This is a genomic window from Spirochaetota bacterium (assembly GCA_017999915.1).
GTDB lineage: Bacteria > Spirochaetota > UBA4802 > UBA4802 > UBA5550 > RBG-16-49-21.
The window spans coordinates 1-57,671 of the sequence record JAGNKX010000019.1 but is presented as its reverse complement, the minus strand read 5'-3'; the positions used below and the strand labels follow the sequence as shown (position 1 = coordinate 57,671).

Annotated in this window: 53 protein-coding genes (1 of these 53 running past the window's edge); 19 read left to right on the top strand and 34 right to left on the bottom strand. The window is 55.0% G+C overall.

Features of this window, described 5'->3' with window-relative positions; all coding sequences use genetic code 11:
* The 3 genes from KA369_21630 to KA369_21620 form a co-directional block, all read right to left on the bottom strand.
* Positions 1-68 carry the 5' end (the start) of a transglutaminase domain-containing protein gene (locus tag KA369_21630; GenBank protein ID MBP7738591.1) on the bottom strand. Its footprint begins 622 nt before the window's first position, so 68 of the gene's 690 nt are visible here — the first part of the coding sequence; it begins with the start codon at positions 66-68; its stop codon lies beyond the left edge, outside the window.
* A 50-nt stretch (positions 69-118) separates the two neighbouring features.
* The gene (locus KA369_21625) at positions 119-1,402 is read right to left on the bottom strand and encodes a replication-associated recombination protein A (GenBank protein MBP7738590.1); all 1,284 of its coding nucleotides are present in this window, start codon (positions 1,400-1,402) and stop codon (positions 119-121) included.
* Between the two features lie 246 nt (positions 1,403-1,648).
* Positions 1,649-1,924: a 30S ribosomal protein S21 gene (locus KA369_21620; protein MBP7738589.1), complete on the bottom strand. Its 276-nt coding sequence runs from the start codon at positions 1,922-1,924 to the stop codon at positions 1,649-1,651.
* A 250-nt stretch (positions 1,925-2,174) separates the two neighbouring features.
* Here KA369_21620 and KA369_21615 point away from each other — a divergent pair, with 250 nt between their 5' ends.
* Positions 2,175-4,457, top strand: a complete 2,283-nt coding sequence (locus KA369_21615) for a YihY family inner membrane protein (GenBank protein ID MBP7738588.1) — start codon at positions 2,175-2,177, stop codon at positions 4,455-4,457.
* Here the strand turns inward: KA369_21615 and KA369_21610 are convergent.
* Genes KA369_21610 through KA369_21600 form a run of 3 tightly spaced genes read right to left on the bottom strand, consistent with a single transcriptional unit; the run spans position 4,454 to position 8,796 of the window.
* Entirely contained in the window at positions 4,454-5,359 is a 906-nt protein-coding gene (locus KA369_21610; GenBank protein ID MBP7738587.1) for a hypothetical protein, read from the bottom strand. The two genes, KA369_21615 and KA369_21610, sit on opposite strands and share 4 nt — an antisense overlap.
* A complete protein-coding gene (locus tag KA369_21605; protein MBP7738586.1) occupies positions 5,356-6,627 on the bottom strand; it encodes a hypothetical protein in 1,272 nt (423 codons plus the stop codon). The genes KA369_21610 and KA369_21605 overlap by 4 nt, the downstream gene beginning before the upstream one ends.
* Before the next feature lie 57 nt (positions 6,628-6,684).
* On the bottom strand, positions 6,685-8,796 hold the full coding sequence (locus tag KA369_21600) for an elongation factor G (GenBank protein MBP7738585.1): 2,112 nt from the start codon (positions 8,794-8,796) through the stop codon (positions 6,685-6,687).
* Between the two features lie 317 nt (positions 8,797-9,113).
* Here KA369_21600 and KA369_21595 point away from each other — a divergent pair, with 317 nt between their 5' ends.
* Positions 9,114-10,241 (top strand): GNAT family N-acetyltransferase, encoded by a 1,128-nt coding sequence (locus KA369_21595; GenBank protein ID MBP7738584.1) that lies wholly within the window; start codon positions 9,114-9,116, stop codon positions 10,239-10,241.
* A gap of 105 nt (positions 10,242-10,346) precedes the next feature.
* Here KA369_21595 and KA369_21590 read toward each other — a convergent pair whose 3' ends face one another.
* Entirely contained in the window at positions 10,347-11,021 is a 675-nt protein-coding gene (locus KA369_21590) for a TIGR04282 family arsenosugar biosynthesis glycosyltransferase (GenBank protein ID MBP7738583.1), read from the bottom strand.
* A gap of 179 nt (positions 11,022-11,200) precedes the next feature.
* Here KA369_21590 and KA369_21585 point away from each other — a divergent pair, with 179 nt between their 5' ends.
* Together KA369_21585 and KA369_21580 are read left to right on the top strand one after the other, a co-directional pair.
* On the top strand, positions 11,201-12,373 hold the full coding sequence (locus KA369_21585; GenBank protein ID MBP7738582.1) for a response regulator: 1,173 nt from the start codon (positions 11,201-11,203) through the stop codon (positions 12,371-12,373).
* 8 nt (positions 12,374-12,381) lie between these two features.
* Entirely contained in the window at positions 12,382-12,765 is a 384-nt protein-coding gene (locus KA369_21580) for a response regulator (protein MBP7738581.1), read from the top strand.
* A 46-nt stretch (positions 12,766-12,811) separates the two neighbouring features.
* Here KA369_21580 and KA369_21575 read toward each other — a convergent pair whose 3' ends face one another.
* Positions 12,812-13,957 carry a pyridoxal phosphate-dependent aminotransferase gene (locus KA369_21575; GenBank protein ID MBP7738580.1) on the bottom strand — a complete coding sequence of 382 codons (1,146 nt, stop codon included), beginning with the start codon at positions 13,955-13,957 and terminating at the stop codon, positions 12,812-12,814.
* Between the two features lie 341 nt (positions 13,958-14,298).
* Here KA369_21575 and KA369_21570 point away from each other — a divergent pair, with 341 nt between their 5' ends.
* The 3 genes from KA369_21570 (at position 14,299) to KA369_21560 (ending at position 19,103) form a co-directional block, all read left to right on the top strand.
* Complete coding sequence (locus tag KA369_21570; GenBank protein MBP7738579.1) at positions 14,299-17,004, top strand: UPF0182 family protein; 2,706 nt, start codon at positions 14,299-14,301, stop codon at positions 17,002-17,004.
* Between the two features lie 69 nt (positions 17,005-17,073).
* Positions 17,074-18,615 carry a 4-alpha-glucanotransferase gene (gene malQ, locus KA369_21565; protein ID MBP7738578.1) on the top strand — a complete coding sequence of 514 codons (1,542 nt, stop codon included), beginning with the start codon at positions 17,074-17,076 and terminating at the stop codon, positions 18,613-18,615.
* Positions 18,615-19,103, top strand: a complete 489-nt coding sequence (locus KA369_21560; protein ID MBP7738577.1) for a tryptophan-rich sensory protein — start codon at positions 18,615-18,617, stop codon at positions 19,101-19,103. Before malQ ends, KA369_21560 begins: the two co-directional genes overlap by 1 nt.
* Before the next feature lie 10 nt (positions 19,104-19,113).
* Here KA369_21560 and KA369_21555 read toward each other — a convergent pair whose 3' ends face one another.
* Entirely contained in the window at positions 19,114-20,448 is a 1,335-nt protein-coding gene (locus tag KA369_21555) for a hypothetical protein (GenBank protein ID MBP7738576.1), read from the bottom strand.
* Between the two features lie 391 nt (positions 20,449-20,839).
* Between KA369_21555 and KA369_21550 the strand changes: the two genes are divergently transcribed.
* Together KA369_21550 and KA369_21545 are read left to right on the top strand one after the other, a co-directional pair.
* A complete protein-coding gene (locus tag KA369_21550; protein MBP7738575.1) occupies positions 20,840-22,396 on the top strand; it encodes a long-chain-fatty-acid--CoA ligase in 1,557 nt (518 codons plus the stop codon).
* A 291-nt stretch (positions 22,397-22,687) separates the two neighbouring features.
* Complete coding sequence (locus tag KA369_21545) at positions 22,688-25,273, top strand: SpoIIE family protein phosphatase (GenBank protein MBP7738574.1); 2,586 nt, start codon at positions 22,688-22,690, stop codon at positions 25,271-25,273.
* Between the two features lie 16 nt (positions 25,274-25,289).
* Here KA369_21545 and KA369_21540 read toward each other — a convergent pair whose 3' ends face one another.
* From KA369_21540 to KA369_21510, 7 genes are all read right to left on the bottom strand, one after another.
* The gene (locus KA369_21540; GenBank protein ID MBP7738573.1) at positions 25,290-26,504 is read right to left on the bottom strand and encodes a hypothetical protein; all 1,215 of its coding nucleotides are present in this window, start codon (positions 26,502-26,504) and stop codon (positions 25,290-25,292) included.
* Positions 26,505-26,536: 32 nt separating this feature from the next.
* Positions 26,537-26,764: a DUF2273 domain-containing protein gene (locus KA369_21535; protein ID MBP7738572.1), complete on the bottom strand. Its 228-nt coding sequence runs from the start codon at positions 26,762-26,764 to the stop codon at positions 26,537-26,539.
* Positions 26,765-26,766: 2 nt separating this feature from the next.
* The gene (efp, locus tag KA369_21530; GenBank protein MBP7738571.1) at positions 26,767-27,330 is read right to left on the bottom strand and encodes an elongation factor P; all 564 of its coding nucleotides are present in this window, start codon (positions 27,328-27,330) and stop codon (positions 26,767-26,769) included.
* A 6-nt stretch (positions 27,331-27,336) separates the two neighbouring features.
* Positions 27,337-28,404: an aminopeptidase P family protein gene (locus tag KA369_21525; GenBank protein MBP7738570.1), complete on the bottom strand. Its 1,068-nt coding sequence runs from the start codon at positions 28,402-28,404 to the stop codon at positions 27,337-27,339.
* A 143-nt stretch (positions 28,405-28,547) separates the two neighbouring features.
* Positions 28,548-29,633, bottom strand: coding sequence for a 4Fe-4S binding protein (locus tag KA369_21520; GenBank protein ID MBP7738569.1), 1,086 nt, complete (start codon positions 29,631-29,633; stop codon positions 28,548-28,550).
* 272 nt (positions 29,634-29,905) lie between these two features.
* Positions 29,906-30,859 (bottom strand): hypothetical protein, encoded by a 954-nt coding sequence (locus KA369_21515; GenBank protein ID MBP7738568.1) that lies wholly within the window; start codon positions 30,857-30,859, stop codon positions 29,906-29,908.
* Between the two features lie 8 nt (positions 30,860-30,867).
* Positions 30,868-31,632, bottom strand: a complete 765-nt coding sequence (locus KA369_21510; protein MBP7738567.1) for a hypothetical protein — start codon at positions 31,630-31,632, stop codon at positions 30,868-30,870.
* Positions 31,633-31,931: 299 nt separating this feature from the next.
* Here KA369_21510 and KA369_21505 point away from each other — a divergent pair, with 299 nt between their 5' ends.
* The 5 genes from KA369_21505 (at position 31,932) to KA369_21485 (ending at position 36,800) form a co-directional block, all read left to right on the top strand.
* Positions 31,932-32,273: a DMT family protein gene (locus KA369_21505; protein MBP7738566.1), complete on the top strand. Its 342-nt coding sequence runs from the start codon at positions 31,932-31,934 to the stop codon at positions 32,271-32,273.
* Between the two features lie 178 nt (positions 32,274-32,451).
* Positions 32,452-34,557, top strand: a complete 2,106-nt coding sequence (locus KA369_21500) for an ATP-binding protein (protein ID MBP7738565.1) — start codon at positions 32,452-32,454, stop codon at positions 34,555-34,557.
* A gap of 144 nt (positions 34,558-34,701) precedes the next feature.
* Positions 34,702-35,478 carry an enoyl-CoA hydratase/isomerase family protein gene (locus KA369_21495; GenBank protein ID MBP7738564.1) on the top strand — a complete coding sequence of 259 codons (777 nt, stop codon included), beginning with the start codon at positions 34,702-34,704 and terminating at the stop codon, positions 35,476-35,478.
* Positions 35,479-35,760: 282 nt separating this feature from the next.
* The gene (locus KA369_21490; GenBank protein ID MBP7738563.1) at positions 35,761-36,201 is read left to right on the top strand and encodes a GNAT family N-acetyltransferase; all 441 of its coding nucleotides are present in this window, start codon (positions 35,761-35,763) and stop codon (positions 36,199-36,201) included.
* Positions 36,198-36,800: a YihA family ribosome biogenesis GTP-binding protein gene (locus KA369_21485; GenBank protein MBP7738562.1), complete on the top strand. Its 603-nt coding sequence runs from the start codon at positions 36,198-36,200 to the stop codon at positions 36,798-36,800. Before KA369_21490 ends, KA369_21485 begins: the two co-directional genes overlap by 4 nt.
* Here KA369_21485 and KA369_21480 read toward each other — a convergent pair.
* The 12 genes from KA369_21480 to flgB all read right to left on the bottom strand — a co-directional run bounded on the left by KA369_21480 (position 36,797) and on the right by flgB (position 46,832).
* Positions 36,797-37,582: a GGDEF domain-containing protein gene (locus KA369_21480; protein MBP7738561.1), complete on the bottom strand. Its 786-nt coding sequence runs from the start codon at positions 37,580-37,582 to the stop codon at positions 36,797-36,799. The genes KA369_21485 and KA369_21480 overlap by 4 nt on opposite strands.
* Before the next feature lie 245 nt (positions 37,583-37,827).
* Positions 37,828-38,433, bottom strand: a complete 606-nt coding sequence (locus KA369_21475; GenBank protein ID MBP7738560.1) for a hypothetical protein — start codon at positions 38,431-38,433, stop codon at positions 37,828-37,830.
* A 21-nt stretch (positions 38,434-38,454) separates the two neighbouring features.
* A complete protein-coding gene (locus KA369_21470) occupies positions 38,455-38,910 on the bottom strand; it encodes a lytic transglycosylase domain-containing protein (GenBank protein MBP7738559.1) in 456 nt (151 codons plus the stop codon).
* Between the two features lie 144 nt (positions 38,911-39,054).
* A complete protein-coding gene (gene fliJ / locus KA369_21465) occupies positions 39,055-39,513 on the bottom strand; it encodes a flagellar export protein FliJ (GenBank protein MBP7738558.1) in 459 nt (152 codons plus the stop codon).
* 167 nt (positions 39,514-39,680) lie between these two features.
* Entirely contained in the window at positions 39,681-41,081 is a 1,401-nt protein-coding gene (locus tag KA369_21460; protein MBP7738557.1) for a FliI/YscN family ATPase, read from the bottom strand.
* Between the two features lie 158 nt (positions 41,082-41,239).
* Positions 41,240-42,166, bottom strand: a complete 927-nt coding sequence (fliH, locus tag KA369_21455) for a flagellar assembly protein FliH (GenBank protein ID MBP7738556.1) — start codon at positions 42,164-42,166, stop codon at positions 41,240-41,242.
* Positions 42,159-43,172, bottom strand: a complete 1,014-nt coding sequence (gene fliG, locus KA369_21450) for a flagellar motor switch protein FliG (protein ID MBP7738555.1) — start codon at positions 43,170-43,172, stop codon at positions 42,159-42,161. Before fliG ends, fliH begins: the two co-directional genes overlap by 8 nt.
* A 282-nt stretch (positions 43,173-43,454) precedes the next feature.
* A complete protein-coding gene (fliF, locus tag KA369_21445) occupies positions 43,455-45,152 on the bottom strand; it encodes a flagellar M-ring protein FliF (GenBank protein ID MBP7738554.1) in 1,698 nt (565 codons plus the stop codon).
* 290 nt (positions 45,153-45,442) lie between these two features.
* A complete protein-coding gene (gene fliE, locus KA369_21440) occupies positions 45,443-45,772 on the bottom strand; it encodes a flagellar hook-basal body complex protein FliE (protein MBP7738553.1) in 330 nt (109 codons plus the stop codon).
* Positions 45,772-45,933, bottom strand: a complete 162-nt coding sequence (locus KA369_21435; protein MBP7738552.1) for a hypothetical protein — start codon at positions 45,931-45,933, stop codon at positions 45,772-45,774. Before KA369_21435 ends, fliE begins: the two co-directional genes overlap by 1 nt.
* Positions 45,934-45,943: 10 nt before the next feature.
* Entirely contained in the window at positions 45,944-46,408 is a 465-nt protein-coding gene (flgC, locus tag KA369_21430) for a flagellar basal body rod protein FlgC (GenBank protein ID MBP7738551.1), read from the bottom strand.
* Between the two features lie 16 nt (positions 46,409-46,424).
* Complete coding sequence (gene flgB, locus KA369_21425; protein MBP7738550.1) at positions 46,425-46,832, bottom strand: flagellar basal body rod protein FlgB; 408 nt, start codon at positions 46,830-46,832, stop codon at positions 46,425-46,427.
* Between the two features lie 334 nt (positions 46,833-47,166).
* Here flgB and KA369_21420 point away from each other — a divergent pair, with 334 nt between their 5' ends.
* From KA369_21420 to KA369_21400, 5 genes are all read left to right on the top strand, one after another.
* Positions 47,167-47,841: a hypothetical protein gene (locus tag KA369_21420; protein MBP7738549.1), complete on the top strand. Its 675-nt coding sequence runs from the start codon at positions 47,167-47,169 to the stop codon at positions 47,839-47,841.
* Positions 47,842-48,233: 392 nt separating this feature from the next.
* Positions 48,234-48,923 (top strand): hypothetical protein, encoded by a 690-nt coding sequence (locus KA369_21415; GenBank protein MBP7738548.1) that lies wholly within the window; start codon positions 48,234-48,236, stop codon positions 48,921-48,923.
* Between the two features lie 217 nt (positions 48,924-49,140).
* Positions 49,141-49,896 (top strand): hypothetical protein, encoded by a 756-nt coding sequence (locus tag KA369_21410; GenBank protein MBP7738547.1) that lies wholly within the window; start codon positions 49,141-49,143, stop codon positions 49,894-49,896.
* A 192-nt stretch (positions 49,897-50,088) separates the two neighbouring features.
* On the top strand, positions 50,089-50,700 hold the full coding sequence (locus KA369_21405) for an NAD(P)H-dependent oxidoreductase (GenBank protein MBP7738546.1): 612 nt from the start codon (positions 50,089-50,091) through the stop codon (positions 50,698-50,700).
* Entirely contained in the window at positions 50,697-52,562 is a 1,866-nt protein-coding gene (locus KA369_21400) for a cation:proton antiporter (protein MBP7738545.1), read from the top strand. Before KA369_21405 ends, KA369_21400 begins: the two co-directional genes overlap by 4 nt.
* A 143-nt stretch (positions 52,563-52,705) precedes the next feature.
* Here KA369_21400 and KA369_21395 read toward each other — a convergent pair whose 3' ends face one another.
* From KA369_21395 to KA369_21370, 6 genes are all read right to left on the bottom strand, one after another.
* The gene (locus tag KA369_21395) at positions 52,706-53,863 is read right to left on the bottom strand and encodes an acyl-CoA dehydrogenase family protein (protein MBP7738544.1); all 1,158 of its coding nucleotides are present in this window, start codon (positions 53,861-53,863) and stop codon (positions 52,706-52,708) included.
* Positions 53,864-53,972: 109 nt separating this feature from the next.
* Positions 53,973-54,563, bottom strand: a complete 591-nt coding sequence (locus KA369_21390) for a hypothetical protein (protein ID MBP7738543.1) — start codon at positions 54,561-54,563, stop codon at positions 53,973-53,975.
* 13 nt (positions 54,564-54,576) lie between these two features.
* Positions 54,577-56,013, bottom strand: coding sequence for a thiolase domain-containing protein (locus tag KA369_21385; protein ID MBP7738542.1), 1,437 nt, complete (start codon positions 56,011-56,013; stop codon positions 54,577-54,579).
* A 51-nt stretch (positions 56,014-56,064) separates the two neighbouring features.
* Positions 56,065-56,604: a helix-turn-helix transcriptional regulator gene (locus KA369_21380; GenBank protein MBP7738541.1), complete on the bottom strand. Its 540-nt coding sequence runs from the start codon at positions 56,602-56,604 to the stop codon at positions 56,065-56,067.
* Positions 56,605-57,015: 411 nt separating this feature from the next.
* Complete coding sequence (locus KA369_21375) at positions 57,016-57,450, bottom strand: MaoC family dehydratase (protein MBP7738540.1); 435 nt, start codon at positions 57,448-57,450, stop codon at positions 57,016-57,018.
* Between the two features lie 93 nt (positions 57,451-57,543).
* The coding region (locus KA369_21370) for an acyl-CoA dehydrogenase (protein ID MBP7738539.1) at positions 57,544-57,671 on the bottom strand (128 nt) is incomplete at its 5' end.

Below are 57,671 nucleotides of genomic sequence, written 5' to 3'. Positions count from 1 at the left end.
TGTTCGATAATGGCCGGGTTGTCGCTGTCTATAAAATACGTTGGGGTCAGAGCATTTTTTGTATCCATGTCCATTTCACCGATCCGGCTATTATCGAGGGGTCAGAGCAACTATCATACTATTTATACCGTTCCGGCCATAGAGACTTCAACCTCTCCCGGATTGCCTTTTCCCCGCCCTCTTCGCCGGGTTTATAGAACACTTCCCCCTTGATTTCATCAGGGAGGTATGTTTCCTTTACGAAATGACGGTCATAATCATGGGGATACTTGTATCCTTTATGGTATCCGAGCTTTTTCATGAGGTCCGTCGGAGCGTTGCGAATATGAAGGGGTATCTCATAATTTGAATCTTTCGCTGCCGCCATGGCATTATCGATGGCCAGATAGGAAGCGTTGCTTTTCGGGGCGGCGGCCAGGAAGGTGGCGCAATGAGAGAGAACTATCCGTGCTTCGGGCAGACCGATATTCTGCGTTGCCGTCATGGCGGCAACAGCCACCGTAAGGGCATTGGGCGCGGCATTCCCTATGTCCTCGGATGCGAATATGACCATCCGGCGCGCGATAAAGACCGGGTCCTCGCCGACCAGTATCATGCGTGCAAGGTAATATACGGCCGCATCGGGGTCAGAGCCCCTGAGGGACTTGATGAAGGCGGATATGGTATCGTAATGCCTGTCTCCGGCGCGGTCATAATAGAGCATGCTGTTGCGGACAGCTTCCTCCAGATGGTCGCCCGTTATCAGACCATCGGGGGCCAGGGTAAAAGCCGTTTCCAGGATATTAAGCATGCGCCGGGCATCGCCATTGGATATGGCAACGAGCTTTTCCTTGATGTCGTCATCGGCAAACCTCGCATTTCCTTCTTTTAGAATATTGTCATTCTGCAATGCCTGATGAAGGATTTTAAGGAGATTTTTTTCAGATAGGCGAGAAAGCTTCAATACCCGGGTACGGGACAGAAGAGGCGATATTACATTAAACGATGGATTTTCCGTTGTCGCGCCAACAAGAATTATATCGCCGGATTCAACGGAACCCAGCACTGAATCCTGCTGGGCCTTGTTAAAACGATGAATTTCATCCAGGAAGAGAAGTGTCTGGAGGCCTTTCAGCCTGTTTTCTTTACCCTTTTCTATTACTTTCCGCACATCGGCTACACCGGCCGATATGGCGCTTAAAAAATGCGAATCCAGATTGCAGTAGGACGCAATGAGACGCGCCAGGGTAGTTTTTCCCGAGCCGGGATCACCCCATAATATAAGGGAAAAGGCTTTCCCCTTATCTATTATGGTGTTCAATATTTTATGTTCAGATAAAAGATGTTCCTGACCAATGAATTCTTCTATTGTTCGAGGCCGACACCTATCGGCAAGGGGACTGAGAGTATCGGTGATTTCCATATGCTTATAATGTATCAGCCACTGGCATCAATAAACTTTAGACTTGCTGTAAAACTAATAATATTATTTGATGCAGGGGCCGTCCAATAAGCCCCCCTCCGGGGAGTCTTCTGAGACGGCACCCATCGATAATAATAAAGTTATGCAACAGGTCAATTATATATTTTTAAGGATAACCATGGCTGATAAGTAAAGACAAAAAAATCCGGCAAAGCCGGATTTTTTTTCCTTAGATAATAAGATCATTTATGCATCTGTGCTTTCATCACGAGAAAAGTCTTTACCGCCCCTCATGGTGGGAGACTTCTTGACCCTGCTTTGCGAAACATTCATCCTGCGGATCTTTTTCAAACGGCGGCGTTCGGCTTCTTCCTTTTTCCGCTTTTTCTCTTCGCTGGGTTTCTCATAGTACCGACGTCTTTTCAGCTCTTTGAAAATGCCTTCAAAAGCCATTTTTTTCTTCAAATTCTTGAATGCTTTTTCAATATCGCCATTAACGTCGACTTCTAAGGGACTCGTCATCTAAATCACATCCTTTGTTATTAAAATAATACATTTTTCATAATGTGTTGGCACTTTAGTGAAGGATGTATTTTTTGTCAATAATAATTAATCCCGGATGTTTTCACAAAAAAATCACTCCGCCCTCCCCATTTTTTCTCAACATCCCATCATCCATATTCGTATAAATGTGGTTGACCATTGCTTTTTTTGTGGCTATAATTAACTTTATCTCGATAAAAGGAGCCGTACCATGCCAGGCAAAGGAATAATGACACAAAAACTTCGCTTTTTCTGGAATACCATAGTATCGATCTTCAAGAAGATATATCACGGTGCAGAAAATTCCGGCGGAATATTGAGCAAGATAATCAATGCCGCCAAAGTGCTTATCGTCTCCACGAGAAAATTCATCACCGACGACTGCCAGACAAAGGCATCATCCATAACATACACGATTATCCTGTCGCTGGTGCCGGCCCTTACCGTGGGCCTTACCATCTATTCCTTTTATTATGGCGTGGGTGAAAACAAGCAGGAATTATTTGATCGTATATTGCTGTTTCTGAATGAAAACAACATCAAGCTCAATATCGATCCCATCTTCGATACCATCCTGGGGCTCATTGAAAATGCCGGCAAGATCGGCGGGATAAGCGCCGCCGTGATGATCTTTTCCGCGACGGCCATGCTGAGGACCCTTGAAAAGTCGATGAACGATATCTGGAAAATCAAGCAGGGACGGCCGATACTTCTCAAAATCATCTATTACTGGGCCGCTCTGACCCTTGGCCCCATCATGCTTGCAGCCGGCATGACCGTCGCCACCCAGCTTTCCATAATCCTCTCCTCGCCAAATTATAACGCGGCTTACATTACCGATGCCGATCATCTCTGGGTCGCCGGCGATAAATCAACGATACTTTACTCTGACACCGGGAAACAGGAAAAATGGGATTTCAAAAACATAGTCGCAAACAGCGGCAAAATCGATTATGACAACCAGAAAGTATACTATTATGAGCCGAGCGACAAGAGCTTCTCGGAGCAGGAAGGACGCATCGAGCCCCTTGAATTGATGAAATCAAAGTACCGCGGCGTCCAATTCGTCGGTAAAAAAGGATGGATCATCGGCCACAACGGCATACTTCTCATGACATCGGACGGGGGGAACCGGTGGCAGTTAAGGAAATTCGGCGCCTTCAATTTCAATGCGATCCGGATGCTGACCGATACCCGCGGCGTCATGGTCACCGAAAACGGTGCGGTACTGACGACCGCCGACGGCGGGGACACCTGGTCTGTCGAAGAGTGGGAGGAACGGCCGAACCTGGTCTCCATAGCCTTCTTCAAGGACCGGGGAATCATTACCGGCAGCCGGGGCGTCATTATACGGACCGAGGACGGCGGTAAAAAATGGGAGCTGCAGCATATAGCGTCGGCGAAACGGAGGAACCGACCGGTAAATTTACATGATGCCTTTTTCATCAATGAAAACAAGATCATCCTCGTCGGCAACGAGGGGATGATCCTTTTATCAGAAAATGGCGGCAAAACATGGGAATCGAGAAAATACAAGGAGATAAATTACTATGCCGCATGGTTTTTCAACCCGGACGAAGGGGTCGTGGGCGGAGACGATGGAACGGTCATCCGCACAGGCAACGGGGGTGAAAGCTGGGAGGAAACGACGCTTCCCACCATCCGCATAAACTCATTCCATTTCCGGAACGACAAGCTGTGGGCCATCGGCGACGCGGGAACCCTCATGATGTCGAAGGATCTCGGCAAGAAATGGGTCCCGGTAAAAAAAGGAAAAAAATTCGGATACACCATCATCAATTTCCTGGCGCCATTCGCCTTCATCTGGCTCCTGTTCCTGCTGGCCTATATCACGCTCCCCTACACACGGGTTCCCTTCAAGCCCGCGGCGCTGGGAGCGTCCTTTACCGCGGCCGTGTGGGTCATCTTTATACTGCTCTTCATCGTGTACGTGAAGGGATTCGCCACCGGAACCTTCGCGGTATACGGCGCCCTCGCGGCCATTCCGCTCTTCCTGCTGATGGTTTACGCCTCGTCGGTCATCATCCTCTTCGGCGCGGAGGTGGCATACACCCTGATGCATCCCCACACCTACCGAAGCCTTAAAAAGGCCTCCAAAGAAAGGAATGAGCTGTACGTCTATTACGGTCTGGCGCTGATCCACCAGGTGTACCGCACCTTCGAGTCCGGAGGCGGCGCCAGCTCCCTCAAAGAGCTCCGCAAGGCCATGGCCGGGGGGTCGGAGCAAATCGACCGGTATATCAGGCCGTACCTTGACGAGAAGCTCATCATCCAGGACGGCGACGGCAATTACCTGCCCGCCAATAAGTCTGAAAATATCCAGGTAAACAGGGTGATCGACATCATCATGGACATAAGCCTCGACATGCCGGTGACAGCGGGCAAGTCGTCGTTCAAGATATTTCTGGATAAGCTGTTCAGCCAGATATCGGCAAGCAGGAGAAAAGCGGTCGGCGAGATGACGCTGAAAGAGCTGATCGACAAGGATTAATACACGTAATAGCCGAAGATAAAAGGTATTACCAGCACGTCGCCCTTTAATAGATCCTTGGGCACGGGGCCGAAGCCCTTCGAAAGCTTGATCGCGTCGTAGCAGGAGGCGTTGAGGGGCTTGTTCCCCAGGGAATCCAGTATCTGGATATGTATGATATCGCCCTTCCGGTTCAGCACAAAAACGGTTTTCACTTCCTGGCTCGGAATCGCCATGATGCGCGTGTATCCCGGGGCGTATTCGCCGGAAAGCGGATTGTATCCCTGCACCATGGAGTTGGCCATGAGAGGCGGGTACCAGTTCGAGGCGATCCTGTCCTTCATGTCCTTGAAATACTTGAAATCCTTGAACTTGACGGTGTTGAAGCTGAAACGGCCGTCGCTTGAATAGAAAAGGGCATTCTCGCGGGAAACATCGTTCTTATCGGGGATGAGCGTCTCGTCGAAAATGCCGTAATTTCCCGCCTCGCGGCCGGCGCTGTCATTGCGCTCGATCACGGCCGTCATCTCGGAATCATCGGACACCATGATCCTGTCCCTGCCGGCATGGGCGGCGGCTGACTTATTATCTCCCTTACCCTTGCCCTGGCTCCCCTTGAGCACGCGGAAGTCGAGCGAATTATTGAGCCACCGTTTGCCCGCTTTCCTCGTGACATATCCTTTCGCGCTGGAATCCCTGTCCGATAAGAGCGTTTCCGGCGTCACGACCCGCCTGTCATCCTGGTTGATATTGACAATGATGTCCCTTCCGATCCCCTCGTCGCCGAAAATGTCCTTTAACATTTTCTGGGAGCCCCATAGATCGCCGATCTGGGGCAGGATGATCGTCACCATAACGATCAGATGGATGAAAAAGGACATGATCAGGGTGAGGGATATCTGGAGTTCTCCCTGTCGGTTCATGGCTGCGTCCGTTCCGGTGATGTCATGTCATAGACGGTCCGCATAAGCGCGCTGAATTCCTCCGACACCTCGACATTTCTCCTCGCCATGGCCCTGCGGCAGACCGCCATGAAATCATCGAAGAGGAGCGGTCTCCCGGTTTCCCCGTCGATATACCAGGAAAAGGACGGGATATGGCATGGCGTCAGCTTCCCCGCGTGGACAAGCATGGCCCCGGGGCCGATGCTCGAGCCGGTGTTTATGAGCGTGCCGATGCTGGTCTTTACGAAATCCCCCATGAAGCATCCGATCTTTGTCCTGCCCGTTTTTCTGCGCGAGGCGGAGGTGTACACTTTGACATTGGTGTAATTGTTCTTCAAATCGCTGTTCGTCGTCAGGGCTCCCATATTGATCCACTCGCCGATGTAGGAATGGCCGATGAACCCGTCATGGTACTTGTTGCTGTAGCCGTGAAATATCGATTGCTCGATCTCCCCGCCTATCCGGCAGAACGGGCCGATGGACGATCCGCTCCTGATCTTGGCGCCGTAGATGACGCATTCACGGCCGATCATGCAGGGCCCCTCGATCCTGGAAAAGGAATTGATCCTGGCGCCGGCCCCGATAAAGACCGGCCCCTCCGAAGCTTCGATGAACACAAAGGGTTCGAAGGCCGCCTCCTCTTCAATATATACCTGAGTGGCGTCGCCGGAAATTGTTACATCTTTTCGCAAATAGCCGTTGCCGGCAAAACCGGCCAGGGCGTAATCATTCCCGAGGGCCCACGGATTCGAGTCCATCAGGTCCCAGATGTATTCCGCCTTTCGACCCTTTCCCGTTCCCGCGGGATAACCGTCATATTCAATCACGGAAAGTCCGGGGTTCGCCAGCATGGCCGGTATCGAATCCTCCGGTTTCCGCATACTCTCCGCGCCGATCCGCGCCGCCACCGGCACCGGGCCCATCATCACGACGCTGTTTACCTCAAGGGCAAAGTCTGAAGCAGATGGATAGGCAACGGCATTCAGGAAAAAGCATTCACCGTTCCCGTCGAACACGGAATAGTCGTTTATCGAGAGGTGAGGATATCGTTCCCTGAAAAAAGGGGCAAGGTATTCCCTGGTAAAGAAATAAAGACCGGCATTGGAAAGCTTCGGGTCCTTCCGGATAAACAGCTCAAGGCGTTCACGAAACGAGTACAGTCCCGACCGCAGTTCCCAGAGCGGTTTTGTAAGCGAAAGGGGATAGAAATTATCATGGAGGCCGTCTTCAAATACGATGATGTTCATTTTTTTTCCGGATAATCGACCCCGGGGAGGTCCGCGGACCTCCCCGGGGGGGCTATGCTACTTATTGGCTTCTTCTTCAAGGAGCTTTTTCCGCGCAGCGATGACGTTGTCCGCCTCGCGTCCGGAAATGGGATCGTAGTGGGAGAACTTCATTTCGAAAGTGGCCTTGCCGCTGGTCATGCCGCGCAGGTCGATGGTATAGCGGAGCATCTCGGCCAGGGGGATCTGCGCCCGGATCACCGACACGCTTCCGCCGGTCTCGTCGGCGCTCTCCATGCCCTGGACCTTCCCGCGGCGGCTGGTGACGTCGCTCAGGATGTCGCCCATGAACTGCTTATCCACGAAGATATGGACATCCATGACCGGCTCCAGGAGCTGCGGGCCCGCCTTCTCCATCCCCAGCTTGAAGGCCGTGCGCGAGGCGATCTTGAAGGAAAGCTCGGAGGAGTCCACATCGTGGTACTTTCCGTCGTAGAGCTCCACCTCGACGTCGACGACCGGGAACTTGCCGAGAACGCCTTCATCGAGGGCCTCGACGATGCCCTTTTCGACGCCGGGAATATACTGTTTCGGTATGGATCCGCCGAAGATGGTTTCCTTGAATTCGAACCCGGAGCCGCGGGGCTTCGGTGACATGCGGATATATACCTCGCCGAACTGGCCGTGGCCGCCGGACTGCTTCTTGTGGCGGTAATTGGATTCGGCCTTCTTGGTTATGGTCTCGCGGTAGGGAACGCGGGGCTCCCTGGTCCTCACTTCAATCTTATTCTTTTCTTTGAGAGCATTGAGCACGATCCCCAGCTGGATCTCGCCCATGCCGGAAAGGACCGACTCTGCCGTTTCGGCGCTGTAGGTATATGTCAGGGTCGGATTTTCCTCCGTGACCTTGGTGAAGAACTGTCCCACCTTGTCGACCTCGGCCTTGTTCACGACCTCGATGGCATAGGAGAATACCGGGTTCGGGAGCTTGATGATGTGAAGCACCACCGGCTTCTTCGAGTCGCAGAGCGTATCACAGGTGGCCGTCTTGTCGAGTTTCACCACCACGCCGATGTCGCCGGCGTTGATCTTGGGCATATCTTCCTGCTTGCTCCCAATCATGGTGTAGACCTTGGATATCCGCTCACGGTGTTTCTTGCTCGCGTTGTATACCTCGACATCGGGCAGCATGCTGCCGGATATGACCTTCAGGTAGTTGAACCGGCCCGCGTACTGGTCAATGTAGGTCTTCCAGACAACGGCCGCCAGGGCGCCGCCGTCGCCGGATTGCACTTTTATTTCCTTTGAGGCGTCATCGGCGTCATGGCCTGTATACTCCTTGCCCATCATCGGCGCCGGCGCGAATTCTTTTATCACGCTGAGGAGGTTCTTCACGCCGATTGCCGACTGTGATGAGCCGCAAACCACCGGGAAGAGCTTCGCGTTGGCCAGCTGGGCCTGGAGCCCCTTCTTGATCTCGTCGTCGGTGAGGGCCTCCCCCTCCAGGAATTTCTCTATCAGGGCGTCGTCGCCTTCGGCCGCCACCTCGACCAGCTTGTTCCGCTCCGCCTCGGCCTTCGCCTTCGCGTCGGCCGGCACGTCCGCGATTGCAACGTCCTTGCCGCCGCCCTTCGGCGTCTGGAGCTTCATCTGGTACAGGTCGATGACGCCGGCGAGCTTGTCGGCTTCCCCGCTGGGGATGCACAGCGGCGCAATGTTCGCCTTCAGGCCGGTCTTGAGGTTTTCCATGACCTTGTCGAAGCTGGCCCGCTCCTTGTCCATCTTGTTCACGAAGATGATCCGCGGGATATTGTTCTCGGACAGGTACCGCCATGCCTTTTCAGTCTCGATCTGGACGCCGTCAACCGAATCGACCACCAGGATTACCGTTTCGGCGACCTGAACCGCCGCCCGCGCCTCGCCGATGAAATCCGCCGTTCCCGGCGTATCTATGAAGTTTATCTTGACCCCGTCATGCTCGACGAACCCGAGGGCGCTCCGTATGGACATCATTTTTTTCTTTTCATCATCGTCATAATCGGATGTGAGGGTGCCCTGGTTGGGGTTTCCGATCTTGTCGATTTTCCCCCCCGCCAGAAGCATTGCGTCAAAGAGAGTGGATTTACCGGTTCCTCCGTGGCCTACGATGGCGACATTCCGTATTTGATCAGCTTTGTATTCCTTAAGCATTCAGGGACCTCCCAAGAACTGTATCACATGAGACTGTGCCGGAGCCTGCGGAACCGCGCACAGGCAGCATATTTTCTAAGAATAACTCCATGGAAGGAGTTTTTCAGGGAAACTTTTAAGGGAAAGTAATAATGAAGCAATTTTTTGTAAAGAACTTTATTTTCCGGCCACCCCATGAGTTGTCACTCATGCATCATTATAATTTCATAAAAAAGAATGGACATATAGTCCAAGACTTGCGTAAGGTGTTGCGCTGTATATATAAGATATCTATTAATAAAGCAAAATACATTTTTAAACAAGGAACGGCCACAGCAATGGAATCAAAAATCGAAGTAAAAAAAGTAACCGATAAAAAAATGATGCTGGAATTCATCAAGGTGCCATGGACGGCCCATATCTATGATAGGGACCCGGCCTGGGTGCCTCCCGTCATCGCAGACCGCGTGAAATTCTTCGATCCCGAGCACGGTTACTTTTTCGAACATGGCGAGGCCGAGTTCTTTATCGCCTATAAAAACGGAAAGCCCGCGGGGAGGATAACCGCCCACACGGACAAGCGCTATGAGGAAAAATACAGCAAGGACACCGGCTTCTTCGGCTTCTATGAATGCATCGACGACCTGGCAGTATCAAAAGCCCTTTTCGATACGGCCCGGGAGGCCCTCCGCGCGAAGGGGAAGAAAAAGATGAACGGCCCCCAGAGCTTCACCATTTACGACGAGGTCGGCTTTGACTGCATCAATAACGGGAGGATGCCGGTCATCGGCATGTTCCATTACGCGCACTGGTATGAAAAACACGCCCTGGCCTACGGGCTGGAAAAATATGAAGACTGGTTCTGCTTCATGGTCAAGGAGGACGGCCTCAACTGGGAGCCGATGTTCAAAATCCGCGAACAGCTCCAGAAGCAGTCCGACATCAGGTTTTACACCACATCTAAGAAGGAGATACCCAAAAGGGCCGACGACATTAAGAACATCTTCAACGCTGCATGGGAAGGCAACTCCGGCCACCTTCCCTTCACGGACAAGCAGTTTGCCCATCTCTTTGACGATCTGAAGCTAATTGTCATTCCGGACCTTGCCATATTCGCGGAAAAGGACGGAAAGACCATCGGGTTCATCCTTTCCATACCGGACGCGAATCCCGGATTTGCCGAGCTTGACGGCAGGCTCTTTCCCTGGAGGATAGTCAAGCTCCTCTGGAAAGTGAAACGCACCAAGACGCTCAGAACGATCCTCCTGGGGGTTCTGCCCGAGTACCGGGGCCAGAATATAGACCAGATCCTTATCCTTATGACCATAGAAATAGGGATAGGCCTCGGATACAATCAATCGGACTGTTCCCTGATCGTGGAAACCAACAAGAAGATGATCGGCGCCCTGAAGTATGTCAACGCCGACCGCTACAAGGGCTATCGCATATTCCAGATCAATATCTGATCAGACGGTACTACAAAGAAGGGGCAGAGCAGCCACTCACCGATAACTATCGGCGTCTCAGGCGGTGCCAGAGCATCCGCCCACCGATAACTATCGGCTCCTCCGTCATTTTTCGCCAAAGAGCCTTTCCCTGTTTAGCGTCACATAATTCATGGTAGACGCAGCCATGGCCGACCGTTCCCGCTCATCGGCGAAGCGCCTGAGATCGTTGGCCGTCTCGATTCTTTCAAGCTGCGGCAGGATGGAAAGCTCCATGAGGGTATCCTCTATTTTTCCAATGGTCTCCGCAAGGACCCTGCCGGTGCCCCACGAAATGTCCCGGAAAAAGTCCGGCCGCACCGACCTGTCATGGAATCCGGCCAGGTAATATCCGCCGTCATTGGCCGGTCCGATGACGGCCTCATGGTTTCCCAGCTCGCTGAAGGCCTGCCTGATTCGGACCGCGGAAATCCCGGGACAATCAACGCCGATCAGGACCGCGCGGGAAAATCCGCGGGAAAACACGTCTGCAAAGGCATGGTAGAGGCGCTCCCCCGGATCGTGGCCGCGCTGCACCAGCCTGAGGGTTCCGCCGAAAATCCCCGGCGGCCCTTTGCCGGTTGACCCGGTACCGACTATGATGGTTTCAGCTTCCACCGCCCGGAGCGTGCCGAGTATATCCCTGATAAAGCAGATAGTAAGATCATAGGCCGCGTCATCGCCAAGCTCCGCCGAAAGGGGCGTTTTCATTTTGCCCCTCTCCGGGTAGCGGAGAAATAAAATAACGGCATCCTTCTTCATGGCCCGGTACTGCTGATAAAATATACACCATACCCATTGTAAAATATAGTAAAATATGAATAAATATCCAATTGCTATAGAAATTTAATTGAATAATTGATAAATTATCTAACAGATGCATACGTGCATGGAATTTTCAACGGCCTTGCGAGTGATATTCAATCTCATGAGAGACGCAATTGGATGATAAATCCCACATCGTGATCCTGACTATAGAAGACGAGGACATTCTCAGAAGCAACATCGTAACCTATCTTGAAGACAGCGGCTACAGCGTCATTGAGGCGGCCGATGGGCAGAGGGGGCTCGACTTGTTCAGCCAGCGCAATCCGGGCCTGGTACTGCTTGACCTGCGCATGCCGGGAATAGGCGGGCTGGAGGTGCTGGCGCAAATTCGGAAAAAATCGCCCAACACGCCGGTCATCATCGTATCCGGAACCGGCAATATCATAGACGCCATCGAAGCAATCCACCTGGGAGCCTCGGATTTCATCACCAAGCCGATCCTGGAGATGCAGGTCCTTGAATACGCCATCACCAAGGCCATGGAGCGAACGCGCCTGCTTGAGGAAAACGAGCGCTACCGCCTCCACCTGGAGGATGAGATACGAAAAAGGACATCCGCCCTTGAAAAGACCACCGCCGAGCTCCAGGAGCTCAACAGGATCCTCACGATCGAGATAAAAGAGAGGATCCTCGTCGAGGAGGCCTTGACGAAATCCGTATCCAGCCTCGAGCGATCCATCGAGGGCACCATCAGCACCCTTTCGTCCATCGCGGAAATACGCGACCCCTTTACCGGCGGCCACCAGCAGCGGGTGGCCAGGCTCTCCCGGGCCATCGCGCAGGAGCTGAAGCTGTCGGAAGACGAGATCAAGGGAGTGTATGTGTCGGCCATGCTTCACGATATCGGAAAGATATCGATACCGGGAGAAATACTGGTCAAGACCGGCGACCTCAATCCCATAGAATACAAATACATCATGCAGCACTGCCAGGCCGGCTACGATGTCCTGAAAATGATAGAGTTCCCGTGGCCCGTCGCGCAGATCGTGCTCCAGCACCATGAGAATCTCGATGGATCGGGCTACCCCCAGGGCCTGACCGGCGACGGCATACTTCTCTACGCCAAGATAATTCGCGTGGCCGATGTCGTCGAATCAATGGTTTCGCACCGTCCCTACCGGAAAGCCCTCGGCAAAGAGCCGGCCATCCGGGAGATAACGGACAAAGCGAAAACACACTATGACCCCCGCGTGGTGCAGGCCTGCGTGGACCTTTTTCAAAAGAAAAATTTTTCCTTTGAGGACGCGTCGAGTGTACACGCTGCCGATGCGGTCAAGACCAACTGAACGAGACGGTGAAGGTATTGGAAACGACCATTCTTATCGTGGACGACGAGGAACACCTCCAGGAAAACCTTGTGGCATACCTGGAGGACGAGGGCTATATCGTGGACACCGCATCGAGCGGAGAGGCAGGCATCGCGCAGGTCAACAGGCGGAAATTCGATATCGGCATCATCGATATGCGCCTGCCCGGCATGGACGGCAACGCCTTCATATTGAGGGCACACCGGATACAGCCGTCGATGAAGTTCCTCATCCATACCGGCTCCATGACCTACGTCCTTCCACAGTCATTGATGGACATCGGCATCCGCACGGAGCAGGTCTTCCAGAAGCCCGTCATCGACATGGAGGCCATGATACGCGCCATACGCGAATTAGTCGGGGAGAATTGACCGTATAACGCACCCGGTCTCCCTGCGGAATTCCGGGTCGCCCATCCTATACGCGCCCTTTCAGGTATTTCTCGATCCGGTCAAGGCCTTCCTTGATGTTCTCCAGTGAATTGGCGTAGGAAAACCTGAGAAAGCCCTCTCCACCGGAGCCGAAATCGATGCCCGGGGTGACACCCACCCTGACGGTGTCAAGGATCCTGAAAGCCTCATGGTACGAGTCTGTGCAGAAGTGGCTTGCGTCGGCGAAGACGTAAAACGCTCCGGTGGGCTCCACGTGGAGCCGGAAGCCCAGCTCCTTGAGGCGGCGGATCATGTACACGCGCCGCTCGTTGTAGGTCGATTTCATCCGCTCGATGTCAGGACCGCTGTGCCGGAGCGCGGCGATGCCCGCGATCTGAACGAAGCTGTTGGCCGATATGGCGAAGTTCTGGTGGAGCCGCTCCATGACGCGGGAAAATTCTTTCGGGAAGATCAGATACCCGAGGCGCCACCCGGTCATTGCGTAGAGCTTGGAAAAGCCGTTTATGACAAAGGCCCTGTCCGTGTATTCCAGGATCGAATGGGCTCTCCCCTCGTACACCAGGCCGTGGTAAATCTCGTCGGAGAGGATGAACTGGTTCCCGAACCCGGCGATCTCCTCCATGTTTTTCTCGGTCATGACGATCCCGGTGGGATTGGACGGCGAATTGATCATGATGGCCTTGGTCTTCCCGGTCATGACCGAGCGGATCTGCTCCGGCCGGTACTGGAACCCGTCATCCGGATGGGTGCGCACCTCCACAACCCTGCCGCCCACGGCTTCGATGAAATTGGGATAGCAGGCATAGTGCGGGTTCGACACGATCACCTCTTCGTCCGGCTCGAGGATGGACAGCATCATGAGGAGCATCGCCGGCGAGGTGCCGGAGGTCACCAGGACCTGGTCCGGCGAAAAGGAGACGCCGTATTCCCGGTGATAATAATCGCAGATCTCCTGCCGCAGCTCGAGGATGCCCATGGCATGGGTGTAGTGGGTTTTCCCTGACCTGATCGCCTCGATGGCCGCCTCGCGGACGACTTCCGGGGTCTTGAAATCGGGCTCGCCCACTTCCAGGTGAATGATGTCCTTGCCGTCGTGCTCCAGCTCCTCCGCCCGGGCCATCACGTCCATGACCATGAAGGGCTTCACGCCAAGCACCTTGTGGGAGATCATCTTCTTGTTATTCTCGGAATTACCATTTGTACCATGTTTTTCCATAGTGCCGCAATCCATGTTGATGAAGCCCGGTTTTTTATCCTCGCCCGCTATGCAAAGGCCCTCCTTCGGCGAACGGAGGGCCTTATCATGTGCCCCATAACAATAAAAACAAATGATTGTGTCAAGGCGAAATTGACGAAATAGACCCGGGATCCCGGCTGAGCTCTTTAAAAAAATAGCTTGATAAACCATGTAAATTATTACATGCTTGCCAGCGTGGTGGTCCCATTGAGCCATCGGCCCGAACAAAACGTATTTCATAGCCTGCTCAACATAATAATTACCGGAATGCGACAATGAACAAAAAAATTATCATAGCCACAACTGTCTTCGTCATAGCATACGCGTTGATCACCTTCTCATCCGGCTTCTATGCCGACCTTGAATGGTTCAGGGTATATAACGGTCTCAAGATATTCTGGGTCCTCTTTTTCACGAAATTCAACGTCCACTTCCTCTTCGCCCTCATATTCATCGGCATTTTTTCATTCAACTTTCTCCTGATACGGCTTCTCGGCGGAAAGGGACGCATATTCACGAACAACATCCTCAACCGCCTCCAGCTGCCGGTCCTCGGATCGCCGAAGAGGGCCCTCTTCATACTCCTGGCGGTCAGCGTTGTCGTCGCCGGATTCATGATGGGCGGCGCTGCGTCGTCCTTCTGGAAGGAATACCTGATGTTCATGAACGCGGTCCCCTTCACGGGATTCCCCAGCGACCCGATCTTCGGCATGGACCTGGGATTCTACGTGTTCAGGCTCCCGTTCCTCCAGTTCCTTTACGGCTGGCTCATGTCGGCCCTGGTCATAACGGCGCTTTTTTCCATCGTATTCCATGTTGTCAACGGCGGCATAATTTTCAACAACGCGAAGCTCGAACTATCCCTCTTCGCCCGGGCTCACATCTCGACGCTCCTGGCGATGATCGTTTTCCTCTTCGGCCTCGGGTACAAGCTGGACGCCTACGGGCTCCTCTTCTCCAAGATCGGCAAGTTCTACGGCGCGGGGTACACGGCCGTGCACGCGAACCTCCTCGCCTACAACGTCGCCATGGCCATAGCGTTCATTGCATCGGCCCTCTTCCTGTTCAACATCTTCAAGCGGAGCTTCAAGCTCCCCCTCATCCTTCTCGCGGCGATCGTGCCGGTCTTCTTCATCCTGGGCAAGGTCTTCCCCGGGATCCAGCAGCGGTTCATCGTGGAGCCGAACGAATTTGAGAAGGAAAAGGCCTACATCGAGTACAACATCAAGTACACGCGTATCGCCTACGACATCGAGAAGGTGCGCGAAACGCCCTTCGCCAACAAGCAGAACCTCACCTACCAGGACATCGCCAGGAACCGGAACACCCTGGAGAACGTGAGGCTGTGGGACTGGCGTCCCCTGAAACAGACCTACAAGCAGATGCAGGAGCTCAAGCCCTACTACTTTTTTAACGATGTCGACGTCGACCGCTACATGATCAAGAACCGGAAGAGCGCAGTGAACGTGTCCGCGCGGGAGCTCTCGATCGACCGCCTCGGCAAAAACAGCCAGACCTGGCAGAACCAGCGGCTCCTCTACACCCACGGCTACGGCGTCGTCCTGTCCCGGGTGGACAAGATCACCTCTGAAGGCCAGCCGGAGATGCTCATCTACGATATCCCGCCCAAGTTCGACGTCGATATCCCCATTGACCGGCCTGAAATCTATTTCGGCGAGCATAACAATTCCTATATTATCACGAACACTTCCATGATGGAATTCGACTACCCATACGGAGACGTGAACAAGTTCACGGTCTACAAGGGCTCCGGGGGCGTCCGGCTCGACTCAGTCTTCAAGCGCATGCTCTACGCCGCGGCTTTCAAGGACATCAACATCCTCATCTCCGGGACCATTGACGGCAACAGCCGCATCCATTACCGCCGGAACATCGTCGAGATGGCGCGGGAATTCACCCCGTTCCTCGACTTTGACACCGATCCGTACCTGGTCATATCCGACAAAAAGCTCTACTGGATCATCGACGCCTATACCACGTCCGACCAGTTCCCCTACTCCACCCCGATCTCGATCGGTAATAGAAAGATCAACTACCTGCGCAACAGCGTCAAGATCGTCATCGACGCCTACAACGGCTCCATGGACTATTACGTGTCCGATGAAAAGGACCCGATCATCAAGGTATACCAGAACATATTCCCGGGCATCTTCAAAAAGATGTCGGCAATGCCCGCGGACCTGAAAAACCACCTCCGCTACCCGGAAAGCTATTTCACCGTTCAGTCGCGCACGCTCCTGCGCTATCACATGACCGATCCCCATGTATTCTACAACAACGAGGACGCCTGGCATATCGCCCGCCAGGTCTTCGAGAGCAAGGAGGAGCCTGTCCACAGCTATTACCTCGTGACCAGGCTCCCCGACGAGAAGCGGGACGAGTTCATCCTCATCATGCCCTTTACACCCTACAAGAAGGACAACATGATCGCCTTCCTCACGGTCAAGTGCGACATGCCCGATTACGGCGAGCTGAAGCTCTACATGCTCCCCAAGGATAAGCTTTCCTACGGGCCCCTCCAGGTGGAGGCGCGCATTAACCAGAACCCGGAAATATCCAAGCAGCTCACCCTCTGGAGCCAGAAAGGGTCCAGCATCATCAGGGGGAACATGCTGGCGATCCCCATCGAGGAATCGATCCTCTTCATCGAGCCGCTCTACCTGAAGGCGGAATCGAGCGAAATGCCGGAGCTCAAGCGGGTCATCGTGGCCTTCTCGGACAAGATCGTCATGGAGAAGGACCTGCCCAGCGCGCTGGAGCGGCTCTTCTCCGGAACGACCTTCATCGACACCGGCCTTACGGAGGGCTCCCTGGAGACGAGGCTGCGCGACCTGGCCGTGCGGGCCATGAACCACTACAACCAGGCCGAAGCCAGCATGCGGGAAGGAAACTGGGCCAGGTACGGAGAGCATATCAACATGCTCAAGGAAATACTGGAGAGGATGAACAGCCTGCGTTAAGCCTTCTGATAGCCCGGGGTTTAAACCCCGGGCTATCAGAAGGCTAATTGAAAGAGGGATTATTGAGGCATGAACCTCCAACGCTCGAGCGGGGCGCTGCTCCATATCACCAGCCTGCCGGGGAAATACGGCATCGGCACCCTCGGTCCTGAAGCCACGGCCTTCGCGGAGCGCCTCAGGGACGCGGGCATGCGATACTGGCAGATCCTGCCCATCGGCCCGGTTGACGCGAAGCTCGACTACTCTCCCTACGCGTCGATCTCCGCCTTCGCCGGCAACTGGCACTTCATCAGCCTGGAAAAACTTTCCGCAGAAAAGTGGTTCTCCGCCGCGCCGGGTCCCTTTCCCCTGCCGGAAGGCCACGCGGTCCCCTTTGAAGAGGCGGTCGCCTTCAAGCTCCCCCTTCTGGCAAAGGCCTGCGACGATTTTTTCGCCGGGGCATCGGGGGAAGAGATCCGCTCCTACGAAAAATTCCTCGAATCGGAGGGATACTGGCTGGATGACTATGCCCTCTTTTCCGCGGTCGCCGAGGAAACGGAAACCACGGACTGGCTGGAGTGGGATAACGATTTATCGATGCGCAAACCGGAGGCCCTCCGGCGCTGGAGAGATCTGCTGAAGGACCGGATCCGCTACCACAGCTTCATCCAGTTCTTATTCTTCAAACAGTGGGCGGATTTCCGGGAAAGCTGCCGTGACCTTGGCATCGAGATTATCGGCGACATACCTATCTATATAACCATGGAAAGCGCGGACGCGTGGTCCAACGCCGAAATCCTTCAGCTGGACGAAAATACGCGCCTGCCCCTCACCGTGGCCGGCGTTCCTCCCGATTATTTCAGCAATACGGGCCAGCGCTGGGGGAACCCCCTGTACCGCTGGCACCAGGGGAAGGCCCTGTGCGCTGAGACATTCAGCTGGTGGGCGCGCCGCATCCGCCATTTAATGAAGCTCGCGGACATCATCCGCATCGACCATTTCCGGGGATTTGAATCCTACTGGTCCATTCCCGCGGACGAAACGACCGCCGTCAACGGAAAGTGGGTCAAGGGCCCGGGCATCCAGTTCTTTAAAAAGCTCCACCAGGAGTTGGGGCATCTCCACCTCATAGCGGAAGACCTGGGAGTGATAACGCCGGAAGTCGAGAAGCTCCGGGACGACCTGGACCTGCCGGGCATGCGAATATTGCAGTTCGCCTTCGACTTCAACAATAAGAACTACTACCTGCCCCATAACATCGACAATCCAAACTGCATCCTCTATACCGGGACCCACGACAACAACACCACCAACGGCTGGTTCTACGGCACCGAGATCGACGAGAACGCCCGCCGCTACATCATGGAATACCTGGGCCTCGAGGACTGGTCCGATTTCCACTGGAAGCTGATCCGCCAGGCCTACCGCACCGTGGCCGACATGGTTATCATCCCGGTCCAGGACATCCTCGGCTTCGGTCCGGAATTCCGCATGAACCGGCCCGGCACCGCCGAAGGGAACTGGCGCTTCAAGCTCATGGAAGGGAGCATGACCCATGACATGACCCAACGGCTCAGGAGGATGGCACAGATCTACCGCAGGCTGCCGGAAGACACCGGGGAGGATGAATAATGGAAGCGGATAAGAAACCGGTCATCATCAGGCTCATCATAAGCATACTCATTCCCCAGGCAACAGGCGCTATCGGCGGTTTCCTCACCGCCCCCGCCATTGGGTCATGGTACGCCGCCCTGAACAAGCCGTCTTTCAATCCTCCAGACTGGATCTTCGGGCCGGTGTGGACCGCCTTATACCTGATGATGGGGATAGCCCTCTTCCTGGTATGGAAAAACGGCCTGTCACGGAGAGAGGCAAAGCTTGCGGTTACGGCCTTCGGCGTCCAGCTTGCCCTCAATCTCGCCTGGTCATACCTCTTTTTCTACTTGCACAGTCCTTTCGGCGCCTTCGTCGAAATCATAGCCCTCTGGCTTGCCATCGCCGCGACCCTGGCTTTCTTCATGAGGATATCGCGGGCCGCTGGCCTCCTACTGGTGCCCTATATCCTCTGGGTAAGCTTCGCGGCAGTGCTCAATTTCTTCCTCTGGCGATTGAACATCTGACCGGCCGGCCTCAGGCCTTCACCAGCACCTCCGCGTTCTGGAGCATGGCTGTCAGGTCACGGGCCTGCTTCGACAGGGAATCGCTCACCGAGGAGGTCTTTTCCACCAGGACCGAGTTCTCCTGCACGACCTTGTCCATCTGGGTGAGGGAAACCCGTATCTCCTCGATGCTGTGCTGCTGCTCGTCGCTCTGGCGGTTGATGTCCTTGATGACCGTATCCACATCGCGGATCGACGTGCATATCTTGTTGAGGGCCCCGCCGCTCTTCCCGACCAGCTCGGTGCCCTCGTGGATGCGCGACAGGGACTGGTCGATGAGGCCGCTGATCTCCTTCGCGGCGTCACCGGCCCGCTTCGCCAGGTTCCGCACCTCCCCCGCCACCACGGCGAAGCCCCTGCCGGCCTTGCCGGCCCGGGCGGCCTCGATGGCGGCATTGAGGGCCAGGATATTGGTCTGGAAGGCGATCTCGTTGATGACCGCCGTTATCTGGGATATCTTTTCCCCGGACTTGTCTATGTCCTTGATGAAATCAACGGCTTCAACAATCATCTTTACCCCTTCCTCGGCAACCCGCGTCGACTCGGCGGCAAGACGCGACGCCTGGCCGGTATTCTCCGTGTTCCTTCTGATGGTAGCCACGGTTTCCTCGATGGTGGCGGTGACCTCTTCGAAGGCCGAGGCGTGCTCCGTGGTCCTCTGGGACAGGTGACGGTTTTCATCGTTCAGGCCGTCGGAAAGAGCGGCAAGGTTCCGCGACAGGTCAAGGCCCGAGTTGAGGAGGTTCTTCATGACAGTGTGCTCCTCTTCGGTCTTCATGCTCGCTTCCAGCCGCCTGATGGTATCCTCCACCATTTTCATCAGTATGAACGAGGCGATGGCGATTATAATCATGCTCTCGGCAAAGCTGACGATGGTTCCCTTCACATCAACCGGTGTCAGCGCGGAAGCGTTCAATCCGGCCGCCACGGCTACGGCCATGGAAACAAACATGGTCATTATCATCGCCCAGCGGGATGAGAAGAGAGCGGTTATGATCATGAAAATATAGAGCATGTGGAGGCGGTTGGAGAACTCCAGGGCGCTTTTGTAATCAGTGAGGACGATCTGTAGCCCCATGGCGGCAAGGGAGCCGAATATGGCAAGGTTTGCGCCGATGGAATACTTGCCGGAGCGAACCAGGAAATAGGCGACAACGATCATCAAAAAAATCGAAGCCCTCATGGCGTTTCGACCGGTCAGCAGGGATTCGCTCATGGCAATATTGAGAGAGACGGACAAGATAACCACAAGAACCGACAGGATTCCAATCATGTACAGGAAAATCTTGACCTTCTGCTGCGTCATGTAGGATTCTTCTTTATATTTATCCAATGCATCTGATAACAGGCGACTATACATGATACCTCCTCCACAAAACAAAGTGTTTGGGGCCAGAATAGTAAGATATAAAGATCGAAAAAGTGGATGACTGATTTTAAAATATCGTTTATATCCGTCCAGTCAAGAATTTATTCCCGGGTTTGTACTTGTTAGTCTTACACCGCCAAGATTTTTTTTGAAAATTATCTTACCCTGACACCTGTTAACCGATAACTATCGGCAAACTCCCCTAAAGCATCATGGATTTCATTATGGGAAAAATCACAAAAATCAGTTAGTAGGATCCAGATATAATTATAGACAGACAATATGTCGGTTACAGGATTGGACATAAACCTAGACATGGAGGCGTCACATGTCCAATAAGATGAGTAGAGATACCTTAGGAGATATTTCCCGAAGAGCAGCGGCAAAATTCAATGATAAAACAGCCATAGTTTTTAGAGACAAAAACTTTTCATTTGCCGACCTTGAGCGAAAGGCATGCTCCTTTGCCAATCTGATGATCCGACTGGGTGTCAAAAAGGGTGACAAGGTAGCCATAAATTCTTACAATTCCCATCACTATCCCATAAGCCTCCTGGGACTCGCAAAAATAGGCGCAATCCAGGTGCCGATCAATTTCATGCTCAACGCCGAAGAGATCGATTACGTGGTCACCCATTCCGGGGCTAACATATTCCTCGTGGAAGACTCCCTGCTTCCCGTGATCCAGTCAAAGAACAATCTCTTCAAAAACATAAAGTCATGGGGGCTGATACCCCTGGCGGGTTCCGATATCCCCTCGGGCTTCTTTGACCTTGACTATGAAATGTCCGCCGTGCCGGCGGACGATCCCGATGTCGCGGTTGAAGCCGAGGATATCGTCCAGATCCCCTACACCAGCGGCACCGAATCCAGGCCCAAGGGCGCCATGCTGTCCCACCGGGCCCTCATGACCCAGTACTTCAGCTGCATGATAGACGGCCAGTACGAGGCGCAGGACGTGAGCCTCCACGGCCTCCCCCTGTTTCACTGCGCCCAGCTCCACTGCTTCCTCATGCCCTTTCTCTATACCGGGGCCGAGAATATAATTCTGCACAAGGCGGATCCGCTGGAGATGATGCGGTGCATCGAGAAATACAAGGTCACCCACATGTTTGCGCCCCCCACGGTCTGGATAGGCCTGCTCAACCATCCGCGCCTGCGGGACTTCAACCTGTCAAGCCTCAAGAAGGCCGCCTACGGCGCCAGCATCATGCCGGTGGAGATCATCAAGCAGCTGTCCGACACGTTCCCGGGGCTCCGCCTCTGGAATTACTACGGCCAGACCGAGATGGGACCGGTCGCGACCATCCTCAAGCCCGAGGACCAGCTCCAGAAGCCCGGCTCGGCCGGCAAGGCGGTCATCAACGTCGAGACCCGCCTGATGGACGATGACGGCAACTTCGTCCCCGTCGGCTCCGTGGGCGAGATCGTGCACCGCTCCGGCCAGGTCATGACCGGATACCTGAACGATAAGGAAAAATCAAAGGAGGCCTTCGCCAACGGCTGGTTCCACAGCGGCGACCTGGGCAGGTTCGACGAGGACGGATTCCTCTACGTGGTGGACCGCAAGAAGGACATGATCAAGACCGGAGGGGAGAACGTGGCGTCCCGCGAGGTGGAGGAAGTGCTTTACCAGCACGCCGATATCGCAGAGGCGGCCGTTATCGGCCTTCCCGACCCGAAATGGATAGAGCTGGTCGCGGCGGTGGTCGTACTGAAAAAAGGCTCCGGCGCGTCCGAAAAAGATATCATCGACTACTGCAAGAATAATCTTGCCGGGTTCAAGTGCCCCAAGAGAATCATTCTCGCGGACAGTCTGCCGAAGAACCCTTCGGGGAAGATTTTAAAACGGGAGCTGAAAGAAATGTTCGCTTCGGTGAACTGATCCCCGGAGAAGCGGCTGAGGGTGCCATCCCTGGAACCCTCAGTATACAATATATGACAACAGGGCGCCACAAGCGCCCTGTTTGCTTCACCGGCCACCGCAGCGGAAATATTCCCCGGGGAAAAATATTGATTGATAATTTTCATTCCAGCCCGTACACTAATCCCGTTTTTTCTTTTATGGCTTTATCGGTTATGCCGTACTTTGCGTCACGGAGGCCGGGTCCCGGCGGTGATGCGATATCGAATGAGGCAGGGCAGGAACGAAATCACCTAATACGCCATAACGCCAATGGAACCAAGCGGCATCATTGCCTCTATCTATCATAACTTCTATTCCGTCTGCGCCCTGATCCCGGCCACCTTCATGCTTTCGCTGGGGACAATCCTCCTGATGGTGCCCCGAAAATCGAAGGCGACCCTGCATCTTGGCACCACCTATATAATGATGGCGCTCTTCTTTTTCGGGTACGTTATCGCCGCCATGGTCTATCATCCGGCGGCGGCCTATCACCGGTGGATTACCGCGGGGTTCGTCACCTTTGCGGAGATACACTTCATCCTTTCACTTCTGAACCTCCCCGAGGAAAAATATCCCCGCGCGGGCCGTATTCTCGGCATGGTGCTCTATTTCGTCTCGGGAGCGTCATGTGTCGCATTTGCGATTATCACCTACCATTCCCCGAAGATTTATCACTTCGCCGGCCACTACTGGGATTTTGACGCCGACGCCATAAGCACCTATATCGCGATACTGATCATTGCGTACCTGATACTCTTGTTTGCCGTTGGCCTGTGGCGGATTATCATCATAAAATCCGGTCTTCGCTGGACCATATTATCCATACTGATGTTCATTTTCATCAGCATCATGATCCCCGCCATTGCCAATCTCCTCAGCCGAAACGGCATCCTTGACCGGGGCACGTACCAGATCACCCAGTACATCTCCACCGTCATCGGTTTCTTCGCCGTGTTCGTCATTTTCTTCAACACCACCAAGGAGCGCACCAGCCTCCTGGTGAAGATACTCGGCATCAGCTACGCAACCCTGCTGATCATGATCCAGGCCGTATCCTACTTCTCCCTGAGAAGCCTTGATGCCTTCTATGATACGCTGAAGAAAAACGACATGGTCATAGTCATGGACACGAACCGGACCGTCCCTGACCTCTCCTACCTGGTCGAATACAGCTGCGGGGACGATCGTACGGAAATGCGGAAAGGCGCCATGTCAGGCACGGCCATTGATTTCCAGTCCCTGCGGAGCGAATATTTCAACACGGTCCTCCTCGAGCGTATCAGGCTCATCGGTGCGCGATCACTCACTTCATTTCGTGATGAGATTCATAAAATACTGGACGTCACGCCCCCATTCTTCGGCGGATACCGCGCCGCAATCCTGGCGAAGGTCGACCGTCTTCCGGCCGATACGACCGACCCCGGCGCGGAAATCATCGGGGAGATCGACTCGCTTCAGCTCCGTGTCGCCTCGATGGCCGTCGGGATATCAAAATTGCCGGACCATGGCTTTGCCGGCCGTCTCCGGGATCACCTTCACGGCAGCCATGGCGGCATGGAGCATTTCAGCGGAGCCATTCTCTCCCACATCGCGGCCGCGCGGGCCGACGGACCCGAGCTGAAGCGGGAGGTACTCGGTTTCCTCTCGCCGATGCGTCCTGTCGGACAGAGGCGCTATCGTACCGGCGCGGACGGAATGACTCACCATATCGCCTTCATGGAGTTCGATCCCGTCCGGAAGGTCCTCCATGAGGCGGCCTTTGACTATCGCGCCTATCGCGAATTCCACCATCGCACCGCGAAGAAGCATATCATCATATTCGCCGTCATCATTGCGGCGATATTCCTCGGCTTCCGCTTCTTCTTTCTCGGCGCCTATGTCAGGCCCCTGAAGCGACTCCTTGACGCGATAAATCGTGTCCGGGAGGGGAACTACGATATCGCGATTCCCATCACGGTCAATGACGAGCTTGGCTACATTTCCCATAATTTCAACGAAATGGCCGGCACCCTCCAGATGTCCCGGGAGGCCCTCTCCGATTACGCGGAAAACCTGGAAAAGATGGTCAATGAGCGCACCCTGGAGCTGGAAAAGGCGTGCGACACCATATGGAGCGAGATGGAGCTGGCGCGGAAGATGCAGACCATCCTGGTGCCGGATCATCCGCGGATGGATGGATACGAGGTCACCGCCTACATGGCCCCCGCGGAAATGGTGGGAGGCGACTACTATGACATCATCAACCAGGGCGGCATGGACTGGGTCGTTATCGGTGACGTTTCCGGCCACGGGGTTCCGGCCGGCATCATCATGATGATGGTGCAGACCTCCATTCACACGATCCTCGCGGGCAACCCGGGCATCAGGCCCTCCAACCTTCTGGAGCGCGTCAACACGGTCATCACCGATAACATAAAAAAGCTGAGGGAAGACAAGTACATGACCATAACGGTCATCGCCTGCCTGAGCAGCGGGAGACTTACCGTGTCGGGCCTTCACCAGGATATCCTGATTTACCGATCGCTGTCAAAGCGCGTTGAGGCGTTCCGGCCCGCCGGCATCCTGCTGGGCCTGAAGGACCTGCTCGAATACAATCCCGAGGACAGGGAGCTGAACCTTGAACGGGGCGACGTGATGCTCCTTTACACGGACGGCATCACCGAATCGTGGCGCAAGGGGAGCGTCCGCAATCGCCGCAATCCCCGGCTTGACATGTTCGGGCAGGACCGGCTGGCCGACATACTCCTGTGCAACCACAACCGGAGCGCGGAGGAAATACGTGACGCCGTACTGGAGGAGCTCGAGGGATTTCAGTGCATCGACGACGTCACCATGGTCATCATCAGGAAAACATGACGGGGCGCCGCGGACATCACTTCACCTTCAGGATATTCTTCGACACGACATAGGCTCGTTTTTCCTTGCCGATGAAATCCATGATGACCCCTTCCAACATGATGGACGTTCCGCCTGACAGTCCCGGAACGAGCTTCGGTGAGTAGACGTCGATTTCGCCGCCGGATTTTCCCTCCGGCCCGTCAAGACGTACGGCGAGGTGCTGGCTCTCGTCCCGTTCCCTGATTTTCACCACCCTGCCCTTCCAGCGCACCGCGAATCCCCGGTACCGGTACCTCTTCTTTTCTATGTCTCCATAGGGCACGGCGGCGAACTCCCGGTCCTCCAGGTCGGTGACGAACTTGATGAGAAAGGCGACCTTTTCCTTCACCACGAAATTGACATTGCTGTTGTAGAGGCCGTTCAGGATGAAAAGGGCGTCATTGTGCTTTTCCGCCTTGATGAGCCTCCGGGCGCGGTCGAAATCGTTCGTGACGTCGCGCACCGACCGGTAATAGACGGGGACGCGGTCCCGGCCCATTTTTTTGACCAGGTCGAATTCGGTGCCGCCCAGGGCCACCCGGTCGATGCCGCTGTAATCGCGGTGCTTCGCGCGCAGCCCCCGTACGGCTCCGGTGAAGAGCCCCGGCCCCGAATAGAGCCATACGGCCAGGAGCGCCAGGATGACGGCAAGGATGACGGCCGCGGCTGCAATGGCGATGCGGCGCCGGGAAGCGCCGCCCTCGCGGAGGATGCGTATCCCCCGCTTCTCCAGCATACCGATATAGGCCCTGTTTTTGGCCGCGGTTTTCAGTGTCTTCGGCGGAGGCGGGATGCTGACAAAATCCTGGAGGCGGGCGTTCTTCTGGAGCTCGCGGAAATCCTCCGCTTCGCTGACCAGGGTGCGGCCGCGGTGGATATGGGCGTCCGCCGGAAATTTCGCCATGAGCTCGATGTAGAGCTTCAGCGCCTCTTCCCGCGTCGCGGCGGATTTAAGCTTCAGGAAAGCGTCGAGCTGGATGAGGGGCATGTAGGACCTGTTCATCTCCCGCATCTTGACGACGAAGCGGGCGAGCTTCCCGAACTGGTCGGTGTGCAGGTAGGCCACGGAAAGAAGGAGCAGAACGTAGATGTCCCCGGCGCCCGACGCGAGCACCTTCTCCAGCACCAGTATGGCTTCCTGGTATTTCTTCCTGTCAAGGGAGCCGTAGGCGTCCCTTATGAGGCGGTAATGTACCTGTGCCGAGTCCACGGATTGATTATGAAACCACCGCGGTCGCTCCGTCAATCACGATTTCGCCGAAAAAAGGAGGTAATCATGTCCACGACAGGGATATTTTCATCGCGGGACTTGCCGATGATGAAGCCGATGAAGGCCAGGAGGAGAACGATGAGGGTCTTCCACCACCCGATGGTGAGCAGGAGAATCCCGATGACAAAGCCGAAGGCGGCGCCGATGGTTTTCCCGGGGTTCTTCTTTATCCAGTCGGCGATCTGTTCGAAGAAATCCATGCCTACATCTTAACCCGCTCGATATATTCCCCGGTCTCGGTGTTGATCTTGATGTAATCGCCCTCGTTGACGAAGAGCGGGACCTTGACCTCCGCGCCGGTCTCGACCTTGACGGGCTTGCGCACGTTGGTCGCCGTGTCGCCGCGCAGGCCCGGCTCCGCATAGGTGACCTTGAGCACCACCGACGCGGGAGGCTCGATGGTGAGCGCCTCGCCTTCGTAAAAGGCTATCTGGACAACATCCTCTTCCTTCATGAACTGCAGGGCGTCCCCGATGGCGTCGGCCGGAACATGCTCCTGGTCGAAGGTCTCGGTGTCCATGAACACCACCGAGTCCCCCTCGCGGTAGAGATACTGCATGGGCCGCTTTTCGAGGCGCACGTCCTCTATCATGACGCCGGCGTTCCAGGTCCGGTCTATGACGTTACCCTTCCTGACGTTGCGCATCTTGACCCTGACGATGGCGCCGCCCTTGCCGGGCTTGTGGTGCTGCTGCTCGATGACGGAAAATAATTCCTTGTCGATAATTATGACGTGTCCGCGTCTGAGATCGTTTACAGAGATCATATTCAACTATCCTATAACAATGATGTCTTTCGATGATTTGGTCAGAACCTCGCGCCCCTTCGCGGTGACCACGACCATGTCCTCTATGCGGACGCCGCCGACGCCGGGCACATATATGCCGGGCTCGATCGTGATGGCCATGTTCCTTTTCAGCTTCAGGTCTCCCAGCTTGATGGCCGGCAGCTCATGGACCTCCATGCCGATCCCGTGACCGAGGGAATGGCCGAAACGGTCGCCGTAGCCGGCTTCCGCAATGATGTCCCGCGCCGCCGCGTCAAGCTTCCCGGTGGTGATCCCGGGCCGCACCGCGTCAACGGCCGCCTCCTGGGCCTGCTGGACAATGCGGTATATGCGCTCAAGGGCGGGGTCAACATTAGAAATGAACATGGTTCTTGTCAAGTCTGAATTATAGCCCCGGAACTCGCACCCCATGTCGATGAGGATGACCTCCCCGGCCCGCACCTTCTTGGTCATGGAGGTGGCGTAGTGCGGCATCGACGAGCCCGGGCCGGAGGCGATGATGCAGTCGAAGGAAGTCTTTCGGCAGCCGTGCTTCCGGTAGAAATGCTCGATCTCCACGGCGATGTCCCACTCCCCGTCCCCAGGCCTGATGATCTTCTTGAGATGCTCGACGCAGGCGTCGGTGATCTTCGCGGCCTCCCTGAGAATGGCGAGCTCGTCCTCGTCCTTCACCATGCGGACTGTGTTCACCTCGTCGCCGCCCGGCATGAGCTTCACGCCTTTCAGGTTCCTCTTCATGTTACGGTACACGGAAAAGGGGGTTGAGTGCTCTTCGAGGAACAGCTCCCTCGCGCCGATGGTCTTCAGGACCGATTTCAGCGTTTCAAGAAAGTCTATTTTCTGGAGGACGAATTCCACGCCCTTCGGCATGATGGAGCGGGCGTACTCCTCGTACCGCGAATCGGATATGAAATAGGACCGTTCACTGCCGATGACCAGGCTCGCGTAGGATCCGGAAAAACCGGTGAGGTAGCGCACGTTCACCAGGTCAGTGACAAGGTAGGGGAGCGCCCCCCGGTCCTGGAGAGCTCTTTTCAGTTTCTTTAAACGCATATGGCATATCCTTGCCGTAATCTGTCCCCCCTAAAAACCCCTGGCGGGGGCTTCACTGATCAATATTAACAATACAAGTTCCCCTCCGGGGGATTCAGGGGGGAGATGGATAGAGATGGGGGGCTGCCGGGCAATGCACCATGTTATTTCAGCAGTTCCTTGTAGTCGTCCCTGCCGCGGCCCTCGGCCCGCTTTTTGTTCCACTCTTTTTCATCTATCGGCACATATTCGATATCGGCGTCCTCTTTTCTTGTCATTTTTATCGCTTCGAGGGGGCACGATGACACGCAGAGGCCGCACCCTATGCAGCGGTCGCTGATCATGGCGGTGCCGCCGATTTCGATGACCCCTTTTACCTGGCACCGGTCACGGCAGGCGCCGCAGGCGGTGCAGAGGTTCTCGTCCACCACGGCCCGGTAATTGGAGCGCGCCATGGCGGAATCCAGGCCGAGTTGATTGACGCCCCGGAGGATGCCGCAGCAGCAGCCGCAGCAGTTGCAGATAAAGATGTGCCCTTCCTTCGTGTTGGAGATCATGTGAACAAGGCCGGAATCCTCGGCTTTTTTCAGAACCGCATAGGCCTCCTCCTTGGTGATGGGCCTTCCCCAGAAGTAGCCCTCGAACATGTTCTCTATCGGGGAGAGCGCCATGCACACTTCCATCGGATTGTCGCACTTTTCTCCGAGGATCATCTTTTCCTTTTTACAAATGCAGTCGCCCACGGCCCATGATTTCGCCTTTTCGATCAATCCGGTAATGGATTCGTACGGCTCCACGACGGAGCCGGCGGGTATCTCCTGTTCCACGGGGACTACTTTCGTCAGGGCCGGGGTCTTGCTCCAGAAATATTCGCCGAACCCGCGCTCGAAATACTCCTCGCACAAGTCGACCAGCTCCCGGTCGAGGCGGTATACCTGCCATTCATAGACCCCGAACACGAAGGGCGCCAGCTTGTATATCTTCGCGCCCCCGATGGTGACGCCGAAGATCTGGCCGTTATTGGCCATTTGGGGGAGCATTTTTTTCAGGTATTCTACGTCGAGGCCGGTCCGCGCCGCCATGGCCTCCGCGGTCTCGAATTTCATCCGCATCTTCGTGGCGACCTCCGCTTCCTCCTCGGTGAATATCTTTTTAAGGATTTTTATCTCAAGACCGTCATCAGTGGATGGGTAGCCGTTGGGCATCTTGTCAAGAATATCCCTGAGCCTGTAGTATACATCATCTGCCATGGTGCACCTCGCCGGTTAATATCATAAAATCAATCCAAACATAACAGTGTTATGTTTAAATGCAAGTATTTTTTCCAGATTTGTATTCAGGATTTTCCATAACACCGGATCGGGGGTTCTCGCAGAGACACAGAGGCGCAGAGAATAATAAAGAATCAATACAATGAAATCCATTACCCCGGTCTATGCCGTTATTGAATACCATGGGCGAATCATTTGAACTCTGCGACTCGGCGGCTCCGCGAGAAATTTTTCTTTTTTCCACATATTGTTCAGGCAAACCCTTTGATAAGCAATGCCACGGAATAGAGGAAGTATCCCATGGAACCCACGCCGATGGCGAGGTTGACCAGGCTCAGCGGTGGCTGGAAGACCAGGATGACACGCATCGGCACGATCCCGGCGAGGGTGAGATAGGCCAGGGTGCCGCCCATGGAGGGGGTATTCCCGTTCTTCAACGCCCGGGTGATGCTTCCCCAGAGAAAGATCTCGTCCCAGAGACAGAGAAGCGTGACCGCGATGACAGGGAAAATAAACTTCCTGAAAACCGTGTCCGCCCCGGAAGGCCCCCACTCAGCGGACGCGCCCTTTCTCAAGCGCTTCTCGATAATCCAGAGCAGGTAGAATTCGAGGAAGGTAAAGAGCGCCCAGAGGGGTATACCGATAAGGATGTATTTCATTCGCAGGGCATCGAGGAGATAGTAGATGAGGTATATGTTCATGGCCCACATGCCGAAGGGAAGGAGAATCTTCAGCGCCCGCGCCCGTACGGCAGCCACCGGCGTTCCCCCGCCCCGCTGCACTTCGGTGCCGGCGAAGACGATGCCGCCGCCGATGCCCACCGTGACCATGAGATAAGCGAACACGGACATCACGATAAAATCCGGTTTGCCGAAAATGTCAAAGACATTCTTCGCGATGCCTATATGGAGGGCGCACACGATCCAGAGGGCGGCGATACCGTACATCACTATGACAAGGGGCTTCTTGTAATAGCCCAGGTATTCCTTGAGGATAATGCCAAGGTACCAGATGATAAAAAAATCGATGAACACGCCGCCGAGAAGAAGGGTTTTCATGGAGAGGATCTCGACAAGCCACTTGCCGCCGGTGACGAACCTGTACAGGAAGAACTCGGCGTAGGCGATGAGAAAAATGTCGAATAACAGCTCATCCAGGTTGAGGCGGAAGATATACTTCCGGAAAAAAGATGCTTGCCGATCCATGATGATTTCTATGCGCCCTGCCGTCCCCCGCGGTAGTGCCAAAAGACCGAGGCGAGGAATACCAGAAGCCATGCCGCGTTGACGGCGGCCATTCCGGCCATGATCACGAGCCTGCCCCTTGCTATTTCGCTGCCGGCATCGGCGATCCAGTGGACCGTCAGCGCCTTCGGGTCGGATTTCAGGCCGTACTTCTCCTCGGCCTCCTTCACTCCTCCGGGAAAGACATCCTTGACCACGGCCGTGCGGGTATTGGCCAGGCAGGCATCCGTGCTGTATTTGCATAATACCCAGACCGTGACCGGCCGGCTCTTATCCCAGGAATCGGGAACATAGGGTACGGCATAATACGTCGAGGCGGAAGAAGACTTCCGCGACATATTCCGGTCGACATGCACCCCCATGTATCCGCTTTCCAGCCTGCCGTCCCTGAAGCCGATGACCGCCGCATCCCTATACGATTCCGCGTCCGCCACTGACACGTTCTTCACCTCTTTGCCGGTGAGAATGGTAAAGGTATTATTGAATGATACGGCCACGACCAGGGAGGCCATGACGCACAGGAAGGGGAATATGAATACTGCATTGGATTTCAGGGCCGATTTCACAAGGAACCCGACCGCTATCAGCGCCAGGGACCAGCCCAGGACATTGACGATAAAGGATGCCGGCGACATCTTGTAATAGTTAACGGTATAGACTATGGTAATCATCATCAGGTTTATCTCGATGAATACCGCGAAAAAGGCCACGGCCAGACGCAATCTGGATGGCATGGCATGAACCTCCCCGAAAATTATCAGTATCCGCGCCCTTCATTAATGCGGTCCTTATCGAGAAAATGCAAGGTTTTTTTACTTTTGCGATGTCCGGGTAGCACTCGTAAATTAGGGAGGGGGCATGGGCCCTCCCTAAAAAAATACTGCTACCCGATGTCCAAACAATACCATTGATTTTAAACCGAATGTCGCGCCGGCTCTATGGCGTTAAGTTCAAAAAAATCCGAAAAATATCCTTGCTTTTTCGAGGCGCGGTATTTCTTTCACCCTATAGTCTATCGCATCCGGAGAACGACATGCCCGTCATAGCAAAAACGATCATCCTTCTTACCATTTCCAATATCTTCATGACCTTCGCGTGGTATTCCCACCTGAAGAACCTTAACAATTTCGCCTGGTACATCGCCGCCTTCGCCAGCTGGGGAATCGCCCTTTTCGAGTACTTGGTGCAGGTGCCGGCGAACAGGATCGGGTACACGACACTGTCGCTGCCGCAGCTGAAGATCCTTCAGGAAGTTATCACCCTGTCAGTATTCGTCCCCTTCGCCCTCATTTACATGAAGGAGCCGATACGGTTGAACTACCTCTGGGCCGGGCTCTGCCTCATGGGAGCGGTATATTTTATTTTTAAAGGCTGATACGCGGGGGCACTTTTCAGAGAAGCCCCGCCTCTCTTCCGTACATCGCGCCATTGCTCCCCGCTTTTTTTATCATTGACAACGATCGGCAATACACCTGTACTTTGAACGAATAATCCGGTTCCCCGATGGTGACCGCATACCAGGAGATATTGGCAAGGAGGTTGATTTCCCAGGCATGAAGCTATCAGTGCTCGCATTTATCATTTTCATATCGATAGACGCACTGTCCGCGACGGTTACCCTTGAGAAGAGTTTCAGGAAGACGCCCCTCGGCCCCGGCATCGAGTATCTGACCGATCCGGACGGGCGCCTTGGCATAGAGGATGTTCGCGCGAAAACGCGAAAGGACGGTACCGGCGACCCGCTGAACTGGCGGATGTCCGCCAACGAATCTCTCGGACTCGGCTTCACCAGGACGGCCTGCTGGGTCCGTTTCAGCGTCGCAAACAACACCGGCGCCGATTTTACCTGCTACCTTGAACAGAACTATCCCCTGATCAGCTTCATCGATTGCTATATTGACGACGGCGCCTCCCTCACGGTATATAAAACCGGCCACAGTTACATTTTCTCCCACAGGCCCCTCGACTACAGAACATTTGTATTCCCGTTGCCGATCAAGGATGGAAAAACGATCACCTGCTATCTTCGGTTCCGGTCCGATAGCGCCCTCAACATCGATCTTGCCCTGTACGCGCCTGACATGTTCAAGCGGAAGGACGATCGGGAATCGGCCCTTCTCTGGATCTTTTACGGCATGCTCCTGGTCATGGTCATGTACCACCTCATCCTGTTCTTTTCCGTGAAGGATATCGGCTACCTGTATTATATGCTTTCGATCGCCTTCATGCTCTTCCTCGCCATGGGCCTGAACGGCATGTCGTTCCAGCACCTCTGGCCGGGAAATCCCTGGTGGGAGCGGTACAACAACCCGGTCATGATAGGGCTTACCACCGCGTTTTTCCTTCAATTCGGCAGGTATTATGTGGACCTGCGGAAATTAATGCCCCGTGCGGACATCATCCTCACGTTGCTCATCGTCCTCTGCTTTACCGCCGGTATTTCCACCCTTGTGATACGGATTTACCGGTTCAGCATCCTGGCCACTACGGCCATAACCCTCGCGAGCATGTTCTATTGCATTTATATCCTGGCGATACTCACCCTGGTGAAAAAGTCGCGCACAGCCCGGTCCTTCCTTACCGCCGTATGCATTCTCATAATAGGCGTGATACTGTATATCATGAAAACATATGGTTTCATCCCTGGAAATATTATAACAAATTACAGCCTCCAGGCCGGGTGGGTGGCCATGGTCATTCTTCTTTCCCTCGGCCTGGCCGACCGCCTTAACCTCATGAGGCTCCAGGTGGAAGAGGCGCAGCGGAAATACATACATCTTCTCGAAAGTTCCAATGATATAATCTTCAACCTCGATGAGAAGTTCCGCTTCATTGCCGTAAACAAGGCTATGCAAAAGCTGCTGGGTTACGATCCGCGGGAGGTGCTTGATACCGGCTTCCTTGATTATATAGACCCGAGCGTTGAAAATGAGGTCGGCAGGCACCGGGACATCTTTGAGGAATACCTTGCCGGCCTGGGGAAGGACAATACATCGATAACCTTCAGGAGCGATTTCAAGACAAAATACCACCGGGACCCGGTGACGCTGTCGGTGAAGCTCGATTACATCACATCAGACGGGAAAGCCGGCATATTCGGCACCGCTTCCGTCGTGACGGACGACATCGTCCTGAACCTCATGGACAACGAGCGCCAGGTATACTACATTGACAACAACTTCAGCCATGCCGAGCTCCTCTGCCAGCGCCTGGTGAAAAACCTGGGCAAGCACCTGGACCAGCCTGGCATACAATCGGTAAAAACAGGCCTCCTGGAAATGATCATCAACGCCATCGAGCATGGCAATCTGGACATAGAGTTCAGCGAGAAATCCGCCGCGCTGGCAGGCCGCTCCTACCTGGAATTCGTGCGCGACCGCCAGAAAGACCCCCTGTACCGAGGGAAAAAAGTGATCATAGAGTATTCGCTGTCACCGGCCATGGTGGCTTACCGCATAACGGACGAGGGAAAGGGCTTCGACCATCGAAGCGTCATGGCCGTGTCCCTGGACACCATAAACCGGGACCTCCTCGCCCACGGACGGGGCCTCATCATCGCCGGCAAGTCCTTCGACGTGATGGCCTTCAATGACAGGGGAAACCAGGTCACGGTGGTGAAATATTTTCATGGACCCACCGGGGAAGAGCCGCGGTTTTAATTGTCGCCCTCCTGCCGGGGCGAAGCATCAAAAAGTTGTTTACAAAAATCGCCGATCAACAAAGACTTTTCTGCATTACGCCGGATCACTTGATTCATCCCCCAGCGGCGATGAACAGCAAATACCACATACAAGGAGCCGATCATGTCAACATGCACTTATACCGTAGACGGCCAGGGCGTCGCCCTTATGGTCATCAACAAGCCGCCGATGAACGCCCTCGGCACGCAGGTCATCAAGGACATCAAGGAGGCCGTGGAAAAGGCCATCAAGGATGACGCGGTCCGCGTGGTCGTGTTCACCGGCGAGGGAAAGGCCTTTATCGCCGGCGCAGATATCCCCGAATTCCTCGACCTTAACACGCAGCAGGCGGGTAGCGACTGGGTAAAGCAGGGACAGGACCTTCTGAACATCATCGAGAACGCGGACAAGCCCTTTATCGCCGCCATCAACGGCTACGCCCTGGGCGGCGGCACCGAGGTGGCCCTGGCCTGCCACATCCGCCTCGTGGACGAAACGGCCCAGATGGGCCTCCCCGAGATCAAGCTCGGCATCATCCCCGGCTTCGGGGGCACGCAGCGCGCGCCGCGGCTCTTCGGGACCGGCCGCGCCTACGAGCTCGTCCTCTCCGGGAATTTCATCAGCGGCAGGCAGGCCGCCGAGTACGGCCTGGTCAACCGCTGCGTCCCCAAGGGCGAAGTCGTGAACGAGGCGAAGAAGCTGGCGTCGGTCATCGCGCTCCGCGGCAGGCCGGCCATCAAGATCGCAATGGATGTCATCCGGAGGGGCGTCACCATGGATTTCGCCGCGGCCCTGAAGCTGGAGCGCGACTCCTTTGGAATGCTCTGCGAAACCGAAAACAAGCGCGAAGGCGTGGCCGCCTTTCTCGAAAAGCGCGACCCGGTGGCGAAGGACAAGTAGAAATACCACACACATCCCGGCATATATGTGCTTTGCCCCTCATCCCCCGTCCCCTTCTCCCATTGAAAATTGAAGAAAGGAGAAGGGGAGATATATTAAAGGCCGCTCATACATAAACCCTCTCCTTTCTTCCACGCTAAATGGGAGAGGCTCCCGACAGGAGGTCGCAGTGCCGAGCGCGGCCAGGACGGCCGAAAAGCGCTCTGCGTGCGCAAAGCGCGGGTGAGGGTAATTATTGTTAAAATGAATGAATATAAAAATGTTATATGTCGGGACTCAATAATGAATTTGATAATACGAAAAGCCGCTGAAGCCGATCTCGACGCCGTATGCGCCATCGAGCTGGATGGCCATGCCCGGTGGAACAGGCGGCAGTTCGCCGACGAGCTGGACCTCAATTTTTCCCGGTTCTATGTCATGGAAGACGGCGGCGTTATTATCGGCTTTGCCGTAGCCTGGATCGTCGCCGACGAGATACAGCTCAACGATATCGGCATCAGCAGGGACCGACGCCGTCGGGGACTGGCCACGGGGCTCCTTGACCGCATTGTCAGCGACACGCGGGAAACCCGCAGGCCGGTGAAAATCGTCCTCGAGGTTAGCGAGCACAATGATACGGCCCGGATGTTTTACGGCAGAAACGGTTTCGTTGAAACGGGCCGCCGCGCCGGTTATTATGACAATGTGGACGCAATACTGATGGAACGGGTTCTTGAACCATGAAGATCCAGGACGTACACTTCCTTAAAAGCTGCAGCGTCCCATCGCAGTTTCCCCGGTATTCCTATCCGGAGTTCGCATTCCTGGGCCGGTCCAACGTGGGAAAATCGTCTCTTATCAACATGCTGATGAAAAAGAAGGACCTGGTGAAGACCGGGTCCAGGCCGGGCGTGACCAAGACAGTCAATTTCTTTGTTCTCAACGACGCGATCTCCATCGCGGACCTGCCCGGCTTCGGCTACGCCAAGGTCCCCCTGGAGATGAAGAAGGCCTTTCTTCCCCTCATAAAGAAGTACATCGCGACGCGGTCGAACCTGAGGCTTGCGTTCCTCCTCATCGATATCAGGCGCACCCCTGACGACTACGAGGTGGAAATACTCTCCCTCCTTTCCCAGAGGGAGATCCCGGCCGCCATAACCCTCACGAAATGCGACAAGCTCTCGCGGAGCCGGCGGGACCAGCGCATCCGGCAGATCAGCGAGACCCTCGGCATTTCGCGGGATTCTCTCTTCACGAGCTCGGCAAAAAGCGGCGACGGCAGGAGGGAAATTCTGAGGCTGATCGGAGAATACTCCGCGCCGGCGGCGACCGCCGCGGATTAGGCGCGGCCGATTATATCCGTGTACCTGGAGCGGATATCCTTGTAGTCGATCTTGTCGTTGTAGATCTTGTACTGGTTCTTGCCGGACAGCTTGGCGTCATAGAGGGCGTCGTCGGCGGCCTTCTGCAGCTTTAAATATTCCTCTTTAGTACTGTCCGTCTTGATGCGCCTGAGCTTGCCGAAGTTCATGGAAAACACGGCCAGGCCGGCGCTGACGGTGACGAGGACTTCGTTATTATCAAAGTTGTACTTCAATGACTTGAAGCTCCTGTACATCTTGTCGAGGTAGGTCACCCCGCCCTTCAGGTCGGTCGAGGGAAGCATCACGTCGAACTCCTCGCCCCCGAATCGGATCAGGTAATCGGTGGGGCGCGAGTTCTCCTTCAGTATCTCCGCCAGGTCCACGAGGACAGTATCTCCCTTGTCATGGCCGAAGCGGTTGTTGAGCTTGGAGAAATTATCGATATCGAAACGCACGTAGGTTATTTTATACTTGTCGCTGGGAACGGTGTCCAGGGTCCGTGACGCGGACTTAATGATCATGGTGAGATAGTCATCGCGGTATTTCAGCAGATTGGTCTTCCAGTCTATATTGACCTTTTCTTCGAGGATGCTGTTCTTGTCAAGGAGGGTGTGATATTCAAAATTGAGCATCCGCAGGGTTTCCATCACGTCATCATCAACGGCACCGCTCTTGTACAGATGTGTCATGATATTGATGACGTTTAAATCGAAACTGCCCAGTTCCCGTTCTTTCTCGTCTTGATCTTCTTTGCCGCCCATACCGCTGCCTGTCGTAAGTTGTTGTTGCGCCCCCCTTGTTGAAGACACCGGGCCGTTTCACCGCCCATCCGGGCTGAACCGGTGACCCAAACGATTGCTCATAGTAAAAAATTGAATTGGCCAGTTGTCAAGTTTTTATTTCTTAATTGTTCCGGATGCCCGAAGCCATTCCTGTCCCAGGGCAATAAAAAAGGGCGGTTTCACAATCGCCCTTTTAAATTGCAAGATCCGCCGTTGGATGAGGATCAAATCTGCGTCATGAGGTACATGATGCGGCTGGCCCGCTCGGCCTTTTTCGCGGACATGAGCTGGATGATATAGGGCGTGATGCTTGTCCGGCCCACGTCCAGGGCGTCTGCGTCAATCTGCCTGAGCACGTCTATAATGAGGGGATCCTCCCAGTTGAGCATGATATCCACCGAGCTTTCAGGCGGCATGTTGATCATCTTGTTAGCCAGGACCTTTACGTTCTTCTTGTAGCCGGAATACCGGGTCTTCTCCTGGTCCAGCTTCTTTTTCTCCAGGTCAACGCCCTTGCGCATCTCCTCCATCTTTTCCTTCATGGAATCAATCTCTTTTTCCTTCTCGGCGATCAGGGCCTCGCGTTTGTCCAGGTCCTCGATCCGCTCCGATAGCTTCTGCTTTTCCTTTTCGAATTCCTCCCGCTCCACCAGCGACGGCTCGTCGTCCTTTGCCTCGGTCACCAGGGGCGGCTCGCCCTTGAAGCGGTTCACGTATCCCGAAATATTAAAAAGTCCTATGTAATCCATCCAGAAAACGCCACATGCCGAAATGAACAGGATCAGCAGAAGCAGGTACATGATTTTCGCTCTGTTGGATATGTTTCTCATTTATGTCCTCCTATCTACGCTTCACTGGCTGTTCTTTACGTACGCGTTTATGACCTTTTTCACGTATTCGCGGGTTTCCGGTATATCCGGAACCCCGCCTTTTTCATTCACGGCGCGTCGCCCGGCATTGTACGCGGCCAGCGCCTTGGTATAGTCGCCGTTATACTCCTTGAGGAGATCCTTTAAAAGGGAGACGCCGGCCTCAATATTTTCACCGGGGTCAAAGGGATCCCCGACACCCAGGTCACGTATGACCGACGGCATGAGCTGCATCAGCCCCTTGGCTCCCTTGGGCGACACGGCGTTGGGATTGAAATTTGATTCCGCCTCGATGACGGCCTTCACCAGCGCCGGCGGCACCAGCTTCTTGGCCGCGTAGAAATCGGCGATCTTCCGTATCTCCTCCACGCTATTTCCCTTGATCCCCGCGATGGCGCTGTCAGCAGCCGTGATCCCGCCGCTGTCACTGGCGGCCATGGCCCTTTTCTGGAATTCCTGGTAGCTCTGGCGGCCCGGCTGCGTTCCGACCGGCGTCGTATCCTGCCGTCGATTCAGGCCGAAACGGCCCCTGATCTCGTTGATGCGCTTCATGACGGTGTACATGTTGTCGATCATGGCGTCCTACGCTGTTTCCTTTTTACGCATTGCGTAAATTTTCTGGTTCGTTTCGTCGTTCTCCTTGTTGAGCTCACGGTTCACCTCGTAGGCGTGCTGGGCCCGCTTGCGCTCCCGGAGCTTTTCAACGACCTTGCGCGCCCGCGACGCTTCGACCAGCCGCGTCCGCACCTCCTGTATCTGGGGCTCCATGCTTTTGATCCGCTCCTCGGCGGTATCGATGGCCCGGAGGGACACATCGACGAAGCGCTCGAACAGGAGCGCCTCGCTGGAGGAATAGGCGCCCCGCCTCAGCTTTTCGCCGAAAAAGGCCTTCTGCTCGTCGATTCGGCGTCGCAGCTCGGCCTGCTTTTCGCGCTCCCGGTTCTGCAGGCTTATGATCCTCGCCAGCTCGTACTGTATCTCGCGCTCCCGCGCTTCACGTATGTCGAGAAGGGTCTGGAGCTTGAACTTGAATTTTTTCATTGGAATCTCCTTTATCCCTCACCCGCGCTCCGCGCACCCTCTCCCATTCAGCTTGGAAAAAAGGAGAGGGTTTCCGAGTCATCTCTTTCACCTCGATCCCCTTCTCCTTTCGTCAATTCTCAATGGGAGAAGGGGCCGGGGGATGAGGGGTTATCGCGTCTTGCAGATCACCTCACGATCCTCGCAAAGGCCGGGGTCCTGGCCACGATGTCCGGCCTTACCGGTCCCCTGCGCTCCGCGAACATATCTATCAGTCTTTTTTTAATATCCTCCAGATAGTCCTGCTCATAGATTCCCTGGCGGAGGAACGCGTTCATCTGGTCCATCATCTCCAGGGCCCGGTCCACGGCCGGAACCGATCCCCGCGCGTAGGCGCCGAGGCTGATCTCGTCCTCGTGCTCGGTGTAGGCAGCCAGGAGCTCCCTGAACTTGTTGGCCGCAGCGTTGTGCTCCGGCGTGACCACGTCCTTCATGCACCGGGATATGGACTGGAGCACGTCGATGGCCGGGTAATGCCCCTTGTGGGCCAGGCGACGCTCCAGCACGATGTGGCCATCCAGGATGCTCCGAGCGTGGTCGGCGATCGGCTCGTTCATGTCGTCCGCCTCGACCAGGACTGAGTAGAAACCGGTGATGCTGCCGCCGGTTGCGATGGTGCCGGCCCGTTCCATTATCTTCGCCATGAGCGAAAAGGTCGACGGCGGATAGCCGCGCATCGACGACGGCTCGCCGGCGGCGATGCCCACTTCACGCTGGGCCATGCTGAAACGGGTGATCGAATCCATCATCAGGTTGACGTGCTTCCCCTGGTCCCGGAAATACTCGGCGATGGCGTGGGCCAGGTAGGCGCCGCGGATGCGCATCATTGCCGGCTGATTGGACGTAGCCACCACCACCACGGACTTGCGCAGCCCCTCCGGGCCGAGCTCCTTCTCGACGAAATCCTTCACCTCGCGGCCGCGCTCCCCGATGAGTGCCACCACATTAACATCGGCGTCGGTGTAGCGCGAGATCATGGCGATGAGGGTCGACTTTCCGACCCCTGAACCGGAGAAGATGCCGATGCGCTGTCCCCGTCCCACGGTGTTGAGGCCGTCGATGGCCCTGACCCCCACGGAAAGGGGCCGGTCAATAACCGTGCGCTCGAGGGGATTGATCGGCTCCGCGGTGACCGGGTACCGCTTCTTCGTGTAGATATCGCCCTTCCCGTCCAGGGGAACGCCCACGCCTGATATGACCCTTCCGAGAAGCTCCTCTCCCACCGGCACCATGAGCGCCGTTCCCGCCGCTATGACATCGGCGCCCGGCACGATCCCCTTCATGTCGCCGATGGGCATGAGGATCACGCGGTTCTTGTTGAACCCGACGACCTCCGCGAAGAGATACCCGCCGCGGTCGAGCCTGATCTTGCAGAGCTCCCCGTATTCCACATCGGGGCCGATCGACTCGATGGTGAGGCCCACCACGCGCTCCACCTTGCCGGTGCACTTGATGAGCTCCAGGTCCTCGATGATATCCTTGTACTTGGACAGGATATCGATCTTTTCATGTGGGAGTATCCGTATCATGCCGCACTATGCCTATCTATGCCTCCCTCCCCCTTGAGGGGGGAGGGTCGGGGTGGGGGTGATGATATTTGCGTTATGTCTCATAATGCTCCATTATTTTGGGGAGGATGCCTGCACCCTCCCCCTGCCCCTCCCATCAAGGGAGGGGGGACATCTGCTTATATCGCCGTCGTGCTCCTGATCGCTTCTTCGATCGCGTCAAGCTGCGTCGAGATCTTCGCGTCGATGGCGCCGACGTCCGTCTCGATGATGCAGCCGCCGCGCTCCACCCGCGAATCCTCGTATATATTGACCTTCTTCAACGATTCCATCATCTTGATCAGCTCGTCCTTGTGGGCCGTGGTCATGTCCAGGTCGGCGAAGTTGACCCGGATGTCGATCCGGTCGCGGTCCTTGACGCGCTTGATCGCTTCTTTGATATTGTTGATGACGACCTCGCGGCGCTCCACGATCTCGTCCTTGATGACCTTCCGCGCTATCATGAGGATCATCTCCGTCATGAGCTTCTCGGAGGACTTGATGATATCATCCCGGATGTCGACAGCGGTCGACACGATGGTGCCGAGGCGGTCGATGAGGCGCATGACCTCAGCCTGGCCTTCCTTGTAACCTTCCTCGCGGCCGGCGTCGTATCCTTTCTTGTACGCCTCGTGCTCGATCTCGGAGACCTTGAGCTCTGCCTCCTTGATCATCTTCTCGGCCTCGAACTTGCCGCGCTCTATCTCGCGCTCCGACTCGACCTTGAGGCGCTCCATCTCCAGGTTGATCTGCTCCTTCGACGACTGGAGCTCGTTGAACGCGGCCTGGCGGCCCTCCTCCTCTATCTGCTTGGCCCGCGCGCGGGCCTGCTCGAGCATGTCCTTGACTTCTTCCTCGGTCTCCCGGCGGTAGCGCTCGAGCTCGGCTTCCATCTCCTCGATGGACGGCCCCTGGTAAACGTCTATCGGGTTGCCCTCGTCGTCGACCTCGAACTCCTTGAAGTCCTCCGTCTCGATCAGGTTCTTCTGGTACTTCGACGGCAACTCTATCTGCTTGGGCATGTTCATCTGGCGGATCTCGCCAGGCTTGAATACTAACTTAGACAACCAGCTCCTCCTCACCGGCGCGAGCCACTATGATATCGCCGGATTCCTCAAGCTTCCTGATTATATTAACGATTTTCTGCTGCGATTCCTCAACGTCACGGAGCCGGATGGGCCCCATGAAATCCATGTCCTCCCGGAGAAGGGCCGACGCCCGCTTCGACATGTTCCGGTATATCTTCTCCTGCACATCGGCGTCAACGCCCTTGAGCGCCTTGGCCAGGTCCTGGGTATCGACCTCGCGGAGAACCTTCTGGATGGAGCGGTCGTCAAGCAGCACGATGTCCTCGAACACGAACATCCGCTTCTTGATCTCCTCCGCCAGCTCCGGGTCCTCCTCTTCCAGGGCCTCGATGATGATCTTCTCCGTTCCGCGGTCGACGTTGTTCAGGACCTCGACGATGGCGTCGATGCCGCCGGCCGAGGTGAAATCCTCGCTTGCCAGGGTGGATAGTTTCCGCTCGAGAACACGCTCTACTTCGCGAAGAACGTCAGGCGAGGTACGGTCCATCTGGGCGATCCGCTTGGCCACGTCCGCCTGTATCTGGTGCGGGAGGCCACCCAGTATCAATGCCGCCTTCTGCGCGTCAAGGTACGCCAGGATCAGGGCGATGGTCTGGGGGTGCTCGCCCTGGATGAAGTTAAGGAGGTGGCTCGGGTCGGTGCGGCGTATGAAATCGAAGGGCCTCACCTGCAGCGACGAGGTGAGGCGGTTCACGATATCGATGGCCTTCTGGGTTCCCAGGGCCCGCTCCAGGACGTCCCGGGCGTAGTCGATGCCGCCGTTCTGGATGAACTCCTGGGCCATCATCATTTCCTGGAACTCCTGGAGGACCTTGTCCCGGTCCTCCGGCTCGATGCGGTCAAGGCGGGCGATCTCGAAGGTAAGCTGCTCTATCTCGTCTTCCCTGAGATGCTTGAATATCTCCGACGAAACCTCGGAACCGAGGGAAACGAGAAAAATAGCCGCCTTCTGGCGCCCGGTCAATTGTGACTTTTTCGATTGCAGCATCGGTTACTCCATCCTGTTGCCCGGGTGGACCCGGGTGTCACCCCGTCCATCCCTAATATGGCGGATTGTTACCATATTAATTATCGGTCCATACATATAAATAACATTATTAATATATCAAAGTCAAATAGAAATTGGGTTGCTACCAAACACCTCCCCCTTGATGGGGGAGGATGGGAGGGGGTGATTAAAATATTCCCGGATTCGTTTGATAATGATCACCCTCCCCCGGCCCCTCCCATCAAGGGAGGGAGGATAGGCCCGCCATCCAATCCACTACTACTCCTCCGCCAGCCAGGTGCGTAATAGCTGCGCCACGTCGTCCGGGCGCTCCCGGGCCAGGTTGATGGCGTTCTCCTGGAGCTCCAGGCGGGCCCGCTCCTCCAGGGAAAGCTCCACGTCGATCCCCTCTTCCTCCGCCGCGCGCAGGGCGGCCTCCCTCATGCGCTGCTGCTCCAGCGCAAGGGCCTCTTCCTTGGCCCGCCGGCGGCGCTCCAGCTCCTTGGTGACAGCCCTGAACAGGATGAAACCGAGGAAAAGAACGATGACCCCGATAAGGGCGGCGAGGAGTATCTTCTTGATCTGCTCTTTCTTCCTAAACTCGGCCCGAAGGGATTCCCAGTACTTGCTCCGGTCGAACATGATGTTCTCCACCGCGACCTGGTCGCCCCTTCCCTCGTTGAAGTTTATCGATTTTTTGACGATGTTCTCGGCCTTTTTCAGCTCCTCCTGCGTGAGCCCCGTTTGGACCGGTTCTTTCGTCGGGTCAAGGTCGAAATCACCGTTGGGAAGCTTCGGCAGGTTCTGCTGACCGTCGATGGCTATGGCAACCGAGACCTTCTCGATAGCGAAAGGCTGCCGGTCGATCTTCCGGTTGGTCTTGTTCACCGCATGGTTCCTGATGTCTTCTTTTTTGCTGTACTTGGCGAACTGGTCGTCGCTGGCCTTATACCCCGGGGGTGTGTTCCCCTCGGTACCCGCCGGTCCCTCCGGGTTCCATCCATGGCCCTGGAACTTTTCCCTGGTGGACTTTTCGGAGATGACCAGGGAATCCTTTATCTTCCTGGTGTTGTACGGCTTGGATGGATCCTGCTTTTCCAGCTCGATGGGAGAATATTCTTCCTGCTCTTCCGATATCTTGTCCCAGTTGAATTCCATGTTGAGGCGGAGTATCTGGATCCGATCCTCGGAATAGATCCGCTCCAGGCCGGCCCGTATGTCCTTGAGCATTCTCACGCGGGCGCGCTCTTCCAGCTTGTGGCGGTATTCGAGGATGGTATACTCGGTCTTGGCCTTGTCGAGCTCGTCGTCAAAATCCGATATGATCGCCCCGGTCTCGTCGGTCACCGTAATATTTTCCGGCTTCAGCCTGGGTCCCACGCCGCGGGATACCAGGTATATGATCCCCTTGATCTCCTTCTTGGAAAGCTTTTCATAGCCCGACTTGAGGTGCACCGTAACGGCGGCCGTATAGGGAGATTCGGTCTCCGAGTATATGCTGTCCTCGGTGATGGCGATATCCACGTCGGCCTTATCGATACTGGCGAGGGACTCGATGTGGCGCTTGATCTCGTCACGCACCGCCCTCATGTATTTTACGTCAAGCTCCCGCTCCGTCTCGGTCCACTTGGTCATGTCAAAGAGCTTCCAACCCGGAATGCCCTTGGGAATCATCTTTTCCTGGGCCAGCTTGGTGAGGATCAGCTCGCGATCGGTGGGCTTCACCATGATGTTGGTCTGCCCCGAGGCCTGATAATGGTAGCCCATCTCGTCCAGCTTCTTCGTCACCTGGCCGAAGTCATCGGCCGAGAGCTCCGAGAAGAGCACCACGTTGGGCTGCCCGCTCGACACGGAGAAGAGCACGATAAAGGCGACCACGACCACGCCGGTCACGACGCCGATGATTATTTTCTTGGTCCGATCCAGCTTGTTGAATATTTCCTTCATCTGGCCGAACAATTTTTTTAGGAATTCCATTTAATGTTCCTCCTCTGATCGCCATGGGGGAACGGCAATCGTTACGGATATTCGCGACTCGTCAATGCGCAATGAGACATAATACACCTTATCAGGACAAAAAAAAATGTCAATTAATTTTTCTAAAAATATCAATAAAAATATACATAAAAATTAATTGATTCGGTTTCTTGTTTTCAAAGGGCTTCGCCCCTTACCCCAAAAAAATGATCTGTATTCATTCAACCTGGAGGCAGAGGCAATCGATTATCAATTACCCCCCTCCCCTCAAGGAAGGGGGGTAATTTTCATTATCTCAGATTAATCAATTCGCGGTAGGCCCTGATGGCCTCGTCCCGGACGGCCTTTGCAAAGGAGAGAGCCACCTCAGCTTTCTGGGTGGCGATCATCACCGTGTGGATATCGACCGATTCCGGCGAATGGATCATCTTCTCGGCAAGGTCTTCGGAGTTGACCTGCAGATCGTTGACCTTGCCTACGGCCTTCATGAGGGAATCCGCGAAGGACGTTGAAACGTCGTCCAGCGCCGGTTCGCGCTTTTCCCGGTTGTCATAGTGAAGGGGGTTCGTGGTCTTCATGTTCACAATGTGGCCGACGGGTCCGTCATTGATGGTGTTCATTATTGCACTCCTTTTACCGTGTCATACCGCAGCTCGATCTTCGAGTTGAGATTCAGATCGTCGACATGGCCCCAGATCCGGTCCCCGCGCTTGAGCTGGAAGCGCTTCGACATGTTATGCGAAACGTGAATCTCAGTGTTGGTCGCTAATTCCCGGTACATTGCCTACCTCCTATACTCCGCCCCGTCCGATCTCAAGGGCCTTGTTGAACATTGCTTTCTCGTTGTTTATCATCTGCACGTTTGCCTCGTAGGAGCGCGATGCGGATATCAGGTCCGTCATCTCGGTTACGATGTTTATGTTCGGCATTTCCACGTACCCGGTCTTGGGTCCGGTCTTGATGGCGTCGGGATGGGTCGGATCGTAGACCAGCCTGAAGGGCGCCTTGTCATTCTCGATCTTAACGACCCGAACGCCCTTCCCCATGCCGTGCTCGATCCGCTCCGGCACCAGGGGCGATTTGTAATTGGGCCTGATGTTCACCGGCGCGAATATGGCCCGCTTGCGGACGTAGGGCCCTCCCTCGGGGGTCCGCGTGGTATTGGCGTTGGCGATGTTGTTGCTGATAAGGTCCATGCGGAGCCGCTGCGCAGTAAGCCCCGTGGAGGATATGTTAAAGCTGTCGAACATTCCCATCGATTATCTCCTTGTCCTACGCCGGTCTCATGACCGATTTGAGCATCCTGAAGTTGTGGTTCAGGTTCGTCGTAAAAGCGTTATAGCGCATCAGGTTCTTCGCGGCGTCGACCATCTCTTTTTCCGGGTCAACGTTATTGCCGTCATTCCGCGAGGTGCTGTTGTAATCAAGGTTTATGCGGGGCTTCACGGTCGTGACGTCCCGGGGCACGAAAAAGGGGATATGCCGATCGTCATTCATGAGGGCGGGCAGCTTGTTCTCCTTCTCTTCCCGGTCCATAATGGCCCTCTTCAGCTCGCTCTCGAAATTGACCTCGCTCCTCTTGAAGTGGGGCACATCGACATTGGCCATATTGTTGGCGATCACCTTCCTCCGGAGCGATTCGATATAGAGGCCCTTTTCAAGAAGGTAATTGGTCGTCATCATCTTGCTATGTTCAAACATGTCCGGTTCCTTTATAAAAGCAGATTTTGTCCCTGTTATTCTGATCGGCTAATTCTGAAATACTTTAAGCATTTTTTGCCACGGGACATAATTTATTTTTCATTTTCATCATTTTCATTAATAGTCTTTGACAAATTATATGACATTCCGACAAAAATAGTATAGTGGTTGACGCGGGAAACGGCGGGTATAGCCAGTTATGTCAGATCTCGCATTCCATAAAGCGTCGCATGGACCCCGGGGGGGGTGCATATAACATTCAGTCATACGGTAGGATTCACCGGCAATGAATCCATTCCAATGGAGGTTCACATTGAAGAGCATCATACTGTCTTTCTTGATCTGTCTCACCACTCTGTTTATCACGACATCGGCCATGGCCATAGGATTGGGCGGGTATTTCGACATGGGGATCGGCCAAACCTCCTGGGGAAGCTACTCAAGCGGCGCCGGTGCCGATGTCATCCCCACGGGCGGCATCATTCTCGATACGGCCGCCGCTCAAAACAAGATTTTTAATTACCGCTTCAAGTTCGGCGGCGGGAAAATGATGTCAGGAAAACCGCAGCTCGACAAGGTAGGCATGACCCACACCCTTGGCCTCTCCCCGGTCAACTTTCGGGGTGACGAGGCGCGATTCTTTTTCGGACCCAGGCTCGGCATGTACTACCTGGGCGGCGAGGCAAGCACTCCCTACACGATGAAACCGGAAGATTATTTGCTGGGAGCAAATATCGTGTTTTTACCAAAAACCAAACGGGTGCGTCTGGATCTCATCCGCTTCGATCTTGGACTGGTGTTCCTCGGGTTCAACTTCAACCTTGGGGATGTATCGACGATAACCTTCGAATTCGGCATTAATTACGGGGTCATGCTGGGAAGCAAAAAGGGGACGGTGTCCTTTTCCGGCTTTGAAGGATTCGCCACCATGGGCTACATGTACCGCTTCAATGATTCCTACGTTGTGCGCGTCAAGGACATTCAATAGGCGGCGACGCATATCGTTCATCGGATAATTATTGGCAATTCAGATAATTACGCAGTCAGGCATGAAATTCCATGCCTGCTTTTTCATGGAGCACCTCCCCGGAATGCCCAATAACACGCTTTCTTGAAAAATGATCTGGAAATATCCTGAATAATAGACTTGTTGCGAAACTGCGTCTCGCGCTCGCAGGATAGCCCCTGCGGGGGGCTTTTAAGGGGTTTCACCCCTTAACCCCGATTAAAAGATTCAGATCTGCAACAACTTTAATATATAAAAAAAAATATAAATAATTGACACACGATAGCTGCCGGTACGTTATACGAAAAATTTATTATCGGATTAACATCAACACCCGCAATCAACTTAAAGGCATGCAAAATGGAGGATTATCAATGAAGAAGATTCTTTTTTCTATCGGCCTGTGCGCAGCGATACTGGCCGTTGCGCAATCGGCACAGGCCGCCGCAATCGGCGTCTATGGCACGGGGGGTATAAATCTTTCAACATGGGATTATGAGGATAGGACCGAAACGGTAAAGACCACGGACGTCATCTATGGATGCGGTGCGGTTTTTGATACGAACGCTGCGAAAAATGAACTTTTCAATTATCGGCTCACTGTCGGATATGAGCAATACAGGCGTAAACACGAGAAAACTGACAACTTAGGCGAGCCGGTACACCGCGTAAGCATGTCGCACACCTTCGGATTCGGAATGGTGAGAACCGATCTCATAAGGTTCTGGGCCGGGCCCAGGATCGGGCTTCATTATCTGAACTACAGGGATTCCTATACGTCAATCAGAATAAACCTGATCCCACCAATGGCATATCCTTATAAAGTCACTGTCAAACTGGACTATATCGGTTTTGACCTTCTCCTTGCTTTTGGAGTCAATTTCAACATCGGGAAAATCGCGACTATCTTCATTGACCTTGGTTTCGGATACATGGGGAACTACAATGTCCATGTCACCAATAACGGACACGGATTCGGTTTCGATGCAAAGGTCGGTGTTATGTTCCGCATCAACGATACCTACGGCCAGGCGTCAAAGCCTGCTGACATCAAGCTGCAATAGGGTTAGCATCTGGTTGTACCGCCTCCAGGCGCATATTCGCATAAGCAAGCAGGCGTGGCCACCATGCCTGCTTTTTTACTTTACATGCCCCTCAATCAGGCATTTAATCCGCCTATAAAAATAGGGTCGTGGAGTTACAAAACACCTTTTTCAAAAAAATGAGAACTCATATCCTTCCCAGCGATCAAATTATTACCATGAAAGTGGAGGATTTACTATGGTAAAAAAACGCATGATTTCCATTCTGGCTGGTGTGATGTTGGTCCTGGCCGCGTCATCGGCTTTCGCCCTGGGCATTGGCGCCTACATTGAAGCCGCCGGCGGCGAATCGTACCGGAAGGTCAAGAGCAGGTCCCTTGAGGACACCGGCGGCAAGCTCGCCAACTACGGGTTCAGGGCCGGTTTGATATTCGACACCTGCGCGGCCTGCGACAGCGATTTCAGCTATAGACTGAAGCTTGGCGGCGCCATGGCCAAGGCCGATTTTCTTTCACGGATCGACTACACCGGCTTTTACATGAGCCACACCTTCGCCTTTGCGGCCGTCAAGAACGACTACGTCAAATTCTGGATCGGTCCGCAGATAGGCTTCAGCTACCGCAGGGGAAGCGCCGACCGGTGGTTCATCGGCACCGACCTTCCCGGATCAGCCTATGTGGCCGCCACTGGAATACCGCCGTCTCCCTACTTCACCTTCGGCACCTTCAAGGAGCGGACCAAATACGGCATATTCGGAGCCGATGCGGGCCTTGCCTTCGGCGTGAACCTTAACCTGGGCGACTACGTGACCGTGGGACTTGAAGCCGGCGTCACCTACGGCTATAACACGGGGACTCAGGACAGGGAGCTTTACAATCCCCTGGTCCCCTACATAGCCTTCAACAGGTTCAAGGGTAACAGGCTCACGGAGCACGGTGTTGAGGGATACGGATCCTTCTCCTTCATGATCAGGTTTTCAGACACGTATCAGTAGCAATAATAGAAGTGAAATGATACTATCGGTGCCAGTGTGCAACCCGGCGCCGATAGTAATCGGCAATGGCTGACAGGAACATGAGATACCATTCCATCCGGCATATCAGCGAGATTGAGGAATGGACGCCGCCATCGGCGCCGGTGGAAAAAATGTTTGACGCCGTGACACTCCATCCCTTTTGCTAAAACAATGAAACGGATTCTGCTGCTTTTCGCCCATCCCCGATTTGAAAAATCACGGATAAGCAGGGCTCTCCTCGCTCCCCTGAAGGGGAAAAGCTTCATCACCATCAGGGACCTGTACGAGCTGTACCCGGACTTTAATATCGACATCGAGGCTGAAAAAAGCCTGCTTATGGAACACGACATCGTGATCTGGCACCACCCCCTGTACATGTACAGCGCCCCGCCCATCATCAAGCAATGGATAGACATGGTCCTCGAATTCGGCTGGGCCCACGGCCCCGACGGCACGCGCCTGCGGGGAAAAGTGTCGTTCAACGTGGTGACCTCGGGCGCCTCCCGCCAGACCTTCCGGAAGGCTGGCTCGGGCGGATTTACCCTCAGGGAACTGCTCATCCCCTTTGAGCAGACGTCCCTCCTCTGCAACATGACCTACCTGCCGCCGTTCACCGTTCAGGGGACCTACCGCATTACGGCGGAAGAGCTTGCCTCCGCAGCCGCCGATTATAGTACGCTTCTCGAAGGCCTTTCCGCCGGGGCATTCAGCCCGGAAGAGCTGTCCGGCTGCGACTATCTCAACGATCTCATCGCCTCACAACGGGGAGAAGAACGAACATGACACAGGGATTTCTTCCACAGGCTCTCATATATCTCACCGCCGCCATCATCTTTGTGCCGGTGGCGAAGCGGCTCGGCATGGGGTCCGTCCTCGGCTACCTCATAGCCGGGATGATCATCGGCCCCTTCTTCCTCGGCTTTGTCGGCACTGAGCGCCAGGACGTGCTTCACTTCGCGGAATTCGGCGTCGTCATGATGCTGTTCCTGATCGGCCTCGAGCTGGAGCCTTCCCATTTCTGGCGCATGCGCAATATTATCGTCGGGATGGGCACCATCCAGGTCATGGCCACCGCGGCGCTGGCGGCGGCCGGACTTATCCTGGCCGGATTCGACCTGAAACCGGCTATCGCCGCGGGATTGGCCGTTTCCATGTCGTCGACCGCCATCGTCCTCCAGTCCCTGAAAGAAAAAGGCCTCTCCGAAACCAGCGCCGGCAGAAGCTCCTTTTCCGTGCTGCTCTTCCAGGACATGTCCGTCATACCCATCCTCGCGCTGCTGCCCCTTCTTGCCGTGTCACCGGCCGGCAATGGGGCGGGACACAACGGATCGGTACTCGAAGGCCTCCCCGGCTGGCTCCAGACGACGGCGGTCCTCGGGGCGGGAGCCCTGGTGGTCCTCGGCGGCCGTTATGTGATAGTCCCCCTTCTCCGCCTCATCGCCAGGGCTCACCTGAGGGAGATATTCACCGCCTCCGCGCTCCTGATTGTCGTCGCCACCGCCTTTCTCATGAACCTGGTGGGACTCAGCCCCGCCCTCGGCACGTTCCTCGCCGGGGTGGTCCTCGCCAACAGCGAGTTCCGCCATGAGCTGGAAAGCGACATCGAGCCCTTCAAGGGCCTCCTGCTGGGTCTCTTCTTCATATCGGTGGGGGCCTCCATCAATTTCGGGCTCATAACAGGGTCTCCGGCCCTGATCTTCACCCTCGTCGGCGCCGCCGTCCTCATAAAGGCCCTGGTGCTCTTCGCCGCCGGCAGGATATTCAGGCTCTCCCTGGACCAGAATCTCATCTTTACCCTGGGTCTTTCACAGATAGGCGAGTTCGCCTTCGTCCTCTTCTCCTTCATGGGCCAGCTGAACATACTTCCCCGGGACTGGACCGAAATAATGATGGCCGTGACGGCGATGACCATGACCGTCACACCCCTGCTCCTCTTCGCCGGCGAGCGCTTCATCCTTCCCTGGTTTGGCACCCCCGAGAGGGAAGCGAAGCAGCCAGACGCGATAGACGCCCGGCACAGGGTCATCATTGCCGGATTCGGCGATTTCGGAAGCACCGTGGGCCGCTTTCTCAGGGCGAACGGCGTTGACGCGACCATCCTCGATAACGATTCGGACCGCGTGGATCTTCTCCGGAAGATGGGATTCAGGGTATTTTACGGTGACGCGACACGGCTTGACATACTGAAATCGGCAGGCGCCGAAGACGCAGACATGTTCATAACCACCCTGACGGACCATGAATCGAATTCCGCCCTGATAGACAGCATCCGTAAGCATTTTCCCGGCCTGTCCGTCATGGCCAGGGTAAAAAACCGCCAGGACGCCTATGAACTGGTCGAGTCCTGCGTCGACGGCGTGTACCGCGATTACCTGGATACCGCCGTGCGCCTCGGCGTCGACGCCCTGGTGAAGCTGGGGCACAGAAGATACAGCGCCGTAAGGGCCGGGCAGAACTTCATCAAATACGACGAGGCGTCGATCATCATCCTGGCACCCCACTGCCATGACAAAACGACTTACATTTCAAACGCGAGGGAGCAGATCCGGTTACAGGAGCAGTTGCTGACCAACGACAGGGAAGCGAACCCCGCCATCAATGACCACGCCTGGGAAACGGGACCGAGCAAAAATAGCAAACAGTAGCTGGCTTCGCCCAATGGTGCCCGGCCGGGCGGAAAAAAAATATGGCGCGACAAGCGCGCCATACCTGTAAAAGAGGTTCATTTTAGCTTTAAGTATCCAAACAACTACAACAGCGGAAAGGGTCACGGGACCCTATCCCCTGTTTAATCGTCATAGCATCCTATCTTCCGCGAAATAACGATGCGCTGAACTTCCGACGTGCCCTCGCCGATGGTGAGGAGCTTGTAATCGCGGTAAAAGCGCTCGATATTGTATTCCTTCATAAGTCCGTATCCGCCATGGAGCTGCACCGCCTCGTCCACGACCCTGCCCATCACCTCTGAGCAATACAGTTTCGCCATGGCCGCTTCCTTGCCGAACGGTTTTTTCTGGTCTTTCAGGTAGCAGGCCTTGTATAGGAGATTGCGGGCAGCCTCTATCTCCGTTGCCATATCGGCCAGCTTGAAGGCATTGACCTGGAAGGTGGATATGGGCTTGCCGAACTGTTTCCGCTCCTTCGCGTACTTCATGGCAAGCTCATAGGCCCCCTGGGCCCCGCCCAGTCCCATGGCCGCGATGGCCAGGCGCCCGTTGTCCAGGGTCTGGAGCATCTGGTGGAATCCTTCGCCCCTCTTGCCCAGAAGGTTTTCCTCGGGAACACGGCAGTCGTCGAAATAGAGCTCCCCCGTGTCCGAGGCGCGCCACATCATTTTTTTCGTCATTTTTTTCTGGGTGTAACCCTTCGTTCCGTTGGGCACCAGGATGCAGGAGACCTCGTTCTTTCCATCCGACTTTTTCCCGGTAATGGCCTGGACCGTGCATATTCCCGCCATCTTATTGGTAGAGTTTGTTATAAATATTTTGCTCCCATTGATGACCCACTCTCCCTTATCGAGCTTAGCGTTGGTCTTGCTGGCGCCTGCATCGGACCCGGCTTCAGGCTCGGTAAGGCCAAAGGAAGCCAGTATCTCTCCCTTGCAAAGCCTGGGGAGCCACTCTTCTTTCTGCTTGTCGCTGCCATAATAATAAATCGGGCCGATGCCGAGAGAGTTGGCCGCTGCAACTGTCGCGCCGTGAGATCCGTCTATGCGGCATATCTCCTCGACGGCCACGCAATATGACAGGTAATCCATGCCGGCGCCGCCCCATTTATCAGGGACATAGATCCCGAAGAGGCCCAGCTCTGCCATTTTCTTCGTTATATCATATGAGAATTCCTCTTTCTCATCAAGCTCCTGCGCCTTGGGTTTAATCTCCTTCTCGGCAAATTCCCTGACATTGTAACGGAGCATTTTTTGTTCATCGTTCAACCAAAAATCCATTGTTATCCTCCAACTATTCCCATCTTAAAATAAGGTTTCCCCGGGCTTCCTTGCGGAAGCCCGGGGCACCACGCTCACTTCCCCCCTATGGGGAATGGAGGTCTCGTCGTTAGAAAGAAAAACCTCTCGGCAATTGATCCGCCTTCGTCCCTTCGGGAACAAAGCAGAGATCGAGAATCGTAAAAGTGGGGTCCTGGCGTTTGAAGCAGGGAACGACCTTCATCCCCATCTTCGGTTCGCCCACCGCTAGGTAGCTCATCAGGATCGTTACGACTCCCTCGAATTCGATGTTGATGAACTTGATCGGCTTGTCCAGGAAGTTGAAGGCCCCGGAGCGCTCGCACACCATGAAGGTGTGGACTTTCGCGGTTTTCTTCGCTATGTCGGTCATGTCGATCGGCGTCATCTTCGCCAGGCAATCCGGGCAGTGGATCCTGAAGGGCTGGTAGATGGAACCTTTGGTTTCGCACTTGGGATTGTCGCACCGGGTCGCCATCAGTTTTCCCTGGCTCAGGGACTCGAAAAACAGCGCTTCCCCACCATAGGAGTGCATGTGCGTCAGCTGCCGCGGGTTGGTGATTCCGACCAGCTTCCAATTTTCGTCCGCGCTGCGGATCGGCTGTCCCAGCTCAAGATGGTGAAAGTCACCTTTGATTTTATACTGTCCGTTCTTGACGGATACTTGTCCTATCTGGCTCATAATTATTCCTCCTCTACGCGTCCTTTTTAATGAGATTGTCCGGATCCTGCAGGATCGTACATGTTACGTGCGAACCGACGCCGGCGTGGCTGATGGCCAGGGCCCGCTTGGCGCCCTTTACCTGGAGGTCGGTCCAATCCGACGGCTTCTGGCGGCCGAAGGCCTTCCACCGCTTCTCGTCTCCATGGATCTCGGCCCATCTGTTCCAGATGTGGCACGCGATTTCGAATACCTGCATGATGCCGGTCGCGCCGACCGAGTGCATGCATCCGATGAGTCCGCCGGAAAGGTTCGAGGGCAGCTTGCCCGGCTTACCGGTCTTCGGATTCGTGTGATAGCAGTCTCCCGACTCGACATAGTCGCGGCCATGGCCGTAGGGACGCAGTCCGATGTCTTCATAAGTCTGTATATCGCTGATGGTGAAGGCGTCGTGGAGCTCGATGACGTCGAGGTCCTCGGTCGGGTCCTTGATACCGACCTGGTTGTAGGCGTAATAGGCGGCCATGCGGGCCGCGAGGAAGCCGGTGAAGCCAGGATAGCGCTCGCCGCCGGGGAACTCCTTCGCGAAGTTCTTGTACTGGTCCTTGCTCTCGTTCGGCAGGAGCGGGATCTCCATGTCGCGCCGGTCCGCGGGACGAAGGGTGTGAGAACCAGCGGTGACCCATATCCGGAGCGGCTTGTGGGGTGAATTCTTGGACAACTTCATCGCTGTCTCTTCATCACACAGGATGCCGCAGGCCGCGCCGACGCTCATGACGCAGCAGTCAAGGGCGCGCAGGGGATATGCCACCACCGGTGACTTGAGGACGTCTTCCACAGTGATCTTCATCGGGGCGTGCGCGTAGGGATTCATGCGCGCATAGCCGTGGTGCTTGACCGCGATCTCCGCCATGGTCTTCCGGAAGGAATCCTGTTCCTTGCCGAAAACCTGCCAGTATTTCTGCGCCATGACCGCATAGTACCCGGTGTAGATGTGCCCCAGGGGACCTTCCCAGTCCTTGTCGGCAGCGCAGGAAATGTAGAAGTTTCCTTCGTCCGTGGGGACTTCGTCCATCCGCTCCCAGCCCATGCAGAGCACGCAGTTGGAGTATCCGGACGCTACTGCCTTCAGGCCTTCCCATAGGGTCGAGCCACCGGTCGCGCCGCCGGTTTTCACGCCGACGTTTCCCAGTGGGTCCAGGCCGAGCCGGTCATGAATGACGGATTCGCCGAGAAGCTGATCGCCGAAGTGATCGGCAAAGTGGCCGTAATAGCATGTGTGGATATAGCTCTTCAGTTCAGCCGGGGACATATTGATCATCTCTGCCGCCTGAACCAGGGCATCGACGCAGAGCTCTTCCGTTCTCTTCTCCGGAAAGGCCCTGTCGAACTTTGACTGTCCGGCTGTAACAAGGTACACCGGCCTCATCAGTTTCGGAGTTGCCAATTGTTTGTCACTGAATTTAATCATAAACGAAACACCTCTTTTTAAAATCTTTATATAATCTTTTATGTGATGCCTTTATATGGTTCCCACCCAAACGACAACCGAGGTCGGGCTTTTCCCGAAGATCATCTCCTTACCCGGTATGGACCAGTAATGGATCGAATCCCCTTCCGAGAGCATGATCTTCTCGTCGCCGAGCTCCAGCTCGACTTTACCCTTGAGGACGCTCAGGAGCTCCTGGCTGTTCCTGATGTTCTTTCTCACCGGGATCGTCTTCCCCTGGTTTATGACGAGGATGGCCGTATCTATGACGGTACGGCTGTCCGGCGGAAAAAACCTCTTTGTCGCGAATCCGGACTGGGGCACGTCGATATCACTCCAGTCGCTTTTGTGTATCACCACAAACTTGACCTGACGTTCCACCTGGTTCAGGATATCGCCGGCATTGACTCCCATGGCGCTGCATATATTCATCAGTGTATCGACTGAAGGAGTGTTTACATTATTTTCTATCTGGCTCAAAAAGCCCTCGGAAATATGGGCCTTTTCCGCCACTTCCTTCATGGTCAATTTCTGTTCTTTTCTGTGTTTTCTAAGAATAGAGCCAAGGTTCATCGTATATTCCTACAGTGCTATAGCATTCTCATGCGATAGAGCAAAATGATCATTGTTTTAAAATTATACTTTGCGCTAATTATTCCCCCGCTCCCCTATGCGGAGGAGGAATAGAGTTAACAATTATTAATAAGTTACTTAACTTTAATAAATAATAAATATTTACCAATAAGAATTATTTATATATTGTTAATATTTACCAATAATAAATATTAACAAAACAAGTCAAGCAAAATGTGGAATAATTATTAAAAAATATATTACTTATTGATTCTTTTGTATGATTTAATTTGAACAAAAAAAGGAATTGTCCTCAGATTTGAGGATTTTGCTGTGGTGGGATTAAAATGAGGAAAACAAACACTGAAGGCGCGGTTTCGAAACCGCGCCTTCAGTGTGAATATACTCAAATTACTTCAATTTCGGGGGCGGCATCACCAAGCCTTCGCCGGTCCCCACGATCTCGCCTTTCTGGTTCGTCCAGGTCAGCTTCATCCTGAGCCACTTCCTCTCCTCGAGCTTCTCGATAACCTCGGTCGAAGCGGTTATCGTATCACCCGGATAGGTGGGAGCCTTGAAGCGGGTCTTGATCTCCAGGGCTATGGTGCCCAGGCCCGGAAGCTTCGTTCCCCAGACCGGCGCGATAAGGCCGTGGGGCAGGCCGCCATGGGCTATCCGTGTCTTGAACGGGGTCTTCTTCGCAAACTCCTCGTTCATGTGCATCGGGTTGAAGTCGCCGGTTATGGCCGCGAACAGCGCGATGTCGGTCTCCGTGATGGTCTTTGAAAAAGACGCCTTGTCCCCTACGTTGATTTCGTCGTATGATTTACCGAGTTCGTATTCCATGTGTGTCTCCTTGTTAGTTGGTTGGAGCGCGGCTCCGTTGGAGCGCGGCTCCGTTGGGGCACGGCATGCCGTGCCCCTTCTGCCGCGCCCTTACTACGATGCGTACTTCTTGATCAGATCCTTGGCGATCAGCACCCGCTGGATCTCCGAGGTGCCCTCGCCGATCTCGCCCAGCTTCGCGTCGCGGTAGAGGCGCTCCACCGGGAATTCCTTGATATAGC

What these genes read in the sequence shown, in the direction of transcription:
- flgB (MBP7738550.1), bottom strand. Translation starts at nt 46,832, where the DNA reads ATGACGACCAATTACCTTCTTGAAAAGGGCCTCTATATCGAATCGCTC.
- efp (MBP7738571.1), bottom strand. Translation starts at nt 27,330, where the DNA reads ATGATCTCTGTAAACGATCTCAGACGCGGACACGTCATAATTATCGAC.
- KA369_21560 (MBP7738577.1), top strand. Translation starts at nt 18,615, where the DNA reads ATGGAAGCGGATAAGAAACCGGTCATCATCAGGCTCATCATAAGCATA.
- KA369_21385 (MBP7738542.1), bottom strand. Translation starts at nt 56,013, where the DNA reads ATGATTAAATTCAGTGACAAACAATTGGCAACTCCGAAACTGATGAGG.
- fliF (MBP7738554.1), bottom strand. Translation starts at nt 45,152, where the DNA reads ATGGAATTCCTAAAAAAATTGTTCGGCCAGATGAAGGAAATATTCAAC.
- KA369_21410 (MBP7738547.1), top strand. Translation starts at nt 49,141, where the DNA reads ATGGTAAAAAAACGCATGATTTCCATTCTGGCTGGTGTGATGTTGGTC.
- KA369_21375 (MBP7738540.1), bottom strand. Translation starts at nt 57,450, where the DNA reads ATGGAATACGAACTCGGTAAATCATACGACGAAATCAACGTAGGGGAC.
- KA369_21470 (MBP7738559.1), bottom strand. Translation starts at nt 38,910, where the DNA reads ATGGCCGCCAGTGACAGCGGCGGGATCACGGCTGCTGACAGCGCCATC.
- KA369_21615 (MBP7738588.1), top strand. Translation starts at nt 2,175, where the DNA reads ATGACACAAAAACTTCGCTTTTTCTGGAATACCATAGTATCGATCTTC.
- KA369_21500 (MBP7738565.1), top strand. Translation starts at nt 32,452, where the DNA reads ATGAAGCTATCAGTGCTCGCATTTATCATTTTCATATCGATAGACGCA.
- fliJ (MBP7738558.1), bottom strand. Translation starts at nt 39,513, where the DNA reads ATGAAAAAATTCAAGTTCAAGCTCCAGACCCTTCTCGACATACGTGAA.
- KA369_21485 (MBP7738562.1), top strand. Translation starts at nt 36,198, where the DNA reads ATGAAGATCCAGGACGTACACTTCCTTAAAAGCTGCAGCGTCCCATCG.
- KA369_21515 (MBP7738568.1), bottom strand. Translation starts at nt 30,859, where the DNA reads ATGGATCGGCAAGCATCTTTTTTCCGGAAGTATATCTTCCGCCTCAAC.
- KA369_21575 (MBP7738580.1), bottom strand. Translation starts at nt 13,957, where the DNA reads ATGATCTCCCACAAGGTGCTTGGCGTGAAGCCCTTCATGGTCATGGAC.
- KA369_21405 (MBP7738546.1), top strand. Translation starts at nt 50,089, where the DNA reads ATGAAACGGATTCTGCTGCTTTTCGCCCATCCCCGATTTGAAAAATCA.
- KA369_21475 (MBP7738560.1), bottom strand. Translation starts at nt 38,433, where the DNA reads ATGAGAAACATATCCAACAGAGCGAAAATCATGTACCTGCTTCTGCTG.
- KA369_21415 (MBP7738548.1), top strand. Translation starts at nt 48,234, where the DNA reads ATGAAGAAGATTCTTTTTTCTATCGGCCTGTGCGCAGCGATACTGGCC.
- KA369_21600 (MBP7738585.1), bottom strand. Translation starts at nt 8,796, where the DNA reads ATGCTTAAGGAATACAAAGCTGATCAAATACGGAATGTCGCCATCGTA.
- KA369_21550 (MBP7738575.1), top strand. Translation starts at nt 20,840, where the DNA reads ATGTCCAATAAGATGAGTAGAGATACCTTAGGAGATATTTCCCGAAGA.
- KA369_21490 (MBP7738563.1), top strand. Translation starts at nt 35,761, where the DNA reads ATGAATTTGATAATACGAAAAGCCGCTGAAGCCGATCTCGACGCCGTA.
- KA369_21535 (MBP7738572.1), bottom strand. Translation starts at nt 26,764, where the DNA reads ATGGATTTCTTCGAACAGATCGCCGACTGGATAAAGAAGAACCCCGGG.
- KA369_21495 (MBP7738564.1), top strand. Translation starts at nt 34,702, where the DNA reads ATGTCAACATGCACTTATACCGTAGACGGCCAGGGCGTCGCCCTTATG.
- KA369_21505 (MBP7738566.1), top strand. Translation starts at nt 31,932, where the DNA reads ATGCCCGTCATAGCAAAAACGATCATCCTTCTTACCATTTCCAATATC.
- KA369_21480 (MBP7738561.1), bottom strand. Translation starts at nt 37,582, where the DNA reads ATGGGCGGCAAAGAAGATCAAGACGAGAAAGAACGGGAACTGGGCAGT.
- malQ (MBP7738578.1), top strand. Translation starts at nt 17,074, where the DNA reads ATGAACCTCCAACGCTCGAGCGGGGCGCTGCTCCATATCACCAGCCTG.
- flgC (MBP7738551.1), bottom strand. Translation starts at nt 46,408, where the DNA reads ATGGGAATGTTCGACAGCTTTAACATATCCTCCACGGGGCTTACTGCG.
- KA369_21590 (MBP7738583.1), bottom strand. Translation starts at nt 11,021, where the DNA reads ATGAAGAAGGATGCCGTTATTTTATTTCTCCGCTACCCGGAGAGGGGC.
- KA369_21545 (MBP7738574.1), top strand. Translation starts at nt 22,688, where the DNA reads ATGGAACCAAGCGGCATCATTGCCTCTATCTATCATAACTTCTATTCC.
- KA369_21595 (MBP7738584.1), top strand. Translation starts at nt 9,114, where the DNA reads ATGGAATCAAAAATCGAAGTAAAAAAAGTAACCGATAAAAAAATGATG.
- KA369_21460 (MBP7738557.1), bottom strand. Translation starts at nt 41,081, where the DNA reads ATGATACGGATACTCCCACATGAAAAGATCGATATCCTGTCCAAGTAC.
- KA369_21435 (MBP7738552.1), bottom strand. Translation starts at nt 45,933, where the DNA reads ATGTACCGGGAATTAGCGACCAACACTGAGATTCACGTTTCGCATAAC.
- KA369_21570 (MBP7738579.1), top strand. Translation starts at nt 14,299, where the DNA reads ATGAACAAAAAAATTATCATAGCCACAACTGTCTTCGTCATAGCATAC.
- KA369_21620 (MBP7738589.1), bottom strand. Translation starts at nt 1,924, where the DNA reads ATGACGAGTCCCTTAGAAGTCGACGTTAATGGCGATATTGAAAAAGCA.
- KA369_21625 (MBP7738590.1), bottom strand. Translation starts at nt 1,402, where the DNA reads ATGGAAATCACCGATACTCTCAGTCCCCTTGCCGATAGGTGTCGGCCT.
- KA369_21610 (MBP7738587.1), bottom strand. Translation starts at nt 5,359, where the DNA reads ATGAACCGACAGGGAGAACTCCAGATATCCCTCACCCTGATCATGTCC.
- KA369_21380 (MBP7738541.1), bottom strand. Translation starts at nt 56,604, where the DNA reads ATGAACCTTGGCTCTATTCTTAGAAAACACAGAAAAGAACAGAAATTG.
- KA369_21605 (MBP7738586.1), bottom strand. Translation starts at nt 6,627, where the DNA reads ATGAACATCATCGTATTTGAAGACGGCCTCCATGATAATTTCTATCCC.
- KA369_21525 (MBP7738570.1), bottom strand. Translation starts at nt 28,404, where the DNA reads ATGCGTTTAAAGAAACTGAAAAGAGCTCTCCAGGACCGGGGGGCGCTC.
- KA369_21510 (MBP7738567.1), bottom strand. Translation starts at nt 31,632, where the DNA reads ATGCCATCCAGATTGCGTCTGGCCGTGGCCTTTTTCGCGGTATTCATC.
- KA369_21395 (MBP7738544.1), bottom strand. Translation starts at nt 53,863, where the DNA reads ATGGATTTTTGGTTGAACGATGAACAAAAAATGCTCCGTTACAATGTC.
- KA369_21390 (MBP7738543.1), bottom strand. Translation starts at nt 54,563, where the DNA reads ATGAGCCAGATAGGACAAGTATCCGTCAAGAACGGACAGTATAAAATC.
- fliE (MBP7738553.1), bottom strand. Translation starts at nt 45,772, where the DNA reads ATGAACACCATCAATGACGGACCCGTCGGCCACATTGTGAACATGAAG.
- KA369_21555 (MBP7738576.1), bottom strand. Translation starts at nt 20,448, where the DNA reads ATGACGCAGCAGAAGGTCAAGATTTTCCTGTACATGATTGGAATCCTG.
- KA369_21520 (MBP7738569.1), bottom strand. Translation starts at nt 29,633, where the DNA reads ATGGCAGATGATGTATACTACAGGCTCAGGGATATTCTTGACAAGATG.
- KA369_21400 (MBP7738545.1), top strand. Translation starts at nt 50,697, where the DNA reads ATGACACAGGGATTTCTTCCACAGGCTCTCATATATCTCACCGCCGCC.